The 56,682-nt window shown below is 73.1% G+C and carries 46 protein-coding genes and 3 pseudogenes (2 of these 49 cut by a window edge); 24 read left to right on the top strand and 25 right to left on the bottom strand.

Translation table 11 applies throughout. From position 1 onward, the window contains the following. The 9 genes and pseudogenes from ACSU6L_RS29960 to ACSU6L_RS29920 all read right to left on the bottom strand — a co-directional run. Window positions 1–1,013, bottom strand: the 5' portion of a protein-coding gene (locus ACSU6L_RS29960) for an MFS transporter (protein WP_437061799.1). Its footprint begins 244 nt before the window's first position; 1,013 of the gene's 1,257 nt are visible here — the first part of the coding sequence; its start codon is at window positions 1,011–1,013; the stop codon falls past the left edge of the window. Between the two features lie 225 nt (window positions 1,014–1,238). Then, window positions 1,239–2,324, bottom strand: coding sequence for a Zn-dependent alcohol dehydrogenase (locus ACSU6L_RS29955; protein ID WP_437061797.1), 1,086 nt, complete (start codon window positions 2,322–2,324; stop codon window positions 1,239–1,241). 14 nt (window positions 2,325–2,338) lie between these two features. Next, window positions 2,339–3,727 (bottom strand): aldehyde dehydrogenase family protein, encoded by a 1,389-nt coding sequence (locus ACSU6L_RS29950; protein WP_437061795.1) that lies wholly within the window; start codon window positions 3,725–3,727, stop codon window positions 2,339–2,341. A gap of 106 nt (window positions 3,728–3,833) precedes the next feature. Then, a pseudogene (locus ACSU6L_RS29945) lies at window positions 3,834–4,302 on the bottom strand (DUF3574 domain-containing protein). Between the two features lie 129 nt (window positions 4,303–4,431). Then, on the bottom strand, window positions 4,432–5,658 hold the full coding sequence (locus ACSU6L_RS29940) for an MFS transporter (protein WP_437061794.1): 1,227 nt from the start codon (window positions 5,656–5,658) through the stop codon (window positions 4,432–4,434). A 58-nt stretch (window positions 5,659–5,716) separates the two neighbouring features. After that, complete coding sequence (locus ACSU6L_RS29935; RefSeq protein WP_437061792.1) at window positions 5,717–7,141, bottom strand: CitMHS family transporter; 1,425 nt, start codon at window positions 7,139–7,141, stop codon at window positions 5,717–5,719. Window positions 7,142–7,297: 156 nt separating this feature from the next. Further along, complete coding sequence (locus tag ACSU6L_RS29930; protein ID WP_437061790.1) at window positions 7,298–9,529, bottom strand: molybdopterin oxidoreductase family protein; 2,232 nt, start codon at window positions 9,527–9,529, stop codon at window positions 7,298–7,300. Between the two features lie 100 nt (window positions 9,530–9,629). Continuing rightward, window positions 9,630–10,247, bottom strand: a complete 618-nt coding sequence (locus ACSU6L_RS29925; RefSeq protein WP_437061788.1) for a TetR family transcriptional regulator — start codon at window positions 10,245–10,247, stop codon at window positions 9,630–9,632. Window positions 10,248–10,313: 66 nt separating this feature from the next. Beyond that, window positions 10,314–10,832, bottom strand: coding sequence for a hypothetical protein (locus ACSU6L_RS29920; protein WP_437061786.1), 519 nt, complete (start codon window positions 10,830–10,832; stop codon window positions 10,314–10,316). Window positions 10,833–11,061: 229 nt separating this feature from the next. Here ACSU6L_RS29920 and hmgA point away from each other — a divergent pair, with 229 nt between their 5' ends. From hmgA to ACSU6L_RS29905, 3 genes are read left to right on the top strand one after another with little or no spacing between them, the layout of a single operon-like run. Further along, entirely contained in the window at window positions 11,062–12,378 is a 1,317-nt protein-coding gene (hmgA, locus tag ACSU6L_RS29915) for a homogentisate 1,2-dioxygenase (RefSeq protein WP_437061784.1), read from the top strand. 27 nt (window positions 12,379–12,405) lie between these two features. Further along, complete coding sequence (locus tag ACSU6L_RS29910; protein ID WP_073942126.1) at window positions 12,406–13,155, top strand: GntR family transcriptional regulator; 750 nt, start codon at window positions 12,406–12,408, stop codon at window positions 13,153–13,155. A gap of 11 nt (window positions 13,156–13,166) precedes the next feature. Further along, entirely contained in the window at window positions 13,167–14,324 is a 1,158-nt protein-coding gene (locus ACSU6L_RS29905; protein ID WP_437061781.1) for a type ISP restriction/modification enzyme, read from the top strand. 162 nt (window positions 14,325–14,486) lie between these two features. On the opposite strand, the gene ACSU6L_RS29900 is transcribed toward ACSU6L_RS29905, so the two are convergent. Next, window positions 14,487–15,200, bottom strand: coding sequence for a TetR/AcrR family transcriptional regulator (locus ACSU6L_RS29900; protein WP_437061779.1), 714 nt, complete (start codon window positions 15,198–15,200; stop codon window positions 14,487–14,489). A gap of 63 nt (window positions 15,201–15,263) precedes the next feature. On the opposite strand from ACSU6L_RS29900, the gene ACSU6L_RS29895 reads away from it, so the two are divergent. The 3 genes from ACSU6L_RS29895 to ACSU6L_RS29885 all read left to right on the top strand — a co-directional run bounded on the left by ACSU6L_RS29895 (window position 15,264) and on the right by ACSU6L_RS29885 (window position 18,425). Next, window positions 15,264–16,229 (top strand): ATP-binding cassette domain-containing protein, encoded by a 966-nt coding sequence (locus tag ACSU6L_RS29895; protein WP_437061777.1) that lies wholly within the window; start codon window positions 15,264–15,266, stop codon window positions 16,227–16,229. After that, entirely contained in the window at window positions 16,226–17,104 is an 879-nt protein-coding gene (locus tag ACSU6L_RS29890; RefSeq protein WP_437061775.1) for an ABC transporter permease, read from the top strand. The genes ACSU6L_RS29895 and ACSU6L_RS29890 overlap by 4 nt, the downstream gene beginning before the upstream one ends. Window positions 17,105–17,228: 124 nt before the next feature. Next, entirely contained in the window at window positions 17,229–18,425 is a 1,197-nt protein-coding gene (locus ACSU6L_RS29885; RefSeq protein WP_437061773.1) for a CaiB/BaiF CoA transferase family protein, read from the top strand. 44 nt (window positions 18,426–18,469) lie between these two features. On the opposite strand, the gene ACSU6L_RS29880 is transcribed toward ACSU6L_RS29885, so the two are convergent. The 3 genes and pseudogenes from ACSU6L_RS29880 to ACSU6L_RS29870 form a co-directional block, all read right to left on the bottom strand. Then, complete coding sequence (locus ACSU6L_RS29880; RefSeq protein WP_437061771.1) at window positions 18,470–18,739, bottom strand: hypothetical protein; 270 nt, start codon at window positions 18,737–18,739, stop codon at window positions 18,470–18,472. Window positions 18,740–18,865: 126 nt separating this feature from the next. Beyond that, on the bottom strand, window positions 18,866–19,681 hold the full coding sequence (locus tag ACSU6L_RS29875) for an anti-sigma factor (protein ID WP_437061769.1): 816 nt from the start codon (window positions 19,679–19,681) through the stop codon (window positions 18,866–18,868). Beyond that, window positions 19,678–20,229 (bottom strand): annotated as a pseudogene (locus ACSU6L_RS29870) (sigma-70 family RNA polymerase sigma factor); the annotation flags it as partial. The pseudogene ACSU6L_RS29870 and the gene ACSU6L_RS29875, both read right to left, overlap by 4 nt. A gap of 152 nt (window positions 20,230–20,381) precedes the next feature. On the opposite strand from ACSU6L_RS29870, the gene ACSU6L_RS29865 reads away from it, so the two are divergent. The 4 genes from ACSU6L_RS29865 to ACSU6L_RS29850 all read left to right on the top strand — a co-directional run bounded on the left by ACSU6L_RS29865 (window position 20,382) and on the right by ACSU6L_RS29850 (window position 26,747). Continuing rightward, window positions 20,382–21,908 carry a DUF4331 domain-containing protein gene (locus tag ACSU6L_RS29865; protein ID WP_437061767.1) on the top strand — a complete coding sequence of 509 codons (1,527 nt, stop codon included), beginning with the start codon at window positions 20,382–20,384 and terminating at the stop codon, window positions 21,906–21,908. Window positions 21,909–22,218: 310 nt separating this feature from the next. Continuing rightward, window positions 22,219–23,586 (top strand): tetratricopeptide repeat protein, encoded by a 1,368-nt coding sequence (locus ACSU6L_RS29860; protein ID WP_437061765.1) that lies wholly within the window; start codon window positions 22,219–22,221, stop codon window positions 23,584–23,586. Then, the gene (locus ACSU6L_RS29855) at window positions 23,583–25,112 is read left to right on the top strand and encodes a nickel transporter (RefSeq protein ID WP_437061763.1); all 1,530 of its coding nucleotides are present in this window, start codon (window positions 23,583–23,585) and stop codon (window positions 25,110–25,112) included. The genes ACSU6L_RS29860 and ACSU6L_RS29855 overlap by 4 nt, the downstream gene beginning before the upstream one ends. A 51-nt stretch (window positions 25,113–25,163) precedes the next feature. Beyond that, complete coding sequence (locus ACSU6L_RS29850) at window positions 25,164–26,747, top strand: protein kinase domain-containing protein (RefSeq protein ID WP_437061761.1); 1,584 nt, start codon at window positions 25,164–25,166, stop codon at window positions 26,745–26,747. Window positions 26,748–26,750: 3 nt separating this feature from the next. On the opposite strand, the gene ACSU6L_RS29845 is transcribed toward ACSU6L_RS29850, so the two are convergent. After that, on the bottom strand, window positions 26,751–27,554 hold the full coding sequence (locus ACSU6L_RS29845) for an SGNH/GDSL hydrolase family protein (RefSeq protein ID WP_437061759.1): 804 nt from the start codon (window positions 27,552–27,554) through the stop codon (window positions 26,751–26,753). Between the two features lie 322 nt (window positions 27,555–27,876). On the opposite strand from ACSU6L_RS29845, the gene ACSU6L_RS29840 reads away from it, so the two are divergent. The 7 genes and pseudogenes from ACSU6L_RS29840 to ACSU6L_RS29810 all read left to right on the top strand — a co-directional run bounded on the left by ACSU6L_RS29840 (window position 27,877) and on the right by ACSU6L_RS29810 (window position 37,454). Continuing rightward, the gene (locus tag ACSU6L_RS29840; protein WP_437061757.1) at window positions 27,877–29,082 is read left to right on the top strand and encodes a S8 family peptidase; all 1,206 of its coding nucleotides are present in this window, start codon (window positions 27,877–27,879) and stop codon (window positions 29,080–29,082) included. A 141-nt stretch (window positions 29,083–29,223) separates the two neighbouring features. Further along, the gene (locus ACSU6L_RS29835; RefSeq protein ID WP_437061755.1) at window positions 29,224–29,670 is read left to right on the top strand and encodes a hypothetical protein; all 447 of its coding nucleotides are present in this window, start codon (window positions 29,224–29,226) and stop codon (window positions 29,668–29,670) included. 4 nt (window positions 29,671–29,674) lie between these two features. After that, the gene (locus ACSU6L_RS29830; protein WP_437061753.1) at window positions 29,675–30,772 is read left to right on the top strand and encodes a GNAT family N-acetyltransferase; all 1,098 of its coding nucleotides are present in this window, start codon (window positions 29,675–29,677) and stop codon (window positions 30,770–30,772) included. 343 nt (window positions 30,773–31,115) lie between these two features. Further along, window positions 31,116–31,937, top strand: a complete 822-nt coding sequence (locus ACSU6L_RS29825; RefSeq protein ID WP_365517517.1) for a glycosyltransferase family 2 protein — start codon at window positions 31,116–31,118, stop codon at window positions 31,935–31,937. After that, window positions 31,934–32,938 (top strand): annotated as a pseudogene (locus ACSU6L_RS29820) (glycosyltransferase); the annotation flags it as partial. The gene ACSU6L_RS29825 and the pseudogene ACSU6L_RS29820, both read left to right, overlap by 4 nt. 3 nt (window positions 32,939–32,941) lie before the next feature. Beyond that, the gene (locus ACSU6L_RS29815) at window positions 32,942–33,745 is read left to right on the top strand and encodes a polysaccharide deacetylase family protein (RefSeq protein WP_437065118.1); all 804 of its coding nucleotides are present in this window, start codon (window positions 32,942–32,944) and stop codon (window positions 33,743–33,745) included. Next, complete coding sequence (locus tag ACSU6L_RS29810) at window positions 33,738–37,454, top strand: lipopolysaccharide biosynthesis protein (RefSeq protein WP_437061751.1); 3,717 nt, start codon at window positions 33,738–33,740, stop codon at window positions 37,452–37,454. The genes ACSU6L_RS29815 and ACSU6L_RS29810 overlap by 8 nt, the downstream gene beginning before the upstream one ends. Before the next feature lie 33 nt (window positions 37,455–37,487). Here the strand turns inward: ACSU6L_RS29810 and ACSU6L_RS29805 are convergent, their stop codons facing one another. Beyond that, window positions 37,488–38,894 carry a GH39 family glycosyl hydrolase gene (locus tag ACSU6L_RS29805; RefSeq protein ID WP_437061749.1) on the bottom strand — a complete coding sequence of 469 codons (1,407 nt, stop codon included), beginning with the start codon at window positions 38,892–38,894 and terminating at the stop codon, window positions 37,488–37,490. A 175-nt stretch (window positions 38,895–39,069) separates the two neighbouring features. Here ACSU6L_RS29805 and ACSU6L_RS29800 point away from each other — a divergent pair, with 175 nt between their 5' ends. Both ACSU6L_RS29800 and ACSU6L_RS29795 read left to right on the top strand, forming a co-directional pair. Beyond that, complete coding sequence (locus ACSU6L_RS29800; protein WP_437061747.1) at window positions 39,070–40,164, top strand: DUF5925 domain-containing protein; 1,095 nt, start codon at window positions 39,070–39,072, stop codon at window positions 40,162–40,164. A 36-nt stretch (window positions 40,165–40,200) separates the two neighbouring features. After that, window positions 40,201–40,983, top strand: coding sequence for a DUF72 domain-containing protein (locus tag ACSU6L_RS29795; RefSeq protein WP_437061745.1), 783 nt, complete (start codon window positions 40,201–40,203; stop codon window positions 40,981–40,983). 4 nt (window positions 40,984–40,987) lie between these two features. On the opposite strand, the gene ACSU6L_RS29790 is transcribed toward ACSU6L_RS29795, so the two are convergent. After that, a complete protein-coding gene (locus ACSU6L_RS29790) occupies window positions 40,988–41,359 on the bottom strand; it encodes a GntR family transcriptional regulator (protein WP_437061743.1) in 372 nt (123 codons plus the stop codon). A gap of 71 nt (window positions 41,360–41,430) precedes the next feature. Here ACSU6L_RS29790 and ACSU6L_RS29785 point away from each other — a divergent pair, with 71 nt between their 5' ends. From ACSU6L_RS29785 to ACSU6L_RS29775, 3 genes are all read left to right on the top strand, one after another. Next, complete coding sequence (locus ACSU6L_RS29785) at window positions 41,431–42,363, top strand: N-acetyltransferase family protein (protein ID WP_437061741.1); 933 nt, start codon at window positions 41,431–41,433, stop codon at window positions 42,361–42,363. Beyond that, window positions 42,344–42,844, top strand: coding sequence for a DUF402 domain-containing protein (locus tag ACSU6L_RS29780; protein WP_437061739.1), 501 nt, complete (start codon window positions 42,344–42,346; stop codon window positions 42,842–42,844). The genes ACSU6L_RS29785 and ACSU6L_RS29780 overlap by 20 nt, the downstream gene beginning before the upstream one ends. Window positions 42,845–43,019: 175 nt before the next feature. Further along, the gene (locus ACSU6L_RS29775; protein ID WP_437061737.1) at window positions 43,020–43,154 is read left to right on the top strand and encodes a hypothetical protein; all 135 of its coding nucleotides are present in this window, start codon (window positions 43,020–43,022) and stop codon (window positions 43,152–43,154) included. Between the two features lie 26 nt (window positions 43,155–43,180). On the opposite strand, the gene ACSU6L_RS29770 is transcribed toward ACSU6L_RS29775, so the two are convergent. Next, window positions 43,181–43,636: a GNAT family N-acetyltransferase gene (locus ACSU6L_RS29770; RefSeq protein WP_437061735.1), complete on the bottom strand. Its 456-nt coding sequence runs from the start codon at window positions 43,634–43,636 to the stop codon at window positions 43,181–43,183. A gap of 187 nt (window positions 43,637–43,823) precedes the next feature. On the opposite strand from ACSU6L_RS29770, the gene ACSU6L_RS29765 reads away from it, so the two are divergent. Further along, window positions 43,824–44,876 (top strand): lytic polysaccharide monooxygenase, encoded by a 1,053-nt coding sequence (locus ACSU6L_RS29765; protein WP_437061733.1) that lies wholly within the window; start codon window positions 43,824–43,826, stop codon window positions 44,874–44,876. A gap of 59 nt (window positions 44,877–44,935) precedes the next feature. Here the strand turns inward: ACSU6L_RS29765 and ACSU6L_RS29760 are convergent, their stop codons facing one another. The 3 genes from ACSU6L_RS29760 to ACSU6L_RS29750 all read right to left on the bottom strand — a co-directional run bounded on the left by ACSU6L_RS29760 (window position 44,936) and on the right by ACSU6L_RS29750 (window position 50,491). Further along, window positions 44,936–45,796 (bottom strand): esterase/lipase family protein, encoded by an 861-nt coding sequence (locus tag ACSU6L_RS29760; protein ID WP_437061731.1) that lies wholly within the window; start codon window positions 45,794–45,796, stop codon window positions 44,936–44,938. 187 nt (window positions 45,797–45,983) lie between these two features. Next, window positions 45,984–46,952, bottom strand: coding sequence for a DNA polymerase Y family protein (locus ACSU6L_RS29755; RefSeq protein ID WP_437061729.1), 969 nt, complete (start codon window positions 46,950–46,952; stop codon window positions 45,984–45,986). Next, window positions 46,949–50,491, bottom strand: coding sequence for a DNA polymerase III subunit alpha (locus ACSU6L_RS29750; RefSeq protein WP_437065117.1), 3,543 nt, complete (start codon window positions 50,489–50,491; stop codon window positions 46,949–46,951). Before ACSU6L_RS29750 ends, ACSU6L_RS29755 begins: the two co-directional genes overlap by 4 nt. 141 nt (window positions 50,492–50,632) lie before the next feature. Here ACSU6L_RS29750 and ACSU6L_RS29745 point away from each other — a divergent pair, with 141 nt between their 5' ends. Continuing rightward, window positions 50,633–51,667, top strand: coding sequence for a DUF3533 domain-containing protein (locus ACSU6L_RS29745; protein ID WP_437061727.1), 1,035 nt, complete (start codon window positions 50,633–50,635; stop codon window positions 51,665–51,667). Between the two features lie 20 nt (window positions 51,668–51,687). Here the strand turns inward: ACSU6L_RS29745 and ACSU6L_RS29740 are convergent, their stop codons facing one another. The 5 genes from ACSU6L_RS29740 to ACSU6L_RS29720 form a co-directional block, all read right to left on the bottom strand. Then, a complete protein-coding gene (locus ACSU6L_RS29740; protein WP_437061725.1) occupies window positions 51,688–52,305 on the bottom strand; it encodes a 2'-5' RNA ligase family protein in 618 nt (205 codons plus the stop codon). 82 nt (window positions 52,306–52,387) lie between these two features. Beyond that, entirely contained in the window at window positions 52,388–53,470 is a 1,083-nt protein-coding gene (locus ACSU6L_RS29735) for a S1 family peptidase (RefSeq protein WP_437061723.1), read from the bottom strand. 366 nt (window positions 53,471–53,836) lie between these two features. Then, window positions 53,837–54,739: a S1 family peptidase gene (locus ACSU6L_RS29730; protein WP_365517544.1), complete on the bottom strand. Its 903-nt coding sequence runs from the start codon at window positions 54,737–54,739 to the stop codon at window positions 53,837–53,839. A gap of 219 nt (window positions 54,740–54,958) precedes the next feature. Continuing rightward, on the bottom strand, window positions 54,959–55,741 hold the full coding sequence (locus tag ACSU6L_RS29725) for a DUF1684 domain-containing protein (RefSeq protein ID WP_437061720.1): 783 nt from the start codon (window positions 55,739–55,741) through the stop codon (window positions 54,959–54,961). Window positions 55,742–55,827: 86 nt separating this feature from the next. Then, window positions 55,828–56,682, bottom strand: the final stretch of a protein-coding gene (locus tag ACSU6L_RS29720) for an FAD/NAD(P)-binding protein (protein ID WP_437061718.1). The gene runs 903 nt beyond the window's last position; only the last 855 of its 1,758 coding nucleotides appear in the window; its start codon lies beyond the right edge, outside the window — the gene reads right to left on this strand; it ends in the stop codon at window positions 55,828–55,830.

Here is a 56,682-nt window from a genome sequence, read left to right as displayed (position 1 = left end):
CTCAGGAAGCAGCTGGCGACGAAGCTGGCGACCGCGAGCCACAGCAGTGAGCCGGTGTCGATGAGCAGGAACATCGGCACCGCCCACAGCGCGATGCCCGCGGCGCCGAGGCCGTAGATCCGGATGCGGCCGACGCGGTCGGAGAGCGCGGCGGAGGCGGGGATCAGCACCAGCTGGGTGAGGCTGACGCAGAGCGAGACGGTGAGCACCGCGCCGCGCTCCATGTCGAGTTCGCGGGTGGTGTAGTCGAGGACGCCGGTGATGAGGATGTAGAAGGTCGCGGTGTTGACGGCGAAGGAGCCGCCCGCGAGCAGCACCGTGCCGAGGTGATGGCGCAGGATCGTGCGCAGCGGGGAGGACTCCTCGCCCTTCTCCTTCTCGGCCAGTGCCCGCTCGGCCTGCCGGAACTCGGGGGTCTCCTCGACGCGGACGTGGATGTACCAGGCGAGCGCGAGGACGAACACGCCGACCACGAACGGGATCCGCCAGCCCCAGGCCTCGAACGCCGACTCCGAGGTGAACGCCCCGGCCAGCAGGAAGACGGAGTTGGCGGTGACCACGCCGATCGGGACGCCGAGCTGGACGACGCTGCCGTAGATGCCGCGCTTGCCCTCGGGGGCGTACTCGGTGGCCAGCAGCATGGCGCCGCCCCACTGGGCGCCGACGGCGATGCCCTGGACGACGCGCAGGGCGACCAGCAGCAGCGGCGCGGCGACGCCGATCGTGTCGTACGTGGGCAGCAGGCCGATCCCGGTGGTGGCCAGGCCCATCAGGGTGAGCGCGAGGACCAGCATCGGCTTGCGGCCCCGCTTGTCGCCGAGGTGACCGGCGACGATGCCGCCGAGCGGGCGGGCCAGGAAGCCGACGGCGAAGGTGGCGAAGGCGGCGAGGACCCCGGCGGAGGCGCTGCCGGCGGGGAAGTAGAGGTCGCCGAGAACGAGGGCGGCGGCGATGCCGAAGACGAAGTAGTCGTACCACTCGACGGCGGAGGCGAGCGCCGCCGCGGTGGCCACACGGCGCCGGTTGACCTCGGGGAGGGCGGTGGCGGTGGGGGCGGAGGGTTGAGCGGGGGGGGAACGTGTCCATGCGTGCACACTCCGATGGGTGCGGTGGGGACGTTCCGGGGAACATACTGACCGGACGGTATGGGGTCAACGGTCGTGCGTGAAGTTACCGGTGAGGAAAAAGGGCCCGGGGTGTCCCCGGGCCCCTTCGGTCAACGACCCGGGGCGGTCACGTCAGAAGATCACCAGGGCCCGGCCGCCCTTGCCCGCCAGCATGTTCTCGAACGCCGCCGGGATGCCGTCCAGGGCGATCCGCTCCGTCACCAGCGCGCCCAGGTCCAGCCGGCCCTCGCGCACGTGCCCGGCGAGCACCGGCAGGTCCCGCGCCGGGTCGCTGTTGCCGTAGACGCAGCCGGAGAGGGTGCGCCCCCAGTGGAAGATCTCCAGGGCGTTGAAGGTGACCTGCTGGTCCTTGCCGCCGATGCCGACCACGGTGGTCCGGCCGCCGCGCCGGGTGGACTCCCAGGCGGCGCGGATCGTCACCGCCCGGCCCACGCACTCCACGGCCACGTCGACACCCTGCTTGCCGGTCAGGGCGCGGATCTCGCGCGGGGTGGTCTCGGAGGCGACGACGTAGTCCGTGGCGCCCGCGGTCCGCGCCAGCTCCTCCTTCTCCGGCGAGACGTCCACCGCGACGATCTTCGACGCGCCCGCGATCCGCGCGGCCTGGAGGGCGGCGAGACCCACCCCGCCGACCCCGAACACGGCGACCGTCTCGCCCTCCCGGACCCGCGCCGAGTGGTGGACGGCGCCGTAGCCGGTGAGCACGGCGCAGCCGAGCAGGGCCGCGTCCGTGAGCGGCACCCCGTCCGGGGCGGGCAGGACGCAGTTCGCCGGGACCACCGTCTCCTCGGCGAACGCGGCGACGTTCAGACCGGGGTGCAGCTCGGTGCCGTCGTCGGCCCGGCGGGCGTGGACGGCGCCGATGCCGCCCAGCGCGTTGGCGCACAGCCACACCTCGCCGAGCGCGCAGGCCGGGCAGCTCCCGCAGGAGGGCGCCCAGTTGAGGACGACGCCGTCGCCGGGGGCGACATGGGTGACGCCCTCGCCGACGGCGAGGACGGTGCCCGCGCCCTCGTGGCCGAGGACGGCCGGCAGCGGCACCTTCATGGTGCCGTTGGACAGGGACAGGTCGGAGTGGCAGACACCGGCGGCGGCGAGCCGGACCCGGACCTGCCCGGGTGCGGGGTCGGGCAGCTCGATGCCGGTGATCTCCAGCGGGGCGCCGATGGCGGGCACGACGGCGGCACGGACGGCCATGTGAGGGAACTCCCTTAGAACTGGAGGGACTTGGTCTGGAGGTACTCGGCCAGGCCGTGGCTGCCGAGCTCGCGGCCCACGCCCGACTGCTTGTAACCGCCGAACGGGGCCAGCGGGTTGAAGCGGCCGCCGTTGATGTCGACCTGCCCGGTCTCCATCCGGCGTGCGAAGGCGACCGCCTCCGCCTCGTCGCCCGCCCAGACCGCGCCGGCGAGCCCGTAGACGGTGCCGTTGGCGATGCGCAGGGCGTCGTCCTCGTCCTCGTAGGGCAGGATCACCAGGACCGGGCCGAAGATCTCCTCCTGCGCGATGGTCATCTCGGGGGTGACGTCCGCGAAGACGGTCGGACTGACGAAGTAGCCCTGGTCGCGGGGCGCTTCGGGGCCACCGGCGACCAGCCGGGCGCCCTCGGCGACGCCCTTCTCGATGTATCCGCGCACCCGCGCCTGCTGCTGGGCGTTGACCACCGGGCCGATGCGCTCGCCGTACTTGGCGGCGGCGGTCCGGGCGAGTTCGACCGCCTCCTCGTACCGCTCGCGGTGGACCAGCATCCGGGTCCAGGCGCTGCACGTCTGCCCGGAGTTGGACATCACGTTGGCGACGCCGACGTTGACCGCCTTGGCCAGGTCGGCGCTGGGCAGGATGACGTTGGCGGACTTGCCGCCGAGTTCCAGGGCGACCTTCTTGACGGCGGCCCCGGCGAGCGCGCCGATCCGGCGGCCGACGGCGGTGGAGCCGGTGAAGGAGACCAGGTCGACGTCCGGGTGCTCGGCGAGCGCCTGGCCCGCGACCGGGCCGAGCCCGGTGACCAGGTTGAAGACGCCCGCCGGGATCCCGGCCTCGTCGGCCACCTCGGCGAAGAGCTGGGCGGTGAGCGGGGTGTCCTCGGCGGGCTTCAGCACGACCGTGCAGCCGGCGGCGAGGGCGGGGGCGACCTTGGCGACGATCTGGTGCAGCGGGTAGTTCCAGGGCGTGATCGCCGCGACCACGCCGATCGGCTCCTGGTAGACCACGGAGTTGCCGACCTTCTCCTCGAAGGCGAACCGGGCCGCGAGCTCGGCGTAGGAACCCGCGACCGCGATCGGCGCGCCGACGTGGACGGCCTGGGAGAACTTCAGCGGCGAGCCGAGTTCGGCGGTGACCGTCTCGGCGATCTCCCCGGCCCGCGCCACCAGTCCGTCCCGCAGGGCGGTCAGACGCGCGGCCCGCTCGGCGGGCGGGGTGGAGGCCCAGCCCGGAAGGGCGGCGCGGGCGGCCCGTACGGCGTTGTCGACGTCCAGGGCGGTGCCGGCGGGCACCTGGCCGACGACCTGCTCGTCGACCGGGTTCACGACGTCGATGACGTCCCCTCCGGCGGCCGGGCGCCAGGCGCCGTCGATGTACATGCCGTCATGTGCCTTCATCGCGTTCCTTCCGGCGAGCCTCGTCGTCGAGCCCCAAACTAGCGCCGTTAGTTTTACGGCACCAGGGGACTCCCGCATGGCACGGCTCACCCTGCCCGGGAGCCGCTCAGAAGTCGACCCGCGTCCGGCTGTCGACCCGCGCGACCGCCTCCTGCGCGAACCGCTTCTCGTAGTCCCGGCGGATCTCCTCGATCCTCCGGTCGCCCACCGCCGCCTCGGCCACCGGGTACAGCAGGATCAGCTCGTACGACCGCTCCTTCTCGATGACGCCGCGCCGTCCCGCCACTGCCCGTGCCCCTCCTGCACGGCGAGCCCGCCGGGGAAGTCCGGGGTCACCTCCCGGTCGACGAAGTCGGCGAACTGCCGCCCGGTGACGGCCGGTCCGCCGTCGGGCCGCTCGGTGCCGAAGAACAACCGGGTTTCCATGTAGGGCGCGCGCCGCGCGGCGGGGTGGCCGGGGAGTCGTCGAGGGTGGCGTAGGCGGTGGGGGCGGCGACGGCGAGCAGCAGGCCGGCCGCCACGAGGGCGGTCCGGGTGCGGATGGCGCGGACGGTGAAGCGCGTGTGGTCGTCCATACGCCTTCCCATACGGGATGCGCGCGTCCGGAGCGGGCAGCCGCGCGGGGGTGCCCGGATGCCCGATCCGGAGCGCACGCCGGTGACGCGCGCCGGACACGGCGGACGAGCCGCCCGCGACGAACGGGCTCAGGCGTCGCTTCGGCGGCGGGGGCGGGGAGCGCTGGCCCGCCGCTGCTCGGGGGCCGGCTTCGCCGGGGACCGCAGGGCCACGCCCGAGGACAGCAGGAGCAGCACCCCGAGCATCACGAACGGCGCGGCCACGCCCGCCACTCCGGCGACCAGGCCCGCCGTGGCGGGCGCTGCGACCTGGCCGAGGCGGTTGCCGGTCAGCCGCAGGGCGAGGGCGGTGGAACGGGCGCCCTCCGGCGCGGCCTGCACGACCGTCGTCATGGACAGCGGCTGCCCGACACCGAGGCAGAAGCCGAGCGCGGCCAGCATCACGGCCAGCGCCCACACCGGCACCGGCAGCGCCACGCCCGCGCAGAGCACGGCGGCCAGCAGACAGGTCACGGTGAGCAGCGCGGTGCGGCCGAGCAGCCGCAGCAGCGGGGTGAGCACCAGACGGCAGGCGATGGTTGCCGCCGCCCGCAGGCTGAGCAGCAGCCCGATCACCGACGGGGCGATACCCCGGTGCTCGCCGACCACCGGCAGGTAGGCGGTGAGGATGTCGGTCGCGGACAGCACGGAGAGGCTGATCAGGATGCCCGCGGGCACGCCCCGGGCGCGCAGGATGCCCCGCACGGGCACCCGGTCGCCCGCCGCCTTACCCGAGCCGGACGCCGTACGGCGGTGCTCTATGCGCCACAGCGAGCTGACCGCGACCGCGGCGCCCGCGCCCGCGACCAGCAGGGCGAGCGCGCTGGTGCCCGCCATGTCGGGGCCGCCGATCAGCGCGCCGGCCGCGATCGGGCCGACCAGCTGACCGAGGGAGGCGCCGATGGTGAAGTGGCCGAAGTTGCGGTCCTGTTCGTGCGGGGCGGACTGGCGGGCCACCAGGGACTGGGCGCCGATCACGAACGCGAGGTGGCCGAGGCCCATCACCCCGCTCCAGACCGCCATGGCCCACAGCGAGCCGGCCAGTCCGCTGAGCACACAGCCGCCGGATATCAGCACCACGCCGATCGGCAGCAGCGGCGCGCAGCGGCCGTGGTCGGTGCGGCGGCCCAGCGGGACGGCCGCGAACAGCGGAAGCAGCGCGTACACACCTGCGATCACACCGACCGCCCGCTCGTCCGCGCCCAGCGCGAGGGCCCGGTAGGAGACGGCGGGCCGGGCCATCGACACCGCCCCCTGCGCGAAGCTGAAGGCGACGACGAGCCGGAGCAGCCAGCCGCGGTTCCCACCGGGCCCCATGGTTTTCCACCTCCGTGCGGAGTCGAGGGCGTACGAGGACGAGGATGTAGTGCGGGCGTCAGATGATGCCGAACAGGATGCCCGCTCCGAGGATGACCAGGCAGGTGAGCGCGGCCCACTTCACCACGAACCGGGTGTGGTCGCCGAACTCGACCTTCGCCATGCCGACCAGCACGTACACGGCCGGGACCAGCGGGCTGGACATGTGCAGCGGCTGGCCGACGAGCGAGGCGCGGGCCATCTCCAGCGGCGAGACGCCGTGCGCGGCGCCGGCCTCGGCGAGGACCGGCAGGACGCCGAAGTAGAAGCCGTCGTTCGACATGAAGTAGGTGAGCGGCAGGCTCAGGACGCCGGTGACGAGCGCCATGTGGGGGCCCATGCCCTCGGGGATGACGTCCACCATCCACTCGGCCATGTGGTCGACCATGCCGGTGCCCTGGAGGACGCCGGTGAAGACGGCGGCGGCGAAGACCATGCCGGAGACGTTGAGGACGTTGTCGGCGTGGGCGGCGAGGCGGGCCTTCTGGTTCGGGATGCTCGGGAAGTTCACGGAGAGCGCGAGCGCGGCGCCGAGCAGGAACAGCACCGGGATCGGCAGCCACTCCATGATCATGGCGGTGAGCAGGGTGACCGTCAGCAGCGCGTTGAACCAGTACAGCTTGGGGCGCAGGGTGTCGCGGTTCGGATCGAGGCCCTGGAAGTCGTCGGCCTCGTCGGTGGCGGAGCCGCCGTCGGCGGATCCCTCGGAGACGTCCGCGTCGGTGCCGGAACCGGAGCCGCCCGTGAGGTTCTTGGCCGTGCCGGGGCCGCCGGTGCCGACCAGCACCGTCTCCGTCTCCTTCTCCTCCAGCACCTCGTCCAGCGTGAGCACGCCGAGCCGCCTGCGCTCGCGCAGGCCGAGGACGTAGGAGAGGCCGATCACGAAGAGCAGGCCGACGGCGAGGGCCGGGATCATCGGGACGAAGATGTCGCTGGCGTCCAGCTTCAGCGCGGTGGCCGCGCGGGCGGTGGGGCCGCCCCAGGGCAGCGTGTTCATCACGCCGTTGGCCATGGCCGCGACACCGGTCATGACGACCAGGCTCATCTTCAGGCGCTTGTAGAGCGGATACAGCGCGGAGACCGTGATCATGAAGGTGGTCGAGCCGTCGCCGTCCAGCGACACGATCGCGGCGAGCAGGGCCGTCCCGACGACGATCCGCATCGGGTCGGCCTTGCAGAACTTGAGGATGCCTCTGACGATCGGGTCGAAGAGACCGACGTCGATCATCACACCGAAGTAGACGATCGCGAACATCAGCATCGCCGCGGTCGGGGCAAGGCTGGTGACGCCGTCGATGACGTAGTCGCCCAGGTGGGCGCCCTTGCCGACGAAGACGCAGAACAGTGCGGGGATCAGCACCAGCGCCGCGATCGGCGACATCTTCTTCATCATGATCAGGACCAGGAAGGTCGCGATCATGGCGAAGCCGAGGATGGTCAGCATGAGTGGATACCTAACGTTCGCCCTTGAACTCCCACCTGAGCCGGCGGTGCGATGGACGTTAGGTCCCGTCAAGCAGCGTTAACAAGACGTTGACATGCGAGCAATAAGCGCAAAACTGCTGGTCACAGCTTTGCTCAGGTCAGCTTCCTGAGCATTTCAGGCCATCGGGGCGAGTTCGACCGGCACGCCGTTGAGGACCGCGTTGCCCGACAGCGGGTCGAGCAGACTGCCGTCGAGGAGCTGGTTGACGTTGACCCCGGGTTCGGCGGAGGCGTGGCGCAGCCGGGTGCCGGGACGGTCGTGGCCCCAGCCGTGCGGCAGGCTCACCACGCCCCGGCGCACCCCGTCGGTGACCTCCGCCGGGACGGTCACCGCTCCCCCGGCGCCCTTGACCCGCACCGGCGCCCCGTCGCACACGCCGAGGCGTTCGGCGTCCTCGGGGTGGATGTGCAGGGTGCAGCGGTTGGTGCCGCCGGTGAGGGCCGGGATGTTGTGCATCCAGCTGTTGTTGGAGCGCAGATGGCGGCGGCCGACCAGGAGCAGCCCGGCGGGCAGCTCGGCCATCGCCCGCCTCAGCCGGGGCAGGTCCGCGGCGATGGGGGCGGGCAGCAGCTCCACCTTGCCGCTGCGCGTCCGCAGCGGCTGCGGCAGGCGGGGGCGCAGCGGGCCGAGGTCGATGCCGTGCGGGTGCGCCAGCAGCCGGTCGAGCGTCAGCCCGTCCTCGCGTACGCCGAAGCCGTCGCCGTAGGGGCCGAGGCGCAGCATCAGGTCGAGCCGCCGCTCGGGGCCGTTGTCGCCGGTGAGCCGTGCGGCGAGTTCGCGCGGGTCGCGGCCGTGCACCGGGGAGTGCGGGTCCTTGACCGCTTTGCCGAGGGTCTGGTCGATCACCAGGGTGTCGACGGCGGAGGGGTCGGCGCCGTGCATGCCGCTCACCGCCAGGGTCAGCCGCGCCAGGATCTCCGTCTCGGCCATCCGGCCCGGCTCCAGCGGGATCGCGGGGCGGGTGTAGCGGACCTGGTTGCGCACGGCGAGGGTGTTGAAGGCGAAGTCGTGGTGCGGGCTCTGCGCGGGCGGTGGCGGGGGCAGCACCACGTCGGCGTGCCGGGAGGTCTCGTTGAGGTAGGGGTCGACGCTGACCATGAAGTCGAGCGAGCCGAGGGCTTTGTCGAGGCGGTCGCCGTCGGGTGTGGAGAGCACCGGGTTGGCGGCGACGGCGATGACCGCGCGGATCGGCTCGCCCTCGTCCGTGACGGTGTCGATCTCCTCGGCGAGCGCGGAGATCGGCAGCTCGCCCTTCGCCTCGGGGTGTCCGCTCACCCGGGAGTGCCAGCGGCCGAGCGCGAAGCCCTTGCCGGGGCCGGCGGGTCGGGGGGTCTTGTCGGTGGCGGCCTGCGGGAAGAGGGAGCCGCCGGGGCGGTCCAGGTTGCCGGTGAGGACGGCGAGGACGTCGACGAGCCAGCTGGCGAGCGTGCCGTGCGGGACGGTGCAGCTGCCTATGCGGCCGTAGACGGCGGCGGTGGGGGCGGCGGCCAGTTCGCGGGCGAGGACGCGCGGCACGTCGGCGTCGACGTCGCAGGCGGGGGCGACGGCCTCCGGGGTGAAGTCGCGTATCGCGTCGCGGAGTTCGTCGAGGCCTTCCAGGTGCGGGGCGAGGCCGCCGACGTCGACGAGGTCCTCCTCGAACAGCACGTGCGCCGTCGCCGCGAGGAGCAGCGCGTCCGTGCCGGGGCGGATGGCGATGTGCCGGTCGGCGAGCCGGGCGGTGCGGGTGCGGCGCGGGTCGATGACGGTGAGGGTGCCGCCGCGGGCCTTGAGCGCCTTGATGCGGCCCGGGAAGTCGGGGGCGGTGCACAGGCTGCCGTTGGACTCCAGCGGGTTGGCGCCGATCAGCAGCAGGTGGTCGGTGTGGTCGAGGTCGGGCACGGGGATGGCGTTGGCATCGCCGTAGAGCAGGCCGCTGGAGACGTGCTTGGGCATCTGGTCGACCGTGGAGGCGGTGAACAGGCTGCGGGTGCCGAGCGCGCCGATCAGGACCGGCGGGTAGAGGGCGCCGGCCATGGTGTGCACGTTGGGGTTGCCGAGGACGACGCCCACGGCGTTCGGTCCGTACCGTTCGACGACCGGCCGGACGCCGGCGGCCACCGCGTCGAAGGCCTCCTCCCAGGTGGCCTCGCGCAGCTCGCCGTCCCGGCGCACCAGAGGCGTGCGCAGCCGGTCGGGGTCGCCGTCGACGGCGCCGAAGGAGGCGCCCTTCGGGCAGATGAAGCCCTGGCTGAAGACGTCGTCGCGGTCGCCGCGCGCGCCGGTGACGGTGGTGCCCTCGATGGTGAGGGTCAGCCCGCAGGTGGCCTCGCACAGCGGGCAGATACGCAGAGCGGTGCGGGACATGGGTCCTCCCGGGGTCTGGTGGCAGCGGCGGCTCACACGAACCGGGCCGAGCATACCGACCGGTAGGCATGTAGGGGAGGGGTCTGCGCCGGACCGTTCGTCAGTCCAGCACCCGCGCCAGATAGGACCGCAGCATCTCGCGCATCTCGCCGATGATCCCCTCGTCGCCCTGCGGGTCCACCCGGAAGGCCAGCTGGACGAGGGCGTCGGAGGTCTCCACGGCGACCAGGAAGGTGCGGCGCAGGTCGTCGTCGACGGTGCGGCCGAGATAGCCGGAGAGCAGTGCGGTCAGCCGGTCGGCGACCCGGTGGTTGGGCTCCGACTGGCGGGCCCCGACGGGGATCTGGTTGCCGAAGTCGACGAGGGAGAAGCCGGGCGCGGTGCGCTTCATGGCCAGGTACTCGTCGATCACCGCGTCCACGGCGGCCCGCCAGTCGCCGGCCCGGGCCTGCTTCAGTCGTTCGGTGACGCGCTCGGCGTACCGCTCCAGGTTGCGCTGGGCGAGGGCGTCCGCCATCTGCCGTTTGTTGCCGAAGAAGCGGTAGACGGAGCCGATGGGGACGCCGGCGCGCTCGGCGACGGCGCGGGTGCTGAGCGCGTCGTAGCCGACCTCGTCGAGGAGGTCGGCACAGGCGTCGAGGATCCTGGTCAGGCGTTCGGCGCTACGGCGCTGGACGGGGGCGCGGCGGAGCGTGGTCGCATGGGGCACGGGCTTCATGATGCCTTTCCGGAGCGGTCCGGTGAACCTCACCCCCCCCAGTACGCGTACCGGTGGCCCTGACACTCATCTCCGGGCCGGACCGGGCTCCGACGCGGTGATGTCGGCCGTGCTCTGGACCGGTTCGCCGTCCACCGCCCACACCGTGCCGTCGTCCGCGCAGAGCCGGGCGGTGACCTGGTGGGTGCCGCGCGGGACGAGCCGGCCGGGGATGCGGTACTCCGGGTCGCGCAGCTCGCTGACGAACCGGCCGTCGACGAAGAGCCGGACGGTGCCGCGCCCGGCCACCGGCTCGGCGGGCGTCCCGGCGGGCGAGAGCCGGAAGCCGCGCAGGGTGAGCCGGACCCGCCAGCTCTCCCCGGCCGGGTCGGGCTGCACCTCGACGCCGACGCCGGGGGCGTCCTCCTCGTCCACCTGGCGGTAGGAGCGCCCCTCCTCGTCCCGGTCCTCCAGCACCTTGCCCACCGGTGCGGGCGCCCCCGCGCCACCGCCCTCGTCTGCGTCACCGGTGCCGCAGCCCGCGGACCCGCCCAGCACGAGGACACAGACCGCGAGCGCGGCGAGAAATCTACGTGTCCACGACATGCCGGCGAGCGTAGAACACCGGTGCGACACCTCGGATCCCCCTTGAGTCTGGTTGTCGTAGTCCCCCGGTGGTCCGCCGAGAGGAGGGCGCCCCGGTCCGGTACGACTCTTCGTGCGGATCTCCCGCCGTCCTTCCGCAGGCCTCTTGCGCACACGAAAACGCAATCCTACGGTGATGCATAGGAATGAGTGGTCAGTACTTGTCCCACCGGCACAGGGAGCAGTGATCATGAGCGGGGACCCGCGCAAGGCCGCCGAAGGGCTGGCGTATCTCTCCGGATTCGGCAACGAGCACAGCTCCGAGGCCGTCCCGGGCGCCCTGCCCGAGGGCCGCAACTCACCGCAGCGCGCCCCGCTGGGGCTGTACGCGGAGCAGCTGAGCGGTACGGCGTTCACCGAGCCGCGGGCCCACAACCGCCGCTCCTGGCTGTACCGGATCCGCCCGTCGGCCGCCCACCCGGCGTTCACCCGTTCCGGCAACGGCGCGCTGCGCACCGCGCCCTTCACCCAGACGGTGGCCGACCCGAACCGCCTGCGCTGGAACCCGCTCCCCGAGCCGGGCCCCGAGACGGACTTCCTGGCCGGCCTGTGGACCCTGGGCGGCAACGGCGACGTGACTCAGCGCGCCGGCATGGCCGTGCACCTGTACCACGCCAACGCCTCCATGGACCGGGTCTTCAGCGACGCGGACGGCGAGCTGCTGATCGTCCCCGAGCGCGGCGGGCTCCTCCTGCGCACGGAGTTCGGCCTGCTCCACGCGGAGCCCGGCCATGTGGCGCTGATCCCGCGCGGGGTGCGGTTCCGCGTGGAGCTGCTGGACGGCTCCGCGCGGGGCTACGTCTGCGAGAACTACGGCGCCCCGTTCCGCCTCCCCGACCTCGGCCCGATCGGCGCCAACGGCCTTGCCAACGCCCGCGACTTCCAGGCGCCGGTCGCCGCGTACGAGGACGTGGAGGGCCCGGTGGAGGTGGTGAACAAGTTCTGCGGCAACCTCTGGACGGCCACCTACGACCACTCGCCGCTGGACGTGGTCGCCTGGCACGGCAACTACGTGCCGTACGTCTACGACCTGCGCCGCTTCAACGTCATCGGGACGATCTCGTACGACCACCCCGACCCGTCGATCTTCACCGTGCTGACGTCCCCGTCCGACACCCCCGGACTGGCCGGCGTCGACTTCGTGGTCTTCGCGCCGCGCTGGCTGGTCGGCGAGGACACCTTCCGGCCGCCGTACTTCCACCGGAACGTGATGAGCGAGTACATGGGCCTGATCGAGGGCGCCTACGACGCCAAGGCGGAGGGCTTCGTGCCGGGCGGCGGTTCGCTGCACAACATGATGTCGGCGCACGGCCCCGACCGGGAGACGTTCGACCGGGCGAGCGCGGCCGAGCTGCGCCCGCAGAAGATCGACGACGGGCTGGCGTTCATGTTCGAGACCCGCTGGCCGGTGACGCTCACCCCGCAGGCGGCCCGCGCGGAGCACCTGCAGCAGGCGTACGACGACGTCTGGCAGGGCCTCGAGCGCCACTTCCGGCCCTTGCACTGACGATTCCCCGACGGTACGGATGGCCCCGTGACCTCCTTCGCTCCGGACTCCATCGTCCTGAACCGCAAGCTGCCGCTCTGGTACCAGGTGTCGCAGTCGCTGCGCGCCTCGATACTCGGCCGCTCGCCCCGGGACCCGCTGCGGCTGCCCACGGAAGAACAGCTCGCCGGGCACTACGGCGTGAGCGTGCTGACCATGCGGCAGGCACTCAAGGAGCTGGAGGACGAGGGGCTGATCACCCGCCACCGCCGGCGCGGCACGTTCATCGAGCCGAGCGCCCGCCGGGGCTCCCCGGTGCGGCTGCTCGGCTCGGTGGACGCGATCGTGGCCCAGCAGTCCGGCATGACGACGGAACTGCTGGACCACGGCCGCGCGCCGGTGCCCGCCGAGGTCGCCGAGCACTTCCCGGACCTCGCCGAGGCGGCGACGTACCACCGGCTGCGCAGCGACGCCGAGACCGGCGAGCCGACCAACCACGCCCGCAACTGGGTCCGTCCCGAACTCGCCGACCGGATCGACCTCGACGACCTGGTCCGCTGGCCGATGACCAAGGTGCTGCGCGACGTGGTGGGGGCGGACATCAGCCGGATCACGGACACCGTGGAGGCCCGCCTCGCCGACCCGGAGACGGCCCGGCTGCTCCAGGTGCCGCTGCTCAGCCCGATCCTGCACTACACGGGCGTCACCTACGACGCGGACGGCCGGGTCCTGGACGTCGTCGTCATCCACTACCGCGGCGACCGCTTCTCGTTCACAGTCACCCTGGAGGCCACCTGAGCCGTCGTACGATGCCGGGCGTGACGTACGACGACGCTCCGCTGCTGGCGGACCTCATGCCGTGGTCCGTCGCACCGCCACGGCTCGGCCGGGAGTGGCCGACGGCCCCCGACGCCCCCTCGCTGACGGCCCGCTGGGACGCCTTCGTGAAGGCCGACGGCGCCGAGCGCGAGGCACTGTTCGAGCCGAGCCGCGCCCGCACCCTGCGCACCGCGGTCGGCCAGCTCCCCGGCCAGTCCACCGGCACGGAACGGCTGCTGCGCGCCGGCGGCCCCTGTCCGGCCCCGGTCCGCGTCCTGCGCGCCCCCTTCGACGAGCAGTGGCTCATCCCCGACCACCGGCTCATCGACGCCGCCCGCCCGGAGCTGTGGCGGGTGGCCGACGAACACCAGGTGTTCGCCGTGGAGAACGCGGAGGACCCCGCGCTCCCCCTGCTGGCGACCTCCCTGCTGCCGCTGCTCCGCCCCGGGCCCGTCCGTCCCCTGTACCGCCGCCCCGGCGGCACGGAACCGAATCTCGCGCCGGGCCTGACGGAACACCTGGCCGCCCGCCTCGGGCATCCGGTGCGGCCGCCGGACGTCCTCGCCTGGACGCTGGCGACGGTACGGCCGGACCGCGCCGTCCCGCTCACCGGGGACCCCGGGGCGTGGGCGGAGGGTGTGGCGCTGGGCCGGCGTCTGCTGTGGCTGATGCGCCGCGACGGTGAACGCCCCAAGCTGCCGGGCGGCCGGCGCCCCTACGTCCGCGCCCCGCTGCCCGCCCGCCCGGTGACGCTCGCGTACGACCGCGAGGAGGAGACCCTGCTGCTCGACGAGGGCCGTATCTCCCCGGTGCCGCCGGAGGCCTGGGACTTCGAGTCGGGCGGGACGCGGGTGCTGGAGCAGTGGTTCACCGTCCGCACCGCCGCCCCCGAGCCGGGCACGCTCACGGCGATCCGCCCGGCGTCCTGGCCGCAGCCGTGGACGTCGGAGCTGCTGGAGCTGATCACGGTCCTGGCCCTGATCGCCGAACTCCGCCCGGAGCAGGAGCGGCTGGCCTTCCCGTCGCCCGTCACGGCGACGGAGCTGAAGGAGGCGGGCGTCCTCCCGGCCCCGGACCGGGCACGCCGCCCGGCGTCGGTCCTGGACCACCAGGAGGAAGGCCCGGACGGCCAGTTCGCGCTGCTCTAGGGGGCGTCTCGTCGATCATGCCGGGCTCGCGGCGCCTGGCACCGCGCCTCGCCGCGTTGTCGTCGGTCCCCGATTCCCCCAAGCTCTCGGCTCCCTCCTCCGCCTTGCGACGCACGGCACCAGGCGCCGCTCCCTGATCCGGCCTGATCGACGGGACACCCCCTAGCCCTTCGGCGCGAAGCCGTCGAGGAGCCGGTCGAGCATCAGGTCGAACGCCCCCTCCAGGTTCACCGGCCCCGGGTCCTCCGTGAAGGCGGCGGCCAGCCGCGGATACGCGCCGGTCGCCAACTGCCCGCCCACGTAGGCCATCCGCACCGCGCTCTCCTGCTCCTCCGACCACGGCAGCGACCGGCTCCGCTCGGCGGTGGCCAGCTCGTTGGCGACGTACGCCGTCACGCACCCGTTGAGCATGCCGATGAGCTGCATCTTCGTGCCGGAGGGCGCGTCGAGCGGGTCGAGGCAGGCCATGCAGTGCTCCAGGAAGCGCAGGGCGTGCGGACTGAACCCGTACACGGGTGACATCACCCGCGGCAGCCACGGGTGCCGGTGCATCAGCGCGCGCGTCACACGCGCGATCCGCCGCGCCTCGGCCCGCCAGTCGCCGCCCGGCTCCCACAGCTCGTGCTCCGCGCTGACGGCGTCCACCATCAGCTCGTACAGGTCCTCCTTGCGGGGGACGTAGTTGTACAGCGACATCGTCCCGCAGCCCAGCTCGCCCGCGACGCGCCGCATCGACACCGCGTCCAGGCCCTCCGCGTCGGCGATCCCGACCGCCGCCGCCGCGATGTCGGCTCGGGTGTACGCGGGCCTCGGCCCGCGCCCGGTCCGCTCGGGGCGCGCCCAGATCACTTCGGGTTCGGTCGCTCGGCCGGCCATCGGTCATCACCTCGCACACCATCCTAGTTACGTACGCCGTACGTAGTGCGCTATGGTCGGACCATGACTACTACGTACACCGTACTTAGTGAGGGTCTGGAGAAGCGCTTCGGCAAGGTGCGGGCACTGCGCGGACTGGATCTCGCGGTCGCGCAGGGCACGATCTGCGGGCTGCTCGGACCCAACGGGGCGGGCAAGACCACCGCCGTCCGGCTGCTCACCACGCTGCTGCGGCCGGACGCCGGCTCCGCCCGGGTCGCCGGGCACGACCTGGTCCGCGAGGCCGCGGCGGTCCGCCGCCGGATCGGCGTCACCGGGCAGTACGCCTCGGTCGACGGCGACCTCACCGGCCGCCAGAACCTGCGCCTGTTCGCCCGGCTGCACCGGGTGCGCGGCCCGGCCGAGACCGCCGGCGAACTGCTGGAGCGCTTCGGCCTCACGGAGGCCGCCGACCGGCCCGCCTCCACCTACTCAGGTGGCATGCGCCGCCGCCTCGACCTGGCGGCGAGCCTGGTCCGCCGCCCCGACGTGCTCTTCCTGGACGAGCCCACGACCGGCCTCGACCCGGCCTCCCGCAACGACATCTGGGAAGCGGTCCGCACCCTGCGGACCGAGGGCACGACGGTGCTGCTGACCACCCAGTATCTGGAGGAGGCCGACCAGCTCGCCGACGACATCGTGCTCGTGGACCGGGGCCGGGTCGCGCACACCGGCTCCCCGGCCGCGCTGAAGGCGGTCGTCGGGACCTACGTCGAGGTGGTGGTCGCCGACGCCGACGTGATGGTGAAGGCGGCGGGCGTCCTGGACCACCTCACCGGCGCGCGGCCGACGTTCGACCACGACCGGGGCGCCGTCGGCGCGGTCACCCGGGACACCACGCTCACGCTGCCCCGGCTGGTGCGCGAACTCGACGCGGCGGGCGTACCGCTGCTCGACGCGAGCGTCAAGCCGCCCACCCTCGACGACGTCTTCCTGCACCTGACCGACGAAACCCCCGACCGTGACGAGACCGAGGAGGCGGCCGCATGAGCGCGCTCGTCCACGACGGCGGCGCGATGCTGGGCCGTCAGCTCCAGCGGGTCCGGAACAACCCGGGCCTGATGATCCTCTCCCAGACCATGCCGATCACCATGCTGCTGTTCTTCGGCTACGTCTTCGGCAGCGCGCTCGCGATGCCGGGCGCCGAGTACCGCTCCTTCCTGGTGCCGGGCCTGCTGGTGGCGACGGCCGCGGGCGGGGTCATGACGGGCATGTTCCAGGCCGCCCAGGACACCCACCGGGGCGTGACCGACCGGCTGCGCACGCTGCCGACGAGCAGGGCGGCGGTGCCGCTCGGGCAGGCCGCCGCCGACCTGGTCGTCACGGCGGCGGGCACGGTGCCGTTCCTGCTGGTCGGGCTGGCGACGGGCTGGCGGATCGAGGGGTCGGCGGCGCGGGCCGCGGGCGCCGTCGGGCTGCTGCTGCTGTTCCGGTTCGCCTGCACCTGGGTGGGCATCTTCCTGGGCCTGCTGACCCGGAACGAGGAGGCGGCGGGCCAGCTGGGCGGGGCGACCTTCGTGCTGCCGCTGCTGTCCAACGCCTACATCCCGACCGAGGGCCTGCCCGGCTGGCTGCGCGCCCTCGCCGAGTGGAACCCGATCAGCGCGGTCACCACCGCCGTACGGGACCTCTTCGGCAACGCGCCCGTGCCGGACGGCGCGGCCTGGCCGGTGGCGCATCCGGTCGCCGGGTCGCTGGCGTGGTGCGCGCTGCTGATCGCCGTGTTCGCCCCGGCCGCGGTGCGCCGGTACGCGCACGGGGACCGCTGGGGGGTGTCTCGTCGATCAGGCCGGATCAGGGAGCGGCGTCTGGTGCCGTGCATCGCAAGGCGGAGGAGGGAGTCGATGCGGAGCATCGGCAAGTGACGACAACGCGGCGAGGCGCGGTGCCAGGCGCCGCGAGCCCGGCATGATCGCCGAGACACCCCCTAGGCCCTGTCCTGTCTCGGGCGTGCTGACAAAGGGCCTGGGCAGGGGCATGATCCAGCGCATGGACCGTCTTCCGCTGCCCCTGGAGGGCATCACCGTCGTCGCCGTCGAGCAGGCCGTCTCCGCCCCGTTCGCCACCCGTCAGCTCGCCGACCTCGGCGCCCGGGTGATCAAGGTCGAGCGGGTGGACGGCGGTGACTTCGCGCGCGGCTACGACACCGCCGCGCGTGGCCTGGCCTCCCACTTCGTGTGGTGCAACCGCGGCAAGGAGTCCGTCGCGCTGGACCTGAAGGACCCGCGCGGGCTGGACGTCGTACGGCGGCTGATCGCGGACGCGGACGTGTTCGTGCAGAACCTCGCGCACGGGGCGGCGGCCCGGCTGGGCCTGGACGCGGCGACGCTGTGCGCGGCGCATCCGCGGCTGATCGCGGTCGACATCTCGGGCTACGGGGCGTCGGGACCGTACGCGGACAAGCGGGCCTACGACATGCTCGTGCAGTGCGAGGCGGGGCTGGTGTCGGTGACCGGGACGCCGGAGCAGCCGGTGAAGGCGGGCATCCCGGCGGCGGACATCGCGGCGGCGATGTACGCCTTCTCCGGGGTGCTGGCGGCGCTGGTGCGCCGGGGGACGACCGGGCGTGGCGGGCCGGTGGAGATCTCGATGCTGGAGGCGCTGACGGAGTGGATGGGCCATCCGCTGCACCACACGCTGCACGACGGCACTCCCCCGGCGCGCACGGGCCTGGCGCACGCGGTGATCGCGCCGTACGACGCCTACGCCACGGCGGACGGCGGGCGGGTGCTGCTGTCGGTGCAGAACGACCGGGAGTGGCGGCGGCTGGCCGAACATGTCATACGGCGGCCGGAGTTGGGTTCGGATCCGGCGTACGCGACGAACGCCGCGCGGGTGGCGAACCGGGAGCGCACGGACGAGCTGGTGGCGAAGGCGCTGGGCGTGCTCGACGCCGACGAGGCGCTGGCGCGTCTGGAGGAGGCGGGGATCGCGTGCGCCCGGCTGCGGGACGTCCGGGAGGTGGCGGAGCATCCGCAGCTCGCGGCGCGGGAGCGGTGGCGGGAGGTGGGGTCGCCGGCGGGGCCGCTGCGGGCGCTGCTGCCGCCGATCACGCTGCCGGGTGGGGACATCGCACGGATGGGTGACGTACCCGCGCTCGGCCGACACACCGAGGCAGTGCTGCGTGCCGTGGGGATGACGGACGACGAGATCGCAGCGTTGCGCCGGGACGGTGTGGCGGCCTGAGCGCGGGTTCCTGAGGTGGCACCGGTGAGCGCCGGTGCCGTCGGTCAGTGCCCGCCGAACAGTGTGCGGCGGAGCCTGCGCAGCGGGGCGAAGAGCGAGACGCGGCTCACTCGGGCGCCCGTGGCGCTGGGGGCGTGCGCGGGCTCACGCGCGGTCAGTTCGCGCATCAGCGAGGTCGCCTCGGCCGTCTTCTGCTGCGGCACGGCGGGACCCGCCAGCACCGCGAGATGGCGGTCGAGGCGCGTACTGGTCGCGCTGCTGCCGCAGGTGATCGCAGGGACCCTGGCCCTGCTGCGCACAGTTATCTGTTCCATGTCACTCCCCACCCGTACGAGTCCACCCGGCCCGGGCAGGGTAACCCTATCGCCCCCTCGGGGCACGCGTGTATCGCGGTCACAGGATTCACCTTCCCCGCAAGGGTGTTGACCATCCCCGCTCGATTACTCTCCGAATCCAACCGATTCCAGGGCGAGTTGGACAACGGGCCTGGTCGTGGGCCGAGCTGACCCTCCGTCGGGTTCGACGGTCACAGCGAGTGACGTCGATCCGCGGTCCAGTCCGGAGGCGACCAAGGGCGTGTCGCCGTCGAAGAGGCCCAGGGAGCGCGGTTGTGCGTGGGGGCGCATGAGCCACAGCTGGTGAACGTGTTCGTCCGGCGGCTCACCGTAGCCGCCCAAGGTCACCACCGCGCTCCCCGCCGAGGCGGAAGCGATCACTCCGATCGTGCGGCCGCGTTCGTCCCGGCCGGTCGTGGCGCGGGCGTCCGGCGCGGCCAGGACGTGGGCGATCTCACGTGCCCGGTCCCGCTCCGCGGCCAGTTCGCCCCGCGTCCGGTCGGCCTGGACGGCGAACAGCCCGGCCACGACGAGCGCCGCCGCGGCGGTCGCGGTGGCGAACGGCACGAACAGGGGGCGCGTGCGGCGCGTACGGGTGCGCGCGGGCGGCGGCCGGGTGCCCCAGACGTGCGGGGGCAGTCGGGGCGTGTGGGCCGGGGCCGGGGCGGCGGTCTCCTGCGGGGTGTTCCGTACGGCGGCCAGCACCCGCTCCCGCATCCCGGCCGGCGGGGGTTCGGCCGCGGACCAGGCCAGCCGTACCGCGTCCTCGGTCAGTGCCCGCACGTCGTCGGCGCACCGCCCGCAGCGCGCCAGATGCCGTTCGAACCGGCGCCGCTCCTCGGGCCCGAGGGCGTCGAGCGCGTAGGGCGCGGCGAGGGAGTGGGGGTCGTCCCGGCCGAGGAGCCGGTCGAGGACGCTCATGCCGCACCTCCGAGGCAGTGCCGCAGCCGCGTCAGCCCGTCCCGCATCCGGGTCTTCACCGTGCCCAGGGGCAGCGACAGCCGTTCGGCGACCTCGCGGTAGGTGTAGCCCTCGTAGTAGGCGAGGGTGACGGACTGGCGCTGGAGGGCCGTGAGGCGGTGCAGGCAGCGGCGCACCCACTCGCGTTCGAGCCCGGCCTCCACCTCCTCGGCGACCTGGTCGAAGGCTGTCTCCCGCGCGCGCAGCGCCTCGCGCTGGTCGCGGTCGACGGCCGCGCGGGCGCTGCGCACCCGGTCGACCGCCCGGCGGTGGGCGAGGGTGAGCACCCAGGCGAGCGCGCTGCCCCGCCCGGGGTCGAACCGCGCGGCCGACCGCCACAGTTCGAGCAGCACCTCCTGCGCCACCTCCTCCGACTGGGCCGGATCCCGCACCACTCGCTTCACCAGCCCGAACACCGGGCCGGACACCAGCGTGTACAGGTCCTCGAAGGCCCGCTGGTCACCGCCCGCCACGCGCAGCAGAAGCTCGTCCGCCTCCACCCGCTCCCCCTCCCTGTCGCCTGTCGGACGGGATTACGGATCAGCGTGCCGAAAACGCGGGTCGCGTGGTGGGGAAAAACTAATTTCCGATCCGACCAATCCGCTGGGCGCCCCGCTGCGAATCACCGGTGTCAGGCACATCGGCACGGAGGACGGACGGGATGACCACTATCTCCAGGAGCGGGGCGGGGCGCGGTGTCGCCGCCCTCGTCTGTGGCGCGCTGGCCGCCGGGGGGCTCGCGGCCGCCGGGGTGACCGCGCTGGAACCGGGGGCGGCCGCCGCCTCCAGCCATCGGGAGGCCCCGCTGATCTCGGGCACCCCGCAGTACGACAACACGGACGTGTACGCGTTCGTGAGCCCGGACAAGCCGGACACGACGACGATCGTCGCCAACTGGATCCCCTTCGAGGAGCCGGCCGGCGGACCGAACTTCTTCCCGTTCGCCGAGGACGCGCAGTACGACCTGCACATCGACAACGACGGCGACGCGCAGGGCGACCTGCTGTACCGCTACACCTTCACCACGCACGTCAAGAACAAGAAGACGTTCCTGTACAACACCGGCCCGGTCGAGAGTCTGGACGACCCGGACCTCAACGTGACACAGACGTACGACCTGGAGCTGCTGCGGCTGAAGAAGCAGCACCTGGTCTCCCGGACGACGATCGCGCACGACGTGCCGGTCGCCCCGTCGAACGTCGGCAAGGCGTCGATGCCGGACTACGGCAAGCTGCGCGACCAGGCCGTCCACAAGCTCGCGGGCGGCGCCACGACGTTCGCCGGGCAGGCCGACGACCCGTTCTTCCTGGACCTCAGGGTCTTCGACCTGCTGTACGGCGGGAACCTCTCCGAGGTCGGCAACGACACCCTGAAGGGGTACAACGTCAACTCCGTGGCGCTCCAGGTGCCGAACGAGCTGATCCGCCAGTCCGCGCACCAGCCGGTCGTCGGGATCTGGTCGACGACCCAGCGCAAGAACGCCCAGGGCCAGTGGCGGCAGGTCTCGCGGCTCGGCAACCCGCTGGTCAACGAGGTCGTCAACCCGCTGAAGGACAAGGACCGGTTCAACGCGGACGCGCCCTGGAACGACGGCCAGTTCCTGAAGAACGTCACCAACCCCGAGCTGCCCAAGCTGATCGAGGCGATCTACAAGATCGAGGCGCCGGCGGAGCCGCGCAACGACCTGGTCGACGTCTTCCTCAAGGGTGTCGAGGGGCTGAACCAGCCGCCGCACGTACGCCCGGCGGAGGTGCTGCGGCTGAACACCTCGATCAAGCCGGCCGCCGAGCCCAAGCGGCTCGGTGTCCTCGACGGCGACAACGCGGGCTTCCCCAACGGCCGCCGGCTCACCGACGACGTGATCGACGCGGCGCTCCAGGTCGTCGAGGGCGAACTGCTCGGCCAGAAGAACGACCTGGGCGACGCGGTGGACGCCAACGACAAGGAGTTCGGCTCCGCCTTCCCGTACCTCGCCCTGCCGACGGAGGGCTCGCGCGGCCCGCTCGCCAAGGGCACCTCGGGTGACGCGGACGTACGCAGCCAGCTCGGCGACGCGCTGAGCCCGGCGGGCGTGTCCGGTGACGACACCCCGCTCATCGCCGCCTCGGCGGGCGCCGGAGCCGTCGGCGTCCTGCTGATCGGCGGCGGCCTGCTGTGGTGGCGCCGGTCGCGCCGACGCGCGTACTGACGCCCCACCCTCCCCAGACCGGCGCGGCCCGTACCTCCCCAACCCCCACGGCACGGGCCGCGCCACTTCTTCACCGACCGGCGTACAGGGCCTGTCTTCCGGATCAGGCCGGCCGTCAGGAACGGTGCATCTCGGCCGAGCCGAGCGGGGTCTGGTGCGTGCAGCTGCAAGGCGGAGGAGGGAGTCGACGCGGCGCGTCGGCGACCGACGACAACGCGGCTGGGAGGTCCCCCTGCTCGAAGAGCTTGGGGGAGTGCGTGCCAGACCCCGCGACGCCGGACTGATCCGAAAGAGAGGCCCTAGGAGAGGCATGGTCCCGCGCACCACGAAAGACGACGACACCGGGTCCCGGCGGGCCCTTCGGCTCGCCGGGTGTGCCGCGCTGCTGGCCGTGGCCCTGACCGGGACGGCGATCGCGGTCGGCGACGTCCGCGAGGGCGGTCAGCGGCCGCTCTCCCCGGCGCCCGCCGCCGTCACCCCGGCCCTGCTGTCGCAGGGTGACCTGGACGCGGGCGTCAGCGCCCTGCAGTCCCATCTGCGCGCCCAGCCGAGGGATTTCGGCGGCTGGGCGACCCTCGGCCTGGCCTACGTCGAGCAGGCCAGGACCGGCGGCGACCCCTCCCGCTACCCGGCGGCCGAACGCGCTCTGGAGCGCTCACTCGCCCTGCGGCCCGGCAACGACCAGGCCCTCGCCGGCCGCGCCGCCCTGGCCGCCGCACGGCACGACTTCACCGCCGCCCTGCGCGACGCCGACCGGGCGCTGAAGGAGAACCCGTACAACGAGCGCGCCCTGTGCGCCCGGATCGACGCACTGGTGGAACTCGGCCGCTACCCCGAGGCGGCGCGGGCCGCCCGCCTCGCGGACACCCGGCGGCCGGGGATACCGGTGTTCACGCGGTACGCGTACGTCCACGAGCTGCGCGGTGACGTCCGCACCGCACGCCGGGTCCTGACCCGGGCGCTCGACTCGGCCACCGCACCCGGTGACGTGGCGTACGTGGCCACCGCGCTCGGCCAGCTCGCCTGGAACGAGGGCGACCACGAGACGGCCCTGCGGCACTACGCCCGCGCTCTCGCCGCCGACGACGCCTACCTGCCCGCGCTGGAGGGCCGGGCCCGGGCCCAGGCCGCGCGGGGCGAGCGGGCGGCGGCGATCCGGACGGCGGAGCAGGTCGTCGCGCGGGCCCCGCTGCCGGGCCCGCTGGTGCTGCTCGGCGAGCTGTACGAGCAGCGCGGCGACCGGGGCGACCGGGCGAAGGCCCGTGAGCAGTACGCCCTCGTCGACGCCTGGACGGCGCTGGCCCGCTCCGGCGGCCTCAACCCCGACCTGGACACCGCCCTCGCGGCGGCCGACCACGGCGACGAACGGACCGCCCTGCGCGCGGCCCGCGCCGAGTGGGAGCGCCGCCGCACCGTGCACACCGCCGACGCCCTCGCCTGGGCGCTGCACGTCAACGGGCGGGACGCGGAGGCCCTGCCGTACGCCCGCCGGGCCACCGCCACCGGCTACCGCAACGCCGCTTTCCACTACCACCGCGGCATGATCGAGCGCGCGCTGGGCCGCGCCCCGGACGCCCGTGCCTCCCTCGGCAAGGCCCTGGAGCTCAACCCGGGCTTCTCGGCCCGGGGCGCCCGCGAGGCCCGCGCGGCCCTGAAGAGCCTGGAGGCAGCCGAGTGAAAGCCCGTCACCTCCTGGCCGCCGCCGGGGCCGCCTGCGCGCTCGCCGTGCTGCCCGCCGGGGCCGCAGTGGCCCATCCGCTCGGCAACTTCACCGTCAACCAGTACGACGGCCTGGTCGCCGCCCCCGGGAAGCTGCGGATCGAGCACGTCGAGGACTTCGCCGAGATCCCGGCGACCCAGGCCGCGCCGGACATCGAGCGGCAGGGCATGGCCGCCTGGACCCGCGAGCGGTGCGCGCGGGCCGCGCGGGACAGCGAGGTCACGGTCGGCGGCCGCCCGGTCGCCGTGACCGTCGTCTCCCACACCGGCCGGGTCCGGCCGGGTCAGGCGGGGCTCGACACCCTGCGCGTGGAGTGCCGGCTGACGGCACCGCTTCCCGAGGGCACGAGCGTGACCGTAGGCTTCCGCGCCGCCGGCGCGGCCCTCGGCCCCGGCTGGCGGGAGATCACCGCACGCGGCGACCGTACGACGCTCACCGCGTCGGACGTGCCGCGGGAGTCGGCGTCGCGCGTGCTGACCCGCTACCCCGAGGAGTCGCTGTCGTCCCCGGCCGACACCACCACCGCGTCCCTGCGGGTGCGCCCCGGCGGGCCCGCCCTCGCCGGGGAGCGGGACGACGGCGACGCGCCCGCCGGGTCCGTGCTGCCGCCCGGCGCCGACCGGTTCACCCGCGCCCTGGACTCCCTGATCGCCCGTCACGACCTCACCCCCGGGTTCGCCGCCCTCGCCCTGGCCGTCGCGCTGGGCCTGGGCGCCATGCACGCGCTCGCGCCGGGCCACGGCAAGACGCTGATGGCCGCCACGGCGGCGGCGCACGGGGGCAGGACGCGGCTGCGGGACGTGCTGCCGCTGGCCGCGTCGGTGACCGTCACCCACACGCTCGGCGTGGTCGCCCTGGGCCTGCTGGTCACGGCCGGTTCGGCGGCGGCGCCCTCGGTCGTCGCCTGGCTCGGCATCGCGAGCGGCGTTCTGGTGACGGCGGCGGGAGCGGGCCTCGTACGACGCGCCTGGCGGAACCGGGGACACGGACACACACACGGGCACGGACACGGACACACGCACGGGCACGGACACGGACACACGCACGGGCACGGGCATGAACACGGCCATGGACATGCGCATGAACACGGGCACGGGCATGGCCACGAGCACGGGCACCATCACCATCACCCCCATCCGCACTCCCACCCCCGCCCCACCCTCCGAGGCACCCTCTTCCTAGGGTTCGCCGGCGGGCTCGTGCCCAGTCCCTCCGCGGTGGTCGTGCTCGTCGGCGCGGCGGCGCTGGGGCAGGCCTGGTTCGGGCTGCTGCTCGTCATGGCGTACGGTGCGGGGCTCGCGCTGACCCTGACCGCGGCCGGGTTCGCGGTGTCCAGGCTGGGGGCGCGCGTGGCCCGGGCGCGGCTGCCCGGGGGCCCGCTGACGGCGGCGCTGCGCCGGAGCGCGCCGCTGGGATCGGCGTCCGTGGTCCTGGCGTTGGGGGCCGGATTGGTGCTCAAGGGGGCGGCAACGGCACTCGGGTGAGCTACTTTCGTGGAGAAACAGGGATTTCGCCCGGATGCGAAGGGGGCGCCCGTGTCCGACGTACCGGGCCGTGAACGGCTGATCGCGGGTCGCTACCGGCTGCTGTCCCCCCTCGGCGAGGGCGGCATGGGCACCGTGTGGCGGGCCCGTGACGAGGTGCTGCACCGCGAGGTCGCCGTCAAGGAGGTGCGCGCCCCGGCGGGGCTGTACGGCACCGACGTGGAGCGGATGTACGCCCGGCTGGAGCGGGAGGCGTGGGCCGCCGCGCGGATCACCGACCGCAATGTGGTGACCGTCTACGACGTGGCGACCGAGGACGGCCGCCCGTGGATCGTCATGGAGCTGGTACGGGGCGTCTCGCTGGCCGAACTGCTGGACGCCGAGGGCCCGCTGACGCCGCGGAGGGCGGCGCACGTCGGCGCCGAGGTGCTGGCCGCGCTGCGGTCGGCGCACGCGGCGGGGGTGCTGCACCGGGATGTGAAGCCGGCCAACGTGCTGCTGTCGAACGACGGCCGGGTGGTGCTCACCGATTTCGGCATCGCCATGGTCGAGGGCAGTTCCGCGCTGACCATGACGGGCGAGGTCGTCGGCTCGCCCGAGTTCCTCGCGCCGGAGCGGGCGCTCGGCCGCACGCCGGGGCCCGAGTCCGACCTGTGGTCGCTGGGCGTGCTGCTGTACGCGGCGGTGGAGGGCAGTTCGCCGTTCCGTCACGACACTCCGCTGAGCACCCTGCGGGCCGTCGTCGACGAGGAGTTGCCGCCGCCACGCCGGGCGGGGCCGCTCGCCCCCGTCATCGAGGGGCTGTTGCGCAAGGACCCGGCCGAGCGGCTGTCGGCGGACCGCGCCGAGCAGGATCTGCGGGTGATCGGCGCGGGGGGTTCCCCGCGCGCGGACACCGCCCCGACGACGCCGGTGGCGCCGTATCCGCAGACGGTCGCGGCGTCCACCGCGCCGCCCCGGCAGCCGTCCGCCTCCTCCACCGCTCCGCTCCCGGAGCCGCCGCCCCGTGACCGCCGGGGTGTCCTCGCCGTGGTCGCGGGCCTGGTGGTGCTCGCCCTGGCGCTGGGGGGTCTGGCGTACGCGCTGGTCAACCTGGACGGCGGCGACGGCGGTGGCAGCGCGGGCGGTGCCACCAGGAGCACCCCCACCGTGGAGCGGAGTTCGCCGACGCCGACCGAGGAGGAGACCTCAGAGGAGCCGCCGTCCCCGTCGCCCAGCCCGACCCCGAGCAGCAGCCGTCCGAGCACACCGCCGCCCCAGTCGGTGACCGTCTCCGTCACCGGCTCCCGCACGGAGTACCACGGTCCCTGCCCGCCGCCGCAGGTGGACGCGCCCGAGTTCACGGCGACGTTCACGGTGGGCCGGCTGCCCGCGGAGGTGGAGTACCGGTGGGTGAACGGCAACGGTGAGCCGGTCGAGGGGGGCTGGCGGACGCTGTCGTTCCCGGAGGGCCGCGAGAAGAGCCGGCAGGCCCGGGTGGTCGTGACGACGTACGACGAGGGCGGGACGTTCGAGAGCGCGATCGGTGTGGAGGTCCGTGAGCCGGTGCACACCACGTCCGGCGCGGTCGCGTTCTCGGTGACCTGTGTGACGGAGACCCCGACGGGCGGGGTCTCCGCTTCACCGAGTGCGTGAGGTTCAGGCCACGTTGCGGAAGACCGGCAGGTAGCCGCCGGACTGGCCGCTCGCGGTCGGGTGGTACGACTCGCCGATGTTCAGCCAGTTGACGCTGTGCAGCCAGGAGCTGCCGGAGCAGATCTCGTGGCCGGTGAACGTGGTGCGGACGTCACCGAAGGTGAAGCCGTGGTTCAGGGCGCGCTTCTCGATCGCGGTGTTCAGGTGGTCGGAGGCCTGGTTGATGGCGGCGCGCTTGGTCTCGGAGAGACCGAGGCACGAGGCGCCGAGCTGGTAGAAGCGGGGGTAGCCGAGCACGACGACGTGGGCCGACGGCGCCTTGGAGCGGATGGCGCCGTAGACGGCGTCGAGCTTGCCGGGCAGCGTCGAGTCGACGTACGCCCTGGCGGTGTTGATGCGGCTGATGCAGGCGCTGTCGGACTGCAGGACACAGGTCGTCATGACGTCGGCGAAGCCGGCGTCGTTGCCGCCGACGCTGATGGAGACCAGGCCGGTGCCGGTGCCGAGCGGAGTGAGCTGGTTGGCGAGGACATCGTCGGTGCGGGCGCCCGAGCAGGCGGTGAAGTGGAAGGACGAGGGTGCGTTGGCGGCGGCCCAGAGTTGCGGGAACGCCTTGGTGCTGCGCTTGCAGTCGCCGCTGGAGCTGATGTAGCTGCCCGCGCCGACGCCGGAGGAGTAGGAGTCGCCGAGCGCCACGTAGCCGGTGGCGGCGGCTTCGGACGCGTGGGCCCCGGCGGCTCCGGTGAGCGTCGCCACGACGCCGAGGAGGACCGAGCTCACGTATGCGACAAGTCGGGAACGTCTCATGGAACCTCCCTTTAGCAGGATCTCTGCGTCAACCGTCGTACCAACTACGCGTGTTGACGGGAAGTGTCCATGCCAAGTCTTTTGTGAGCGTTCCCGCTGCGTTCCTGATCAGTTTCTGATCGCTTTTCAGACCATTCCCGGCCACTTCCGGACCGATCCCCCGACGCCCTCGTGCGCCGCGTTTCGTGTGCATGACAGATTTGTTGACGGGTGCTCAACTCCCTTGTTTCCCCAGTCACGGGCACCTCACGCTGTTTCGCGTAACCCCACAGACGCAGCGCCCCACCCGGGCGCGCGCCGCCAAGAGGAGGACTCCCTCGTAATGGCACACCTGCGAAGCAAGAAGGTCCGGCTCGCCGCGATAACCAGCCTGGCGACCGCCGCCCTCGTGGGCGGGCTCACCGCCCTCCCCGCCCAGGCCGCCCCGGCCGAGGGCACCGTGCTCGCGGCCGGCTCCCCCACCGCGATCAAGGACAGCTACCTCGTCACGCTGAAGAAGAGCGCCGGCCTCAAGGCCGCGTCCAGCGAGGGCAAGGATCTGATCGAGCGGTACGGCGGTTCGGTCAGGAAGACGTTCAAGAGCGCCCTGAACGGCTACTCCGCCACCCTCTCCGCGAGCGAGGCGAAGAGACTCGCCGCAGACCCGGCGGTCGCCTCCGTCGAGCAGAACCAGCGCGTCTCCATCGACGCCACGCAGTCCAACGCCCCCTGGGGCCTGGACCGCATCGACCAGACCTCCCTCCCGCTGTCCGGGACCTACACCTACCCGGACAGCGCGGGCAGCGGTGTGACCGCCTACGTCATCGACACCGGCGTGCGCATCACCCACTCGCAGATCAGCGGTCGTGCCTTCAACGGCTACGACGCCGTCGACGGCGACACCACCGCCCAGGACGGCAACGGCCACGGCACCCACGTGGCCACCACCATCGCGGGCTCCACCTACGGCGTCGCCAAGAAGGCGAAGATCGTCGCGGTCCGGGTGCTGAACAACAGCGGCTCGGGCACCACCGCGGGCGTGGTCGCGGGCATCGACTGGGTGACGCAGAACCACTCCGGTCCCTCGGTCGCCAACCTCTCCCTCGGCGGCGGGGTCTCCACGACGCTGGACAACGCGGTGCGCAACTCCATCGCCAGCGGCGTGACCTACGCGGTCGCGGCGGGCAACAGCAACGCCAACGCGTCCTCGTTCTCCCCGGCCCGGGTCTCCGAGGCCATCACCGTCGGCGCCACCACCAGCACCGACGCCCGCGCCAGCTACTCCAACTACGGCTCGGTGCTGGACATCTTCGCGCCGGGCTCCTCCATCACGGCGGGCTGGCACACCAGCGACACCGCGACCAACACCATCTCCGGCACCTCGATGGCGACCCCGCACGTCGCGGGCGCGGCCGCCGTCTACCTGGCGAACCACACCTCCGCCACCCCGGCGCAGGTCGCCTCGGCGCTGACCGCCGGCGCCACCACCGGCAAGGTCACCAGCCCCGGCAGCGGCTCGCCGAACCGGCTGCTGAAGCTGGTCCCGTGACACCCGCGTCACTGATGTGAACCACGGTTCCCCGGAGGTGCGCCACGCCTCCGGGGAACACCCGTCGCCGTCTTGACGGCTCCCTCCGCACTGGGTCACATTGAAGCCCGGCATCCGGCGCTTCGGGGGGCAAAGTCGCCAATGCAGACCATCCGCAGCACAACCGATCCAGGCGGAACAGATACGGCGGACGAGGCGGACGACGCCGAGCGGTCGCGGTCAGGGCCGGGGAGGGACCTGACACCACTGCTCGCGGGCGCCGCCACCGCCGTTGGAGCGCTCGGCGCGTTCCTCGCACTCACCGGCTCCGGCTCGCCGCTGCGCGGCCCGTTCACCCTGTTCTTCCTGCTTGCGGCACCGGCCGCGGCGATCGCCGTCGCACTCACCGGGCTGGAACCCTTCGGCCGCACCGTCGCCGCGCTGGCGGGCGCGGTCGTCGTCGACATGCTGGTGGCCCAGATCCTGCTGGCCACGCACCACTGGTCGGTGCGCGCCGGGCTGGTGGCCGTGACCGTGTTCAGCGCCCTCGTTCTCCTGCTGGTTCCAGTGCGGCGGCTGCGCGGCCGCACGCCGAGAAGACAGGGCTAGTGACGTGGACATCAGCGTGTACCGCCCCGGCGAGCTGACCGCCGCCGACCGGGCGGAGTGGACCGCTCTGCAGGCCAAGGCGCATCTGCACGGCTCGCCGGAGCTGGCGAACCCCTTCCTGTCCCCGGAGTTCGCGCTCGCGGTGGGCCGCTACCGGCGTGGCGTACGGATCGCGGTGGTCCGGGAGGGCGGCGAGCCGGTCGCGTTCCTGCCGTTCCAGCGGTCCGCCGCCGGCGTGGGCCGGGCGATCGGACTCGGGGTCTCCGACGCGCAGGGCGTGGTGCACCGGCCGGGGTTCACCTGGGACGCGCGGGAGCTGCTGCGGGCCTGCGGGCTCGCCGTCCTGGAGTTCGACCATCTGGTCGAGGGGCAGCGGCCGTTCGCGGCCGGCGTCTCCGGCACCTTCCCGTCCCCGGTCATGGACGTCGACCAGGGCTACGACAGCTATCTCGCCGGGCTGCGGGAGCGCTCGCCGAAGTTCACCCGGACCACGCTCGCCAAGGAGCGCAAGCTGGGGCGGGACGCGAGCGGCGTGGTCTACGTGCACGACGAGCGGGACCCGGCCGCGCTGCGCACGCTCATGGGATGGAAGTCGGCGCAGTACCGCCGTACCGGGCGCAGCGACCGCTTCGCGCAGGACTGGATCACCGATCTGGTCCGCCATCTCTTCCACACCCGCACCGAGCGGTTCGCCGGGACCCTGTCGGTGCTGTACGCGGACGGCAGGCCGGTGGCCGCGCACTTCGGGCTGCGCAGCGAGCGGATCCTCGCCTGCTGGTTCCCGGCGTACGACCCGGCGTTCGCCCGGTACTCCCCGGGCCTGATCCTGCATCTGCGCATGGCCGAGGCGGCCGCCGCCGACGGGGTCGCGTATCTCGATCTGGGCCGGGGCGAGAAGGAATACAAGGACTCCCTGAAGACCCGGGACATCCGGGTGTCGGAGGGGTGGGTGACGCGCCGTCACCCGGTGGCGCTCGGGCATCGGGCACGCCGTGCCCCGGTGCGGGCACTGCGCAACGCCGTGGTGTCCCGGCCGGAGCTGTTCGAGCCCGCCGACCGGCTGCTGAAACGGGTGGGAAAGATCCGCTCAGTACGGCACTAGTCGGCGGTAACGGGAAAACCGACAAAAACGTGAGGTCTGGTTCCAGGCCTTGCCATATGGACTCAATCGTCAATACCGTCGTACAACTCACTCGCATCGGACCATCATCCAGCGGACCAGGGGAGGGCTCAGGGCCGCGGTGGTGCCGGCGCGAGAGCGCGGTAGGGGGGTGCCGTGACCGGTCGGCGTGCGTACGCGTGCGCGACCGGGGACGTGCCGCGCAACCGGCTGCCGTTTTCCGGCGCCGGTGGGTTTCGCCAGTGACACAACCCCCCTTTCGAACCGGACAGACAACCGGGCCGCCCAGGGGCGGGCGGTCCACCGGACGAGAGGGACCAGACTCATGAGCTCAGTACTGCGCCCGGTGAGCACGGGCCACGAGCCGGCCAGGAGCACCGCGTACCGGCCGATCTCCTCCCACCTGGCGATCGCGCCGCCGGTGAGCGTGGTGATCCCGGCCATGAACGAGGCGGAGAACCTTCCGTACGTCTTCAAGACCCTGCCGGACTGGATACACGAGGTCGTCCTGGTCGACGGCAACTCCACCGACGACACCGTCGAGGTCGCCCGTGAGCTGTGGCCCGGCGTGAAGGTCGTGCGACAGCGCGGCAAGGGCAAGGGGGACGCGCTGATCACCGGGTTCGAGGCCTGCACCGGCGACATCATCGTGATGGTCGACGCCGACGGCTCGGCCGACGGCAACGAGATCGTGTCGTACGTCTCCGCGCTGGTCTCCGGCGCGGACTTCGCCAAGGGCTCCCGCTTCGCCAACGGCGGCGGCACCGACGACATGACGTTCGTCCGCAAGCTCGGCAACCGCGCCCTGTGCGCGGTCGTCAACCGGAAGTTCGGCGCCCGCTACACCGACCTCTGCTACGGCTACAACGCGTTCTGGCGGCACTGCCTGGACAAGATCGACCTCGACTGCACCGGCTTCGAGGTGGAGACCCTGATGAACATCCGGGTGGTCAAGGCGGGCCTGCGGGTGCAGGAGATACCGAGCCACGAATACCTCCGCATCCACGGCACCAGCAACCTCAGCGCCGTCCGCGACGGGCTGCGGGTGCTGCGCGTCATCCTGCGGGAGCGCTCCAACCGGCGGGCGCTGCGCCGCCGTACGCACGCCTCCCCGATGCTCGACGCGGTGCGGGGAGAGGCGTCTTGAGCGGTACGGGAAGCGGGGCCCCGGGCGGCCCCGGCATCTCCGTGGTCGTCTGCGTCTACACCGAGGAGCGCTGGGAGGACATCCTCGCGGCGGTCGCCTCGGTGCGGGCGCAGTCCCGGCCGGCCCTGGAGACCCTGCTGGTCGTCGACCACAACCGGGCGCTGCTGGACCGGCTGGAGCGGGAGTACAAGGAGGCCGAGGACGTGCGGGTGCTCGCCAACGCGGGCCCCCGCGGACTGTCCGCCGGCCGCAACACCGGCATCGCCGCCGCGCACGGCGAGGTGATCGCCTTCCTCGACGACGACGCCGTCGCCGAGCGGGACTGGCTGCGCCACTTCGCGGCGGCCTACGCAGATCCGCGGGTGATGGCGGTCGGCGGCCGTACGGTGCCCGTCTGGGCGTCGGGCCGCCGTCCCGTGTGGTTCCCGGAGGAGTTCGACTGGGTGGTGGGCTGCACCTACCGGGGGCTGCCGCCCGGCCGGGTCCGGGTGCGCAACGTGCTCGGCGGCAACGCCTCGTTCCGCCGGATCGCCTTCGACGCGGCGGGCGGCTTCGCCACCGGCATCGGACGCGACGGCGACAAGCGCCCGCTGGGCTGCGAGGAGACGGAGCTGTGCATCCGGCTCACCCGGGCCGTGCCCGGCGCGGTGCTGCTGATCGACGACCGGGCGGTGATCCACCACCGGGTGCCGACGGGCCGGGAGCGCTTCGGCTACTTCCGCGCCCGCACGTACGCCGAGGGCCTGTCGAAGGCGCTGGTCGCCCGCAGCGTCGGCGCCGGCAAGGGGCTGGAGTCGGAGCGGCGGTACGCCACCCGGGTGCTGCCCGCCGGGGTGGCGCGCGGGCTGCGGGACGCCGTGCTGGCCCGGCCGGGCGGCGCGGGGCGGGCCGGGGCGATCGTCGCCGGAGTGCTGACGGCGGCCGGCGGGTACGTCGTCGGGAGTGTGCGGGCGCGCCGGGGCGGGACCGCGTTCTCCGTGGCGCCGATCGAGGGGGGGGAGCGGATGACCGCGGAGACCGGTGTGCCGATCCTCATGTACCACGCGGTCGCCACCGACCCGAACGACGCCACCCGCGCCCTCTCCGTCGCTCCCGAGGCGTTCGCCGCCCAGATGGAGCTGGTCGGCGACCTGGGCCTGACCCCGGTGACCACCGCCGACCTGGCCGCCCGCTGGCGCGCCGGGCGCCCGCTGCCGAGCCGCCCGGTCCTGGTCACCTTCGACGACGGCTACGCGGGCGTCCACCGGCACGCCCTGCCGGTGCTCGCCAAGCACGGCTTCCCGGCCACGCTGTTCGTCTCCACCGGCTGGCTGCGCGGCCCGCACGACACCGGGGGCGCCCTGGACACCATGCTCGACTGGGACCAGGTGCGCGAACTGGCCGCCGCGGGTGTGGAGGTCGGCGGGCACAGCCACAGCCATCCGCAGCTCGACCAGTTGGACGACGACGCGCTGCGCTTCGAGCTGACCCGCTGCCGCGACCTGGTCGCCGGTGAACTCGGCGCGCTCCCGCTGTCCTTCGCCTACCCGTACGGCTACTCCAGCCGCCGGGTCCGGCGGGAGGTGCGGGCGGCCGGGTTCGCCCAGGCGCTCGCCGTCGGCAACGAGCTGGCCCGGCGCCGCCAGGGGCCGTACGCGCTGCGCCGGGTCACCGTGCGCCGCGGCACCGGGATCGAGGAGTTCGCGCGGCTGGTCGAGGGCCGCGCGATCGCCCGTACGTTCGCCACCGACCGTGCCCTGACCAAGGGGTACGCCATGGTCCGCAGAGCCCGACAGGTCCGCCGGAAGGCCATCCGTTCCCGTGTCTGACACGACCACCGCAGCGCAGGCCACGACGTCCGCCGAACCGGAACAGGCGACGCCCGGGCGGCCGGGCGGCGGCCAGCTGTTCCGCAACGCCTACGCGCTGATGCTCAACACCGGGATCTCCGCGGTGCTGGGTCTCGGCTTCTGGCTGGCGGCCGCCCGCTACTACTCCGAGTCGGCGGTCGGCCAGGGCTCCGCCGCGATCGCCGCGATGAAACTCCTCGCGGGTCTGACCGCGGTGACCCTGACCGGTGCCCTGGCCCGGTTCATCCCGGTCGCCGGGCGCACCACCGGCCGGCTCATCTTCCGCACCTACGCGGGCAGTTCGCTGATGGTGGCGCTGGCGGCCGGGGTGTTCCTGCTGACGCTGGACCTGTGGGGGCCCTCGTACGGCTTCCTGGACGGGCCGGTGAACGGGCTGGGGTTCGTCGTCGCGGTGATCGCCTGGAATCTGCTCACGCTGCAGGACGGGGTGCTGACCGGGTTGCGCAGCGCGCTGTGGGTGCCGGTCGGCAACACCGCGTTCTCCGCGGTCAAGCTGGGCCTGCTGGTCGCGTTCGCGGCGGCCGTCCCGACGACCGGCGTGTTCGTGTCGTGGGTGGCGGCGATCGCGGTGTCCGTGCTGCCGCTGGGCTGGCTGGTGTTCCGGCGGCTGGTGCCCCGGCATGTGGCGGCGACCGAGGAGCACGTGAGGCCGCCGTCGCTGCGGGAGGTGGGCCGGTTCCTCGCGGGCGACTACACCGGATCGCTGTTCTCGCTGGCCGTCGTCTACCTCGTCCCGGTGATCGTGGCCGCGCAGGTCAGCTCCGAGGACAACGCGTACTTCTACATCACCGCGACCATCGGCGGCACGGTCAACCTGCTCGCCATCAACATGGGCGCCTCGCTGACCGTCGAGGGCTCGCACGACCCGGGCCGGCTCGCCGCCAACACCCGTGCGGCGCTGCGCCGCATGGCCAAGATCATGCTCCCGGTCTGCGCCGTGCTGTTCTTCGGCGCCCCGTGGATCCTCGGCGTCTTCGGGGCTGGCTACGCGGACGCGGCCACGCCGCTGCTGCGCTGGTTCGCGGTCGGCGCGGTGCTGCGGGTGGTGATGGAGACGTACTTCGCGGTGCTGCGCGCCCAGAGCCGTACGGCGGGACTCGCCTGGTTGCAGGGCCTGCTGTGCGCGCTGGTGCTCGGGCTGACGCTGCTGCTCCTCCCCCGGATGGGGCTGACCGGCGCGGGCGTCGCGGAGATCGTCAGCCTCGCGGTGATCGTGGCGATCGCCGCGCCCAGGCTGTACCGGACCGTCCGGGCGGTACCGTCCGGCGCCGGCCGCCCCGAGATGACGGCACCGGACGGAGACGTCGCCGACCCGCCGGCGCGCGAGGCCGGCACCGCGCCCCCGACCCGCCGCCGCGGCCCGGGCTGGGCGCTCGACACCGACACCCTCGCCCTCGGCGTCCACGTCGACTTCGACCATCTGGAACGCCGCCCGGACGTCCGCCCGGGGCCGGGCACACCACCGGCGGGCATCCCCGTTCCGGCCGACGCGGACGTGGACGCGCCGTTCGAAGCGGACGCCGAGCCCCCGCACCGGACCGAGCAGCCGGAGACCTCGGAGAAGAAGGACGTGGCGCAGCTCGTGCAGCTCGCCGAAGCGGCGGTTCCGCCGCCCGCACCGCCCGCGCCGCCGATGGCCCGCCGGCAGCGTCTGATGCCCACCCGCCTCGGCGTGGTCCTCGGCTGTCTGCTGGTCGCCGCGCTGCTGCTGTACTGGGTGCCCGCCGCCCGGCTCGGCGAGGCCGACCTCGACCGGATGGGCGGACTCGGGCTGATCTCCGTGCTGCCCACCCCGACGCTGGTCGGCGCCGGCCTGCTGGTGGTGGTGTTCGCCTCGCTGCTCTGGCTGGGGCGCGAGCACCGGGCGCTGCTGCTGGTGACCCTGCTGGCGACGGTGGTCTCGCTGCACGCGCTGCCCGCCGTCGTCGAGACCGAACCGCGGTTCGCGACCGCCTGGCAGCACCTGGGCTTCCTCGACCACATCGACCGGACCGGGACGGCCGTGCCCGACCTGGACGCGCGGTGGAGCTGGCCGGGCTTCTTCGCGGCGGCCGCGTTCGTCGCCGAGGCCTGCGGGGTCACCGACTTCACCGAGGTCATCCGCTGGTGGCCGACGGGCATCCAGCTGCTGTACCTGGCGCCGGTGTTCCTGCTGACCCGCTCGCTGCGGGCGAGCTGGCGGGCCCGCTGGACCGGCATGTGGATCTTCGTGCTGAGCGGCTGGGTGGGCCAGGACTACTTCTCCCCGCAGGGCTTCACCTATCTCCTCTACCTGGTCTTCGTGGCGATCCTGCTGGTGTGGTTCCGCGCGCCGCGCGTGATCTGGACGAGACTGCGGCCCGGCGAGGCGGAGGTCGAGCCGGTGAACCGGCGGCAGCGGGCGGTGCTGCTGCTGGTGGTGATCGGCCTGTTCATGGCGAGCGTGCCCGCCCATCAGCTCACCCCGTTCGTGATGCTGGGCGTGGTCACCGTGCTGGTCCTCGTCGGCCGCTGCGAACTACGCGGGCTGCCCGTGCTGTTCGGGGTGGCGGTGGTGTCCTGGATCGGTTTCATGGCGGAGCCGTACTGGTCGGGGCACTTCGACGAGATGTTCGGCGGGATCGGCGGGGTCGGCGGCAATGTCTCCTCGTCGGTGTCCGGCCGGATCGAGGGCGGCAGTTCCACGCACAAGCTGGTGCTGTACGCGCGGGTGGCGCTGGCCGGCGGGGTGCTGGCGCTGGCCTGCTGGGGCTGGTGGCGGCGGCGCGACCACCGGTACCGGGAGCGTGCGCTGCCGGTCCTCGTCTTCGTGCCGTTCCTCGGCTTCGGCATGCAGTCGTACGGCGGCGAGATGGCGCTGCGCGTGTTCATGTTCGCGCTGCCCGGCGCGGCCCTGCTGGCCGGCCTGGCGCTGTTCCCGCGCACCGGCGTCACCGCGAAGGAACGCGACCGGGACCGGGTCAGTCTCGCCCCGCTGGCGGCGCTGATGGCCGGCCTGGTGCTCATGGGCGGCTTCCTGGTGGCCCGCTGGGGCAACGAGCCGTTCGAGCGGATCCGGCCCGGCGAGGTCGCCGCCATGGAGTACGTGTACGCGCACGACGATCCGAGCGTGCGGCTGCTGTGGCTGAGCAACGACACCTTCGAGAACGTGACACCGGCGATGCCGTGGGGCGCGCGGGACATGGAGAAGGTGGAGTACGTGCCGACGCTCGCACCGACCGACCCGGTGCTGGTGTCGGGGCTGGTGAAGGCGCTCAAGGACGCCGGCCCGAACTCGTACCTGATGGTCAACCGCAGTCAGGTCACGTATCTGACGATGGACGTCGGGTATGCCACGACCTGGGAGCCGCGGCTGATCCGGAACCTGGACCGGCGCCCGGAGCTGCGGAAGGTCCTCGTCAACGAGGACGTCACGATGTACGCGCTGAGCGAGCGTCCCGCGGGGCCCGTTCCCGAGCCGGATCCCGGACCGGCGGGGCCGCGGGTGACCTGGACGCCGTGGTCGGTGGTCGGGGCGCTGGCGGCGGCCGCGCTGATCGTGCTGCTCGCGGCCCGGGAGGTGCTGCGGGTCGCGGTGCGGCCGGGGGTACGGCAGCTGCGCCGCCTCCAGGGCAGCTTCTGGTTCTCGCTGCCGTTGCTGGCGGTGCTGCTGGCCTCGCTGGTGCAGCGGTTCCTGACGATCAAGTGAGAGGTGCGCGGCAGACGCCGGTGGCCGGTCCCGCTAGCGGGTCAGCCACTTCACCTCGTAGGCCTGGAGGTCGACGGTCCGCCCGTCGACCTTCGTGCTGATCGCCCGGTCGCGGGTGTTGACGACGAGGACCGTCCGGTCGGTGGCGAGGGCGCGGACCCGGCGGTCGACGGTCAGATCGTCGTAGGCCGTGCCCGGCGGGAACGCTGCGGCGAACCGGGAGACGAGGTCGTGCATGGGCAGCTCGCCGCCGCCGCTCGCGGTGCCGGTCGGGGTCCACAGGCAGCCGGGGCACTCGGGGCCCCGCTCCGCCTCCGGGTTCCAGTAGAAGCCGGAGGAGGCACCGCCCCGTACCATGGCGATCATCCCGGCGGCCTGGACGGCGACCCGGCGGGTCTCGGACCAGCCGTGGCGGTCGTCGTTGCCGTCGGCGGGCTCGACGTAGTACTCCGCCCACCACAGCGGCAGTTCGCCGCCGGTGCGTCCGCGCACCCACTCCCCCACCGCGGTGAACTTGTCGGTGGCGGTGAACTCGTCGGGCAGCAGCTCGTCGTCCCGGGTGTAGCTGGAACCGTCCACGACGACGAAATCGGCGCCCGCCTTGTGCCGGTTCCAGTAGTCGAAGGCGTCCAGGACCCGCTGGTCCACGGCCCCCCAGGGACCCCTGAGGCCGGTCGAGGCGTGCTGCTGGCGGGGATCGAGGCTGTCCATGACCAGGTAGGGGCCGCCGACCATGATGTCCTCGTCGACGGCCTTCAGCGCCTTGTACACGAGGTTGTACATCCGGGTGTAGCCCTCGTGGTCCCAGCGGTGCTCGGCGTCGTTCCAGAAGCCCTTGAACTCGTTCCAGACGATGAAGTGCCGTACGTCGGGGTAGCGCTTGGCGACGGTCGCGGCGAGCGCCGCGAAGTCGTCGTAGTGCCCGGGCTCGGGCGCCGTCTCCAGGGCGGCCTGGCTCCAGTCGGTCCGGTCCGCGCCGGCCTCGCCGCCCTTCATCCAGTCCGGGGCGCAGCACAGGGTGATCACCGGGGTGGCGCCGGAGGCCCGCATGAAGTCGACCCGCAGGTCCAGCGCGTCGAAGTCGTAACGCCCCTTCACCGGCTCGGGGTTGTCGGCACCCCAGCCCATGATGTGCTGGTTCTGCGGCAGCCCGGCGTCCCGGAGCCGTTCCTCGACCCGGGCGACCGCCTCGGGGCTGCCCTCGTCGGCGCTGAACTGGGTGTGCGTGAAACCCCAGCCGACGTCCGGTCCGTACCGCTGTGGCGGGGTGACGGGCGTGCCGTGCACCTTGTCGCCGTCGGGCGAGGTGCCCTCGGTGCTCGCGCCGCCGGGCAGCGTGCCGAACAGGGTCACCAGCAGGGCCGCGACGGCCACCGACACGCCGAGCAACGCGGTGAGCCGCCACCGCCGTGCCCCCGAATCCCACCCATGACGTCCCATCGAGGGCAACAGTAGCGGCGGGGGCGGGCGTCGGGGCAGATGTCGTGAAGAAGCAACCAAGGAGCGACGAAGGGCGCGGACGGGACACAGCGGGGCGAGCGGCACGGAAGGCGACACTCCGCGCGCACCTCGGAAACCGGGTGCACGAGACGCCCCGGTGCCCGATCATGGCGGCATGTCCGCGAACCCACACGACGCACTGCCGATCCGGCTCAACGTCGACGACAGCGACTCGCCCTCCGACGTCGTCGACGCGCTGTTCCTCGGCCGCTTCGCGACGGGCGAGCAGCCCTTCTCGCACGCCGCGAACATCGACCGCGTCCGCTCCGGGGCGACCCTGCTGCCGCCGGACGCGCGCGTGCTGCGGGTGGCCCGCGACGACGACCGCAGCGCCACCCTCGCCGAGGGCGACGGCTGGACGCTGCTGGTGTCCCGCTGGAACCGGGGCGCCGACGTCACCGTGACGGCGACCACCGCCGACCTCGCGGCGCAGGTGCTGAGCGCGGCGACGGACGGCGCGGCGGACGAGCCGGAACCGCAGCCGGAGAACGTCACGATGGGCTTCTGGTACGTCTCCCCGAGGCGCGGCCCGCACCGCACCACCCGGCAGATCTCGGCGGGCACCTGGGACGAGGTGCGGCCCAACTACACGGCGCCGGTCGCGGAGGCTATGGACCGGCTGATGAAGACCACCCCCGAGGACATCGCGGGCCGGCTGCTCCTGCTGCACGGCCCGCCCGGCACCGGCAAGACCTCGGCGCTGCGCACCCTGGCCCGCTCCTGGCGGGACTGGTGCCAGGTGGACTGCGTGCTGGACCCGGAGCGGCTGTTCTCCGACGTCGGCTATCTGATGGACATCGCGATCGGCGAGGAGGACGCGGCGGGCAAGGGCCGCTGGCGGCTGCTGCTCCTGGAGGACTGCGACGAACTGATCCGCGGGGAGGCGAAGCACACCGCCGGGCAGGCGCTGTCCCGGCTGCTCAACCTCACCGACGGGCTGCTCGGCCAGGGCCGCAACGTGCTGGTCGGCGTCACCACCAACGAGGACCTGGAGCGCCTGCACCCGGCCGTGGTGCGTCCCGGCCGCTGTCTGGCCCGGATCGAGGTGGGGGCGCTGACCCGGGCCGAGGCGGTGAGCTGGCTGGGCACGGACGAGGGCGTCGGCCGGGACGGCGCGACGCTGGCCGAGTTGTACGCGCTGCGCCGGGGCACGTCCCCGACGGCGCTGCCGGAGCCGCGGGGCGGGGTGGAGGCGGGGATGTACCTGTGAGTGCTGCGGCTGCCCGTGTAGTGCTTTGATGGGGATATGCCTCTGTATGTCGGCACGTCGGGGTGGCAGTACAAGGACTGGAAGGGCCTGCTGTACCCGTCCGACGTGCCCACCCGCCTGTGGCTGGAGGAGTACACACGGCACTTCGCCACCGTCGAGATCAACAACGCCTTCTACCGGCTGCCGACGCGGGAGACCTTCGAGGCGTGGCGGGAGCGCGTGCCGCCGGACTTCGTGGTCGCGGTCAAGGCCAGCCGGTATCTGACCCACATCAAGCGTCTGAAGGACCCCGAGGAGCCGGTGGAGCGGCTGATGACCCACGCGGCGGGTCTCGCCGATCGGCTGGGCCCCGTCCTGCTCCAGCTGCCGCCGACGCTGAAGGCCGACGCGGGCCTGCTGGACGCGTGCCTGCGCCGGTTCCCGGCGTCGACCAGGGTCGCCGTCGAGCCACGGCACGAGTCGTGGTGGACGCCCGAGGTCCGCGCGGTGCTGGAGTCCCGCGCCGCCGCCCTGTGCTGGGCGGACGTCCTCTCCCGCCCGGTCACCCCGCTGTGGCGCACCGCGGACTGGGGTTACGTCCGCTTCCACCAGGGCCGCGCCCGGCCGTGGCCGCGCTACGGCCGGCAGGCCCTGGAGACCTGGCTGCGGCGTGTCGCGAAAGCGTTCGACGACAGCCGGGACGTGTACACGTACTTCAACAACGACCCTGGCGGGGCGGCGGTGGCGGACGCGATGGCCTTCGGAAGGCTGGCGGCGTCCAGGGGCCGCACGGTGACGCGGACACCGGCCGCGCTGTCGGCGACCCGGGTCCACCGGTAGGTTCCTACGCCTCGTACGCGGCCCGCAGTGCGTCCCGTACGGCGTCCAGCGCGCCCTCCTGGGGAACGCCCAGGCGCCGGGCCCGCTCCGCGTACGCCCGGGCCGCCGACGCCAGCTCCCGCTCCGCCGCCGGGCCGGCCGCGGCGACGAACGTCCCGTTGCGGCCACGGGTCTCGATCACCCCGTCCGTCTCCAGCGCCCGGTACGCCTTGGCGACCGTGTTCGCCGCGAGGCCCAGCGACTCCGCGAGCCCGCGCACCGTCGGCAGCCGGTAGCCCACCGGCAGCTCCCCCGACCGCGCCTGCGCGGAGATCTGCACCCGCACCTGCTCGTACGGCGGTACGCCGCTGTCATCGATGTCGATCTTCAACGTCACGGGGCGATTGTCCCGCAGCCCCCGGAAAATGGGAGGCATCCGGCCTTGATCCCCGCGTAGCGTGCGGCCGCATGACCGTCATCGTGCGCGATCTCCGCCCCGAGGTCCGAGCCGACGCCGAGGCTTTCATCCGGGTCAGGCACCGGGCGCTGCCCTACCTGCTGAGCACCCCGGAGTCCGTGCTGCACCATCTGGCCCACACCCACCCCGACGCCCGCTTCCGGCAGTTCGTCGCCGAGCGGGACGGCGAGGTCATCGGCACGGCCGAGGCCGGCCTCGCCCATGACAGCCCGGAGCCGGGGCAGGGGTGTCTCAACGTGTACGTCGACCCGGAGCGGACCGGGCACGGAGCGGGCTCGCTGCTGGTGCGCATCGCCGAGGAATACCTGGCGGGGGTGGGCGCGACCCGGCTGTTCTCCTGGGTGCTGGACGACCCCGCGAACCGCGGCTTCGCCGAGCGGCACGGCTACCGGGCCAGCCGCTCCGCGCACTTCCTCCGCCTGGACCTGGCCGGCGGCACCCTGCCGCCGCCGCAGGGCCCGCCCCCGGGAGTGGAACTGCGGACCGGCGCGGACTACGCGGACGACCCGCGGCCCGTGTTCGAGCTGGACGCGGCGGCCACCGCGGACGAACCGGGCGACATCACGGCGGAGTTCACCGACTTCGAGGCCTGGGTCGAGGAGACCTGGAACCACCCGCTGCTCGACCTGGAGCTGACCTCGGTCGCGGTCGTCGACGGTCGTCCGGCCGCCTTCAGCGCGGCCTACACGGACCCGGCCCGGCGCCGCTACGCCTCGGCGATGACCGGCACCGCCGCCGCCTTCCGCGGCCGCGGCCTGGCCAAGCTCGCGAAGAACGACTCGCTGCACCGGGCGCGGGCCGCGGGTTACACGGAGGCGATCACCGGGAACGACGCGGGGAACGAGCCGATGCTCGCGATCAACCAATGGTTCGGGTACGAGATCTGCGCCACGGAGGTGCGTTATGTCCGCGAACTCGGCTGACACCGGAAGCCAGGTCGAGGTGGTCCTGGTCAAGGCGGGCCGTACGAAGATCCGTTACGGGGCGCGGCTGCTCGGTGACGACGGCGTCCGGATCGCGGTCCGGGCCCCCTGGGCGGGTGCCGGGGTCCGTGACTTCGGCTTCGTGCGGTTCGAGCCGGGGGACGTGTTCACCGAGTACTACTGGCGGGACCGCTGGTACTCCGTGAAGGAGGTCCGCGCGGCCTCGGGCGCGCTGAAGGGCTGGTACTGCGACATCACCCGGCCGGCGGTCCGGTCCGGCGCCGAGGTGGTGGTCGAGGACCTGGACCTGGACCTGTGGCGTTCCGCCGACGGTGCCGAGGTGCTCCGGCTGGACGAGGACGAGTTCGCCGAGAGCGGCCTCGCGGAGCGGGACCCGCACGCCGCCGCGGCGGCCGTTGCGGCCCTGGACGAGCTGGAGACCCTGGCCCGTAAGGAGGGCTTCGACGCGCTCCTGGCGTGACAGCCCGCTGTCACCCGATCACGGTGGTTTACAGACACCGTCGGGGTGACACCCGCCACGGACAACCGAATCGTGACTGCCGCCACAGACAAATCGGGCGGCGATGAGGAAGTCTCGCCGAACGGGTCCACCCCCGTGAGAACGCGGAACCCGGTGGACCCACGAGGAGGCAGCAATGCGCCGTGTGACCGTGCAGAAGCCCCTGAAGAAGAGCGACGCCCGCCGGGTGCGTGAGGAGACCGACGAGCGCCCCGCCGGCCGCCCCGAGGTGCGCAAGGACATCGCCCGCACGTGGTGGCCGGACTGCTGACCCCTGGCCGGCCGGCCCGCGGCCCCTCAGGGCCGGTTCAGGAGCTTGCGGTAGTGGACGCGGTCGTAGGGCCCGTCCACGCGCCGTTCCACGACCTCGTATCCGTACCTCGGGTAGATCTTCTGGTTCTCCCACATCATCGCGTTCGTGTAGAGCCTGATCTCGGGCAGACCCAGCGCGCGTGCGCGCGCGTCGACGAACCGCAGCAGCCGCCGCCCCACGCCCCCGCCATGGGCGTCGGGGTGCACGGCGATGCTGTCCAGGAAGAGATGGTCCTCGTACGCGTCCAGGACGACGAGGCCGGTCACCGGGTCCCCGGTGACGAACACCCGCCCCGCGGCGACGTCCGCCGCGTGGTCCGCCTCCATGGGCTGCGGCACCACGCCGATCCGCGCGACGTAGGGGTGGTACGCCGCGGCGGTCACGGACTTCACGGACGGTACGTCGGCGGCGACGGCCGGCCGGATCTCCTCGTCGTTCATGCCCCGAACGGTAACTACCTCAGCGCAGTCTGAGCACTCCCTTAACGGGACCATAAGGATCTCCGTCCGCCGTCCTGGGCAGCCGATTTCGCGGTTTCCTCGGGCTAGCTTCTGATCACCCCCACGGGATCACACCCGGGTTCACACGGGATCAGAACCGCCCGCAACCGCGTCTAGGAGTTCCCCCATGCCCGCACGCCGCCGCAAGGCCGCCGCCACCGTCGCCGCCCTCGGCCTCGGCCCGCTCGCCCTGACCGCTCTGTCCGCGGCACCCGCGTCCGCGCACGGTTCGATGGGCGACCCGGTCAGCCGGGTCTCGCAGTGCTACGCCGAGGGCCCGGAGAGCCCGTCCTCCAACGCGTGCAAGGCGGCGGTCGCGGCGGGCGGCACCCAGGCGCTGTACGACTGGAACGGCATCCGCATCGGCGACGCCGCCGGGCAGCACCAGGCGCGGATCCCGGACGGCAAGCTGTGCAGCGCGAACAACGAGGAGTTCAAGGGCCTCGACCTGGCCCGCGCCGACTGGCCCGCGACCAGCGTGCGCAGCGGCTCGTACACCTTCAGGTACCGCGTGACCGCCCCGCACAAGGGCACCTTCAAGGTGTATCTGACGAAGCCGGGTTACGACCCCTCCAAGCCGCTCGCCTGGGACGACCTGGATCTGGCCGATCCCGTGGCCACCGTCACCGACCCGGCCGCGTCGGGCGGGTTCTACACGTTCTCCGGCACCCTTCCGGAGCGCACCGGCAAGCACGTGCTGTACGCGGTCTGGCAGCGGTCGGACAGCCCGGAGGCGTTCTACTCCTGCTCCGACGTCACCTTCGGCGGTGACTCCCCTGCCTCGTCGACCGCTCCGTCCGCCCCCGCCCCGTCCGCCTCGGCTCCCTCCCAGGAGCAGATCGAGGAGGGTGCCGACAAGTCGACCGTCGAGAACCACGGTCACGGCGACGACGACCCGCACACGACGGCGGAGCCGGCCGCGGCAAAGGCCCAGGAGAGCGACACGACGGCCGGCGAGGGCGCCGACGCGGAGAGTGGCGCGGAGGGTGACGCGGAAGGCGCTTCGGAGGCCAACCAGCCCAAGGCGGCGGGTGCTTCGCAGAAGCTCGCGGAGACCGGCGGCGACAGCAGCACCCCGTACATCGCGGTCGGCGGCGCGGCGGCGCTGGCCCTCGGCGCGGCCGCTCTGTTCGCCTCGGTGCGCCGCAAGGCGGTGACCGGCGGCCGGCACGGCCGCTGAGGCGACCGGGACTTCCGGGGTCCGGACGGCGGCTCAGGCCGGCCGGACCCCGGCGGCGCTCAGCTGAAGGCGGAGGCGCAGGTGGTGGGCTTGGCGTGGGCCGGGTCGAGGGCGTTGGCCACCTCGTGGAAGGCGATCCGGTCGAACAGCCCGATCGCCAGGTGCTCGGAGAGGTCGACCGGGCAGAGGTCCTGGAGCAGCACGTTGCGTACGTCCGGCCCTTCCAGGTACCCGCTCCGGTAGGGCGTGACGACCTGGTCGTACTTGGTCGCGAGGACGGTGTAGCGGACGCCGGGCACGGTGTCGCCGCCCTCGTTCAGCTTGGTGAGGAAGTCGGAGCCGGTGATCTGGTCGGCGAGTCCGGGGGTGGCGGTGGAGAGCAGGTCCTCGGCGCCGGGGAAGTACGGCAGCAGCTTGGTGAGTCCGCTGAGGGTGGTGCCGTGGTTGTCGGGGGCGATGCCGATGAGGGCGTTCACTTCGGCCGCTCCGCCGAGGAACTTGAGGTAGTGACGGGGCATCATGCCGCCCTGGGAGTGGCCGACGAGGTCGGTCTCGGCGGCGCCGGTCGCGTCGAGCACTTTGTCGATGAACGCGTCCAGTTGTTCCGCCGACTTGTCGATGGGGCCGAGCCCGTGGAAGAACGGGACGCCGGGGAGCTGGCCGTAGTCGAGGGAGAAGACGCAGTAGCCGCGCTTCACCAGATACGGGGCGAGGCCCAGCCAGTTGTCGACCGAGTTGCCGAGGGTGCCGTGGACCAGCACGACGGGGCGGGGGTGGGAGGCGGAGGGCTTGCACGACCAGTTGTTCCAGCCGCTGCTGGGGGCGTCGGACGCTTGGGCGGTGGCGGCGGGGACCAGGGTCGCCGTGGCAACCAGCAGCAAAGCAGCCACGGATCTGCGTATTCGGTTCCAGGGCAGCATCGAGTGATCTCCTGACGGCTCGTGGGGAAGGAGTTACGACTGCCTTACGCCCTGTGATCCGGATCACGGGATGCTGTTCACATGTCAAGTTACGGGTGAGTAGCCTCAGCGGGAAGTTACGCGACAGTAAAAACTGGCGGCGCTAGTTGATCGTGAGCCCGACGCGTCCCGCCCGGCCCGGCTCGGGTTACGCCGCCAGTCTCCCCGGCATCACCGCCCGCGGCCCGAACTTCGCCCGCGCGCGGTCGGCGACCTCCTCGATCCGGCGGACCCGCTCGTCCACGGGGTCGAAGGAGAGCTGGTGGGAGGCTTGTTCGGCGGGGGCCAGGCCCTCGGCACGCAGGGCGATCGCGCGGACCCGGGCGCGCTGCAGGCCGAGGGCGTCGTACATGCCGTACACCGCCTTGGCCAGCGCCGCCGAGTGGGCGGTCGGCTCGGTCAGGGTGCGGGAGCGGGTGGTCGCGGAGCGGTCGGCGTAGCGCACGGTCAGGGTGAGGGTGCGGCAGACCTTCTCCACGGCGCGCAGCCGGGCGCCGATCTCCTCGGCGGCCGAGAGCAGGGCGCGGCGGTGCCGTTCCGGGTCGAGTTCGTCGCGGTCGAAGGGGCGTTCCGTGGCCAGGGAGCGGGAGACGGCGTTGGGCACGACCCGGCCGCGGTCGATCCCGTTCGCCTTCTCGTGCAGGTCGCGGCCCGCCTTCGCGCCGACCAGGCGCTGGAGCGTGGACAGCGGCGCGGCGGCGACCCGGCCGAGGGTGTCGAGGCCGTACTCGCACAGGGTGCGGGCGGTCGCGGCGCCGACGCCGGGCAGGACGGCGACGGGCTTGTCGGCGAGGAACTCCGCCACGGCGTCCGCGGGGACCGCGCGGGTCACCCCGGGCCGGGCGTCGCGCAGCGCGATCCGGGCCAGCATCGGGCCCGGGCCGGCGCCGATCACGCAGTCGATCCCGTGGTGGGCGAGGGCGCGGACCCGGATCACCGAGGCCAGTTCGACGGCGTCACGTCCGAAGTAGCGTTCGGCGCCGCGCAGATCGGCGAGCGCCCCGTCCGGCGGCAGCGCCTCGACGACCGGCGTGAACTCCTCCAGCAGCCCGAGCAGCCCCGGCAGGGCCGCCTCGTACATCGGCGGCAGCTGGAAACGTACGCAGAGGATGGTCATCCCGCACTCCCCGGACTCTGGTGCCACAACTTCCTTGTTCGCGAAGGTTCTTGTCCCGCGGGCCGCAGATCGGCCCACGGGTGCATCTCGTACCCGGTGGGCATGTGGATCGTCCGGGACCGGTGGGTCTCCATACGGTCCCGGGCGGCGGAGCCGGCCGGGGCGGGCAGCCCGTCGGAACCGGCGAGCCGCCCGCGCGCGGGCCCTTGTCCGTCGTCGGGCGCGGGGGTGTCGGGCGCGGGGGTGCCGGGCGCGTCGGCGAGCCGGGCCGCGACCCCCTCCAGCCCTTCCTCCCGGCGCAGTTCGACCAGTTCGGCGAGGTTCCAGGCGGCGGAGCCCACCACGCTGAGGCTGCGCGGGCCGCGCCGCTGGACCACCCCGCGCACCAGCAGCAGCCAGGAGTGGAAGACGGTGTGGGCGCAGGCGTCGTGGGAGTCGTCGAAGAAGGCGAGGTCGACCAGGCCGGTGCCGTCGTCCAGGGTGGTGAAGATGACCCGTCTGCCGGACCGGACGGGCGGGGTCTGGGTGGCCGCCTTGGCTCCCGCGACCAGCACGGTCTCCCCGTGCCGGGCCTCGCGCAGCCGGCGTGCGCCGACCACGCCCAGTTCGCGCAGGAACGCGCGGTGGTCGTCCATCAGATTGCGTGAGGCGTCCATGGAGAGCACGCCGAGTTCGGCGCTGAGCCGTTCCTCCGCGGAGAGGTCGGGCAGCCCGGCGGAGGCGGTGCTGCGGCCGCCGGCCAGAGGGAGCTGTCCTCCGCCGCCGCCCATGCCGCGGGCGCCGCGGTGCAGTTCGGTCAGGTGCAGTTGCAGGTCGCGGCGGTTGGCGCCGAACGCGTCCAGCGCGCCGACCTGGGCGAGCCGGGCGGCCAGCGGGCGGCTGGGGCGGGCCCGTTCCCAGAAGTCGAGCAGGGAGGAGTACGGCTGTCCGCCCTCGATCCGCTTCGCCTCGGCCTCACTGATGTTGTGGACGTCGGAGAGGGCCAGCCGGAGCCCCCAGAGCCCTGGACGCGGACCCGATTCAGACACCAGTTCGATCCTGTGTGCGACCCCGGACTTGTTCACGTCCAACGGCAGGATCGGCACCCCGCGCCGCCGCGCGTCCGCCAGCAGCAGCCGCTTCGGATACATGCCGGGGTCGTGGGTGAGCAGCCCGGCGTAGAAGGCCGCCGGGTGATGCGCCTTCAGCCAGGCCGACTGGTACGTCGGCACGGCGAAGGCGACCGCGTGCGCCTTGCAGAAGCCGTAGCTGCCGAACGCCTCGACGATCTCCCAGGTGTGCTGGATCGTCTCCGCGTCGTAGCCGCGGGCCGCCGCGTGCTGGGCGAACCACACCCGTATCCGCCCCTGCGACTCCGGGTCGGACAGCCCGCGCCGCACCCGGTCCGCCTCCGCGCGCCCGCAGCCCGTCATGATGTCGACGATGTGGATGATCTGCTCGTGGAAGACGACGACCCCGTACGTCTCCTTCAGCGGTCCCTCCAGATCCGGGTGCGGATAGCGCACCGGCGCCCGCCCGTGCCGCGCCTCGATGAACGGCCGCACCATGTCGGCGGCGACCGGCCCCGGCCGGAAGAGGGAGATGTCGACGACCAGGTCGTGGAAGGTCGCCGGCTGGAGCCGGCCGACCAGGTCCCGCTGGCCCGGCGACTCGATCTGGAAGCAGCCCAGGGTCTCGGCGGAGCGGATGAGACGGTACGTCGCCGGATCGCCCGGCGGCACGGCGTCCAGGTCGACCTCGGCGCCCGTCGTCCGCTTCACCTCGGCGACCGCGTGAGCCATCGCCGACTGCATCCGCACCCCCAGCACGTCCAGCTTGAGCAGCCCCAGGTCCTCCACGTCGTCCTTGTCGAACTGCGCCATGGGGAAGCCCTCGCCGCTGGTGGGCATCACCGGCGTACGGGAGAGCAGGGAGGCGTCGGAGAGCAGGACGCCGCAGGGGTGCATGGCGACCCCGCGCGGCAGCGCGTCCAGCGCCTCGACCAGCTCCCACAGCGTGCCGTACCGCTCCTTCCGAGCCGCGAGCTCCTTCAGCTCGGGCAGCTCCTCCAGAGCCGCGCGGGCGTCGCGGGCGCGGATGTGCGGGAAGGACTTGGCGAGGCGGTCGATCTCGGCGGGGTCCAGGGACAGGGCCGCGCCGACGTCACGGATGGCGTGCCGCACCCGGTACGTCTCCGGCATCGCGACCGTCGCGACCCGCTCGGCGCCGAACCGGTCGATGATCGCCCGGTAGACCTCCAGGCGGCGCGCGGACTCCACGTCGATGTCGATGTCGGGCAGCACCAGCCGGCGCTTGGACAGGAAGCGTTCCATCAGCAGCCCGTGCTCCACCGGGTCGGCGTGCGCGATGCCGAGCAGATGGTTGACGAGGGAGCCCGCGCCGGAGCCGCGCGCGGCGACCCGGACGCCCATCCTCCGTACGTCGTCGATGACCTGGGCGACCGTCAGGAAGTAGGAGGCGAAGCCGTGGTGGGCGATGATGTCCAGTTCCTCGTGCATCCGCTCCCAGTAGGCGCGCCGGCCGGTGTAGCCGCGCAGCACCATGCCCGCCGCCGCCCGGGAGGCGAGCACCCGCTGGGCGGTACGGCGGTCCGCGCCGACCAGGTGCGGCTCCGGGAAGTGGACGGTGCCGATGCCGAGGTCGTCCTCGGGGTCGACCAGGCAGGCGGCGGCCGTCGCCTGGGTCTGCTCCAGCAGCCGGTGGGCGGTGTCCCGCCGGTAGCCCGCAGCCTGGACGATCCGCTCGGCGGCGTGCAGCATGGCGTCCGCGTCCTTGAGCCAGGCCTCACCGGAGTCCAGTTCCTTGGCGGGGTCGATCGGCACCAGGCGGCGGGCGGCGTCCAGGACGTCGGCGACCCGGCCCTGTCCGGGGTCGGCGTACCGCACGGCGTTGCCGAGCACCGGGCGGACGCCCTGCTCGGCGGCGAAGCCGACGGTACGGGCGGCCAGCCGCAGGGAGCCGGGCCCGGTGCCGGTGCGGCCGTGCCAGACGGCCTCCAGCCGCAGGGCGTCGCCGTAGACCTCCCGCCAGGGGGCGAGGAGCCGCGCGGCCCGGTCGGGGCGGCCCGCGGCGAGGGCCCGGCCGACGTCGGAGCCGGGACCGAGCAGCACGGTGAGGCCGTCACCGTGGTTGTCGGCCCAGGGCAGGGCGGGGATGTCCGGGCCGCCCCGGTGCGCCGCGGTGACGAGGCGGCACAGGTCGGCCCAGCCGCGGGCGCCGTCGCGGGCGAGGAAGGTGACGCGCGGGGTCGACTCGTCGATGAAGGCACCGCCGCGCACCGGGGTGCGACGCCGGCTCTCCGGCCGTACGGAGTCCGGCTCGGGCGCGGTCACCGCCAGGTCCGCGCCGAACAGCGGGCGGACGCCGGCGCGGGCGCAGGCCTTGGCGAAGCGGACCGTGCCGGCGAGGGTGTCGCGGTCGGTGAGGGCGAGGGCGTCCATGCCGCGCTCGGAGGCACGCTCGGCCAGCCGCTCCGGGTGCGAGGCGCCGTAGCGCACGGAGAACCCGGAGACGGTGTGCAGATGCGTGAAGCCCGGCATCCGCACCTCCCGCCATCCGCTATCGAACATCCGTTCCCAACCTGCTCACCACCACCATAGACCAAATCCCGAACATGTGTACGACAACCGTTCGGGCCCCTCCCACCTGCGGAAACGTCTGTCTCCCCGGACGGTGGGGACATGACACAGACCACGTTCCTCCGAGAGGTGAAGGACGCCGTCACCCCGCGGGCCACGCTGCTCGTCCTCGGCGTGATCGCCCTCCAGCTGCTGTTCATCACCTCGTACGTGGGAGCGCTGCACGACCCCCGGCTGAAGGACGTGCCCTTCGGGGTGGTCGCGCAGCCGGCCGCCGCCCAGCAGGCGGTGACCCGGCTGGAGCGGCTGCCCGGCGACCCGCTGGACCCGCGCGCGGTGGCCGACGCGGAGACCGCCCGCGAGCAGATCAGGAACCGGGACATCGACGGCGCCCTGGTCCTGAACCCGCACGGCACCACCGACACCCTCCTGGTCGCCTCCGGCGGCGGCACCGTCCTCGCCACCTCGCTGGCGACGCTGACCACCACCCTGGAGAAGGCCGAGGGGCGCACGGTGCGGACCGTGGACGTGGCCCCGGCCTCCCCCGACGACTTCGACGGGCTCTCGTCGTTCTACCTGGTCGTCGGCTGGTGCGTCGGCGGCTACCTGTGCGCCTCGATCCTCGCCATCAGCACCGGCGCCCGGCCCGCCAACCCGCGCCGCGCGGTGATCCGGCTCGCCGTGATGGCGGTGGTGGCGATCGTCGGCGGGCTCGGCGGCGCGGTCATCGTCGGACCGGTCCTGGGCGCCCTGCCCGGCGGCGTCGCGGCCCTGTGGGGGCTCGGCGCACTGGTCATCTTCGCCGTCGGCGCGGCGACCCTCGCCCTCCAAGGGCTCTTCGGGATCGTCGGCATCGGCCTCGCGATCCTGCTGGTGGTGGTCCTGGGCAACCCCAGCGCGGGCGGCGCCTTCCCGCTGCCGATGCTGCCACCGTTCTGGGAGGCGATCGGCCCGGCCCTGCCACCGGGCGCGGGCACCTGGGCCGCCCGCTCGATCGCCTACTTCGAGGGCAACGGCACCACCGGCGCCCTGCTGGTGCTGTCGGCATGGGCGGCGGCCGGCGTCGTGATCACCCTGGCGGCGGCGGCACTGCGCCGGAAACGCCGGGAGGAGCCCCTGCCGACGCAGGTGCCGTAGGCCCGCGCGGAGAAGGAGCCTCAGGGGGCGTCTTCCCCCGGGCCCTCCCGCAACCCGCGCACCTCCCCCGTCCCCAGCGCGATCCCGGCCCGGGCCCGCATCGGCTCCTCGCCGCGCCGGGAGAGCAGGACCACCTCGTCGACCACCGCCGACAGCGTGCCGAGCCGGGCGGCGCACTCGGCGGCCAGGTGCTTCGGGTCCTGGGTGCGGCCGAGGGACAGATGCGGGGTGAAGCGGCCGCCGCGCCCCCGGCAGAGCGGGAACCTCAGTTCCAGCTCCCGCTGGAGGCGGGACCACTGCGCCCGGTCCGCGGCGGCCGGGTCGAGCCACACCGTGGCGTAGTGCCGGTGCCGGAACCAGCGCACTCCGGCCAGCCGTGCCGGGAACGCCGCGCACCGCGCCGCCCCGGCGGACAGCAGCGGCAGGGCCCGCGCGAATTCCTCCTCCGGCACGAAGCCGAACAGCAGATTCACATGCGGCGGCCACCGCCGTACCTGCGGATCGTGCTCCCAGCGGATGTCCTGGATCACCGGCCAGAGCTCCCGCGGCGGCAGCCACGCCACCGCCGTCCGGGGGGTGGGCGCCACCTCGAGCGCGTCCACCGGCTCGGCCCCGTCGAAAACCGGGTTCCCGTCCACATCACCAGGATCACCGCCGGCGGGCCGCACGCGAAAGTCCCGCCCCTCGCGCGGGGCGGGACTTCGCTACGTGCGGGACGGGTCAGCCGATCTGCGTGCCCGTCGCCGACAGCGCCTCCGTCACCGGCTGGAAGAACGTCTCCCCGCCGGAGGTGCAGTCGCCGCTGCCGCCGGAGGTGAGGCCGATGGCCTTGTCACCGGAGAAGAGCGCGCCGCCGCTGTCGCCGGGCTCGGCGCAGACGTCGGTCTGGACGAGGCCGTTGACGATGTCGCCGTTGCCGTAGTTCACGGTGGCGTCCAGGCCGGTGACCTTGCCGGAGTGCACCTGCGTGGTGGAACCGCTGCGGGTGACCTCCATGCCGACGGTGGCCTCGGCCGCGCCGCTGATCTGCTGGGCCGAGCCGTTGTAGAGGTTGACCTCGCTCGGGTGGTCGACCTCGGCGGTGTACTTGACGAGACCGTAGTCGTCACCCGGGAAGCTGGACGCCTCGTTCTCACCGATGACGGTGCCGGAGGAGTCCGACCAGGTGGAGATACCCTCGGTGCAGTGGCCGGCGGTCAGGAAGAACGGCTCCCCGCCCTTGACCACGTTGAAGCCGAGCGAGCAGCGCCCGCTGCCGCCGGTGATGGCGTCACCGCCGGCGATGAAGGGCTTGAACTCCCCCTTGGTGCGCTGGAGTTCGGCGACCGCGCCGAGACCGTCGACGACCTTGCCGAGCTTCTCGAACTCGGCCGCGGAGACGGTGCGGTCGGCGGTGACGACGACCTTGTTGGTGATCGGGTCGGTGACCCAGGCGGTGCCGGGGATGGCCGCGTCCTGCTTGAGTGTCGTACGGGCGCTCTTCAGCTCGGCGAGGGAGTGCTCGACGACTCTCGCCTGGGCGCCGGCCTCCTCGACCACCTCGGCGGCGGCCTCGTCGAGCACGTTCACGACCAGGCTCTTGTCCTGGGCGTCGTAGTACGTGCCCGCCGCGTCGGCGCCGAGGTCCTGACCCAGCGTCGAGGCGAGCTTTCCGGCCGCGATCGCCGACAGCGTCTTGAGCTCCGGGGTCTCCGACGGCTCACTCGCGTTCGCAGTCTGGAAGGTGACTCCCGCGGCGACCAGTGCGGCGATGCCCGCACCTGCCACGGCGAACCGCCGCTTGGGTATGCGTCGGTGCTTCAACTCACGTCCTCCTGTGGGGGGTCGGCCCGACGGTGGTTGTGGGGACCACGACGAGCCGGAAGGCTTGGTTGACGGGCGCCCACTCTTCCGAACCGCACAGGGAGCGCACAAGGTCGACTTCAGGACGCGCACATGGCGACCACCGCGCGCCCTTCGCCCCTTCACCACCCCGCGTATTCCTCTTACATCCCAGGGGAATTCGCACTGCAAACGCTACGCGTGAGTAACCGTGTACGGGTTGGTGAGGTCTAGTCCTGACTGATTTTCACCTCTGCCCCTCCCACCCCGGAGACCCCAAAGGGAGAGCCCCCGCACGCTGTTGCGTGCGGGGGCTCCCGAGATCGCCGGCTGCGAACGCGGAACGGCTCAGTAGACGCTGACGCCGTACGCGCTCAGGGCCTCGGTGACCGGCTGGAAGAAGGTCGTGCCGCCGGAGGAGCAGTTGCCGCTGCCGCCGGAGGTCAGACCGTACGCGGTGCCGTTGCTGCCGTAGAGCGGGCCGCCGGAGTCGCCGGGCTCGGCGCAGACCGTGGTCTGGATCAGGCCCGAGACGATGTCGCCGCCACCGTAGTTGACGGTGGCGTTGAGGGCGGTGACGCGGCCGCTGTGGGTGCCGGTGGTGGAGCCGTCGCGGATGACGGTGGTGCCCACGCTCGGCGTGGCGGCCCGGGTGATGTCCACGCCGTTCGCGGTGCCGGGCCGGCTGACGGACCCGGTGTACCGGACGATGCCGTAGTCGTTGCCCGGGAAGCTGGAGCCCGCGGTCGAGCCGATGACCGTGGTGCGGCCCGAGTTGGAGTACCAGGTGCCCGCGCCGTCGGTGCAGTGGCCGGCGGTCAGGAAGTACTGGGTGCCGCTGCTGTTCTGGACGTTGAAGCCGAGGGAGCAGCGCCAGCTGCTCGCGTAGATGGCGTCGCCGCCCTGGATCAGCTTGGTGAACTTGCCGGGCGTGCGCTTGATGGTGAGCGCGTCGGCGTTGGCCCCGGCCTGTTCCTTGATCTTCGCGATCTCGGCCTTGGAGACCGTGCTGTCGACGGTCACGAGAACGCGGTTGGTCTTGCTGTCGACGGCCCAGGCGGTGCCCGGGACGTCGGCCTTGAGCACCGAGGCACCGGCGCTCTTCAGCTCGGTGGCGCTGAACGTGGTGGCGTCGGACGCGTTCGCGCTGGGGACCGCGACCGCGGCGGCGGCCACGAGTCCGGTGGAAACGGCGATCAGCCGGGTCCGTCTCGATATGCCGCTGCGAGGGGTGGTGCGCTTGATCCTCACTTTTCGTTCCTCCACAAAGGAAGTCGGGGGCCCGCGTGGGGTCGGGGCCCGTGAGGCGCAGCCGGGGGCACGGGCGTCCGGATTCCGAACACGCCGTGCCCCTGACAAGCGCTTGTGGGAGTATTCGGCCGAACGACCGGTAGGCGCAAGGGTGCCTTTCGGCCGTCAAGCATTGAACGAACTGTGCGGAATGGCCCCCGTACCGGCCTTGATGACCCGTCAGACCAGGTTGCGCTCCCCTGCCGCGACCGGCACGACCAGAGTGTTCCCCGGCGGCGGGAAGGGGCAGATGAAGTGGTCGGCGAAGGCGCACGGCGGCAGCAGCGCCTGGTTGAAGTCCACCGTCGTGGAGCCGTCGGCGCCGGGCGCGGCCGGCCGCAGGAACCGGAAGCGGTAACTGCTGTCGCCGCTGGTGGCGTCGGCGAAGACGGCCCAGAGCGAGCCGTCGCCCTCCACCGTCACCTGGAGGGTGTGCTCCCGCCCGTCGAGGGTGAACGCCAGCTCCCCGCCCAGCCCGAGGCCGCGCCGCCTCCCGTCCGCGTTCTCCACCCGGACGGTGCGGTCGTCGTCGTACGGCGTGAAGCGGCCCGGCACCGACCAGCGCGGATCGTACGGTGTGGCCTCGATGCCGCGGAACAGCCGGCGCGTCTCGGCCGCCGGGTCGAAGTCGCGTACCCCCCAGATCCCCTCGCGGACGAGCACGACCAGCCGTCGTTCGCCGTAGCCGACCCGGGCGGCGGACACCGGGCCGGCGTCGGCCGCGAGCCGTACCCGCCCCTCGAAGGGTGCGCCGTCGACGGTCAGGCCGTCCCCGGCGCCGGCGGTCAGGACCACCGCGTCACCGTCGGCGGTCCAGTTCCCCGGGATGTCCGGAAGTCGCCCCTCCGGATAGTCCTCCAGCCAGTGGGTCGCGGTCAGCGCGAGCGGCCCGTAGGGAGCGGACACCGTCTCCAGGCGCCCCTCGTGCCACTGCTTCCACTCGCCGGACGCGTCCGTCGTCATGTCATCAACCCTTCCATACCGGGTCAGGCGACCCGAGGTGTGAGCGCGCCGTGGCGCACTGGTCTTTCCGCCGCGGGTGAGGCGGCTCAGGCGGCCGCACGGTCGGCCGACGCCCGCAGGAACGACAGCGCCGCCCGCGCCGCCGCGTCGTTCTGCCGGAACGCCGGTCCGCCGGAACGCGGCCGGACGAAGGCGCCCGCGCCCCGGACGTCGGTGTGCGGGCCGAGCGCGAACCGGCGCGGATGCGGCAGCCCGGCCCGGTCCAGCACCCGTCCGTCGACCGGGTCCACGCGGAGCAGCCCGTCGGGGGTGGCGTCGGCCCCGTCGGCGTACAGCTCCCGCAGCAGCGGCTCCCGGGACCGGGCCACCGTGGGCTCCGGCAGCCGCGCCTCGACCAGCGCCCGCGCCTCGACGGCGAACCCCGGCACGGTCGGGCTCGACGCCCGGAACACCCCGTCCTGCGCGCGGACTTCCATGTCGGCGCCGACGAACCGCAGCACGCCCGCGCGGGACAGTGCGAGCAGTTGCCGCAGCCGGGGCCCGGGCGGCCCGGACGCCAGGTAACTGAAGAAGCCGTGCCACCAGGTGCCGATGTCCCCGAGCCGCATCAGCTGGCCGTATACGGAGAGCAGGGCGCCGAAGACGGCCAGGTCGGGGCTGTGCGCGGGGTCGTGGCGGCGCCGCAGATCGGCCTCGACGTAGTCGCGCAGCCCGGCCTGGAACGCCTCGTGCGACCCGTACCGCACGCCGGCCAGCGGGCGGTCGAGCGCGGCGAGGTCCAGCCGGTCGGCGGGGTCGGACACGGCGGCGGCGACGAGGGCGGCGCGCTCGGCCGGGTCGTCGGCGGCGGCGTACTTGTCCTCGAAGGTGCTCCAGTCCAGGCCGGTCCGCCCGGGGTGGGCGGTGAACAGCCGGTGGTAGTGGGCGAAGCCCAGCTCCCT

The sequence above is a fragment of the Streptomyces sp. enrichment culture genome, assembly GCF_964272855.1.
In the GTDB taxonomy this organism is placed as follows: domain Bacteria; phylum Actinomycetota; class Actinomycetes; order Streptomycetales; family Streptomycetaceae; genus Streptomyces.
Note: the sequence above shows the minus strand (reverse complement) of the source record. Positions and strands in the feature narration are given on the sequence as shown.

Bases quoted from the DNA above. Each gene is read 5' to 3' on its own strand.
- ACSU6L_RS29955 (WP_437061797.1), bottom strand. From the start codon at position 2,324: ATGGCCGTCCGTGCCGCCGTCGTGCCCGCCATCGGCGCCCCGCTGGAG.
- ACSU6L_RS29950 (WP_437061795.1), bottom strand. From the start codon at position 3,727: ATGAAGGCACATGACGGCATGTACATCGACGGCGCCTGGCGCCCGGCC.
- ACSU6L_RS29940 (WP_437061794.1), bottom strand. From the start codon at position 5,658: ATGGGGCCCGGTGGGAACCGCGGCTGGCTGCTCCGGCTCGTCGTCGCC.
- ACSU6L_RS29935 (WP_437061792.1), bottom strand. From the start codon at position 7,141: ATGCTGACCATCCTCGGCTTCGCCATGATCGCGACCTTCCTGGTCCTG.
- ACSU6L_RS29930 (WP_437061790.1), bottom strand. From the start codon at position 9,529: ATGTCCCGCACCGCTCTGCGTATCTGCCCGCTGTGCGAGGCCACCTGC.
- ACSU6L_RS29925 (WP_437061788.1), bottom strand. From the start codon at position 10,247: ATGAAGCCCGTGCCCCATGCGACCACGCTCCGCCGCGCCCCCGTCCAG.
- ACSU6L_RS29920 (WP_437061786.1), bottom strand. From the start codon at position 10,832: ATGTCGTGGACACGTAGATTTCTCGCCGCGCTCGCGGTCTGTGTCCTC.
- hmgA (WP_437061784.1), top strand. From the start codon at position 11,062: ATGAGCGGGGACCCGCGCAAGGCCGCCGAAGGGCTGGCGTATCTCTCC.
- ACSU6L_RS29905 (WP_437061781.1), top strand. From the start codon at position 13,167: ATGCCGGGCGTGACGTACGACGACGCTCCGCTGCTGGCGGACCTCATG.
- ACSU6L_RS29900 (WP_437061779.1), bottom strand. From the start codon at position 15,200: ATGGCCGGCCGAGCGACCGAACCCGAAGTGATCTGGGCGCGCCCCGAG.
- ACSU6L_RS29895 (WP_437061777.1), top strand. From the start codon at position 15,264: ATGACTACTACGTACACCGTACTTAGTGAGGGTCTGGAGAAGCGCTTC.
- ACSU6L_RS29890 (WP_437061775.1), top strand. From the start codon at position 16,226: ATGAGCGCGCTCGTCCACGACGGCGGCGCGATGCTGGGCCGTCAGCTC.
- ACSU6L_RS29885 (WP_437061773.1), top strand. From the start codon at position 17,229: ATGGACCGTCTTCCGCTGCCCCTGGAGGGCATCACCGTCGTCGCCGTC.
- ACSU6L_RS29880 (WP_437061771.1), bottom strand. From the start codon at position 18,739: ATGGAACAGATAACTGTGCGCAGCAGGGCCAGGGTCCCTGCGATCACC.
- ACSU6L_RS29875 (WP_437061769.1), bottom strand. From the start codon at position 19,681: ATGAGCGTCCTCGACCGGCTCCTCGGCCGGGACGACCCCCACTCCCTC.
- ACSU6L_RS29865 (WP_437061767.1), top strand. From the start codon at position 20,382: ATGACCACTATCTCCAGGAGCGGGGCGGGGCGCGGTGTCGCCGCCCTC.
- ACSU6L_RS29860 (WP_437061765.1), top strand. From the start codon at position 22,219: ATGGTCCCGCGCACCACGAAAGACGACGACACCGGGTCCCGGCGGGCC.
- ACSU6L_RS29845 (WP_437061759.1), bottom strand. From the start codon at position 27,554: ATGAGACGTTCCCGACTTGTCGCATACGTGAGCTCGGTCCTCCTCGGC.
- ACSU6L_RS29840 (WP_437061757.1), top strand. From the start codon at position 27,877: ATGGCACACCTGCGAAGCAAGAAGGTCCGGCTCGCCGCGATAACCAGC.
- ACSU6L_RS29835 (WP_437061755.1), top strand. From the start codon at position 29,224: ATGCAGACCATCCGCAGCACAACCGATCCAGGCGGAACAGATACGGCG.
- ACSU6L_RS29825 (WP_365517517.1), top strand. From the start codon at position 31,116: ATGAGCTCAGTACTGCGCCCGGTGAGCACGGGCCACGAGCCGGCCAGG.
- ACSU6L_RS29815 (WP_437065118.1), top strand. From the start codon at position 32,942: ATGACCGCGGAGACCGGTGTGCCGATCCTCATGTACCACGCGGTCGCC.
- ACSU6L_RS29805 (WP_437061749.1), bottom strand. From the start codon at position 38,894: ATGGGACGTCATGGGTGGGATTCGGGGGCACGGCGGTGGCGGCTCACC.
- ACSU6L_RS29800 (WP_437061747.1), top strand. From the start codon at position 39,070: ATGTCCGCGAACCCACACGACGCACTGCCGATCCGGCTCAACGTCGAC.
- ACSU6L_RS29795 (WP_437061745.1), top strand. From the start codon at position 40,201: ATGCCTCTGTATGTCGGCACGTCGGGGTGGCAGTACAAGGACTGGAAG.
- ACSU6L_RS29785 (WP_437061741.1), top strand. From the start codon at position 41,431: ATGACCGTCATCGTGCGCGATCTCCGCCCCGAGGTCCGAGCCGACGCC.
- ACSU6L_RS29780 (WP_437061739.1), top strand. From the start codon at position 42,344: ATGTCCGCGAACTCGGCTGACACCGGAAGCCAGGTCGAGGTGGTCCTG.
- ACSU6L_RS29775 (WP_437061737.1), top strand. From the start codon at position 43,020: ATGCGCCGTGTGACCGTGCAGAAGCCCCTGAAGAAGAGCGACGCCCGC.
- ACSU6L_RS29770 (WP_437061735.1), bottom strand. From the start codon at position 43,636: ATGAACGACGAGGAGATCCGGCCGGCCGTCGCCGCCGACGTACCGTCC.
- ACSU6L_RS29765 (WP_437061733.1), top strand. From the start codon at position 43,824: ATGCCCGCACGCCGCCGCAAGGCCGCCGCCACCGTCGCCGCCCTCGGC.
- ACSU6L_RS29760 (WP_437061731.1), bottom strand. From the start codon at position 45,796: ATGCTGCCCTGGAACCGAATACGCAGATCCGTGGCTGCTTTGCTGCTG.
- ACSU6L_RS29755 (WP_437061729.1), bottom strand. From the start codon at position 46,952: ATGACCATCCTCTGCGTACGTTTCCAGCTGCCGCCGATGTACGAGGCG.
- ACSU6L_RS29750 (WP_437065117.1), bottom strand. From the start codon at position 50,491: ATGCCGGGCTTCACGCATCTGCACACCGTCTCCGGGTTCTCCGTGCGC.
- ACSU6L_RS29745 (WP_437061727.1), top strand. From the start codon at position 50,633: ATGACACAGACCACGTTCCTCCGAGAGGTGAAGGACGCCGTCACCCCG.
- ACSU6L_RS29725 (WP_437061720.1), bottom strand. From the start codon at position 55,741: ATGACGACGGACGCGTCCGGCGAGTGGAAGCAGTGGCACGAGGGGCGC.